Below are 55,997 nucleotides of genomic sequence, written 5' to 3' on the forward strand. Positions count from 1 at the left end.
CGTTTTGGGGCGTTCCAACCTTGCGGGGCTCTCTGGGCGCGGCGGGGGTCGCCGCGGCCGGGGCCGGCCCGCCGGCGAGGCTCGGTCGACGGGGCTCAGCGCTTCTTGGCTGCGGCCTTCGGCGTGCTCAGACGGCTGCCGTTCCAGTCCTTGCCGACGCTGACGCTCTTGGTCTGCGAGAGGCCCGCGGTGGTCACCGCGTCACCGATGTCGCTCGGCTCGATATAGCCGTCGCGGCCGGTCTTCGGTGTCAGCAGCAGGATCGCGCCACCCTCTTCGAGGTAGCTGAGGGCGTCGACCAGCGCATCCGTCAGGTCACCGTCCTCGTCGCGGAACCACAGCACCACGGCGTCGGCCACGTCGTCGTAGTCCTCGTCCACCAACTCGGTACCGGTGGTCTCTTCGATGGACTCGCGGAGCTCCTGGTCGACGTCGTCGTCGTAGCCGATCTCCTGGACCACCTGCGCCGGCTGGAACCCCAGCCTGGCGGCAAGGGTCCGCTCCTCCGCGTGGTCCGCGGTCGCGCTCACGGGTTGCCTCCTGATCATGTCTTGGTGATGAACTCAGCCACGCGCGTGCGCGAAGCATTGGCCGTAGTCCACACGGGCGGGACGGATCGCGCAAGTACCCGGCCGTTCAGACCGCCGAAACGGTGACGATCCCGGCCGTGTCGCCGCAACTCCCGGCACCGTATCGCGGATGCCTGTGACACACACCACTCCCTTTTGCCCGCTATGTACCTTTCGGAATCATCCTCACATACGGTGGTCGAACGAGTTTGCCAAGCGCGTCACACCCCGGGCGTATCGTTGCGTTTTGGCCGGTCCCGAGTTACCTCACGGTAGAGATGACGTGTGCTGCCCCGGGGTGGACGATGGACAGCGGTGCAGGCAAGACGCAGGGAAACCCGGAAAAAACAGGGAATCAGTGGCCCTCTGACAGGTAAGGAACAGCGTGGCTTCCGGATCCGATCGCAACCCGATCATCATTGGCGGCCTTCCGAGTCAGGTTCCTGACTTCGATCCCGAGGAAACCCAGGAGTGGCTCGACTCGCTCGACGCCGCCGTGGACGAGCGCGGCCGGGAGCGGGCCCGCTATCTGATGCTCCGCCTGATCGAGCGTGCCCGCGAGCGGCGCGTGGCGGTGCCCGAGATGCGCAGCACGGACTACGTCAACACGATCCCGACCCGGGCCGAGCCGTTCTTCCCCGGCAACGAGGAGATCGAGCGCAAGGTCCTCAACGCCACCCGCTGGAACGCCGCGGTGATGGTCTCCCGCGCGCAGCGCCCGGGCATCGGCGTCGGCGGCCACATCGCCACCTTCGCGTCCTCGGCCTCCCTCTACGACGTCGGCTTCAACCACTTCTTCCACGGCAAGGACGACGGCCACGGCGGCGACCAGGTCTTCTTCCAGGGCCACGCCTCCCCCGGCATCTACGCGCGCGCCTTCCTGCTCGACCGGCTCAGCGAGACCCAGCTGGACGGCTTCCGCCAGGAGAAGTCGAAGTACCCGGACGGCCTCTCCAGCTACCCGCACCCGCGCTCGATGCCGGACTTCTGGGAGTTCCCGACGGTGTCGATGGGCCTCGGCCCGATCGGCGCGATCTACCAGGCGCGGATGAACCGCTACATGCACGCGCGCGGGATCGCCGACACCTCCAAGTCGCACGTCTGGGCGTTCCTCGGCGACGGCGAGATGGACGAGCCCGAGTCGCTCGGCCAGCTCTCCATCGCCGCCCGCGAGGGCCTGGACAACCTGACCTTCGTCGTCAACTGCAACCTCCAGCGGCTCGACGGCCCGGTGCGCGGCAACGGCAAGATCATCCAGGAGCTGGAGTCGGTCTTCCGGGGCGCCGGCTGGAACGTGATCAAGCTGGTCTGGGACCGCACCTGGGACCCGCTGCTCGCCCAGGACCGCGACGGCGTGCTCGTCAACAAGATGAACACGACCCCCGACGGTCAGTTCCAGACCTACGCCACCGAGTCCGGCGCGTACATCCGCGACCACTTCTTCGGGGACGACCAGCGGCTGCGCGCCATGGTCGAGCACATGAGCGACGACCAGATCCTGCACCTGGGCCGCGGCGGCCACGACCACCGCAAGATCTACGCGGCGTTCAAGGCGGCCACCGAGCACCGGGGCCAGCCGACGGTCATCCTGGCCAAGACGATCAAGGGCTGGACGCTGGGCCCGAACTTCGAGGGCCGCAACGCCACGCACCAGATGAAGAAGCTGACGGTCGCCGACCTCAAGGGCTTCCGGGACCGCCTGCACCTGCCGATCTCCGACAAGGAGCTGGAGTCCGGTCTGCCGCCGTACTACCACCCGGGCCGGAACTCGGAGGAGATCCAGTACATGCACGACCGGCGCAAGGGCCTCGGCGGCTACGTCCCGACCCGCGTCGTACGCTCCAAGCCCCTCGCACTCCCGGACGACAAGACGTACGCGACCGTGAAGAAGGGCACGGGCCAGCAGTCCATCGCGACAACGATGGCCTTCGTCCGTCTCCTCAAGGACCTCATGCGGGACAAGGAACTCGGCCGCCGCTTCGTGCTGATCGCACCGGACGAGTACCGCACGTTCGGCATGGACTCGTTCTTCCCGAGCGCGAAGATCTACAACCCGCTCGGCCAGCAGTACGAGGCCGTGGACCGCGACCTCCTCCTCGCCTACAAGGAGTCCCCGACCGGCCAGATGCTGCACGACGGCATCTCGGAGGCGGGCTGCACGGCCTCCCTGATCGCCGCGGGCTCGGCCTACGCCACGCACGGCGAGCCGCTGATCCCGGTCTACGTCTTCTACTCGATGTTCGGTTTCCAGCGCACCGGCGACCAGTTCTGGCAGATGGCCGACCAGCTGTCGCGCGGTTTCGTCCTGGGCGCGACCGCCGGCCGTACGACCCTGACCGGCGAGGGCCTCCAGCACGCGGACGGCCACTCCCAGCTGCTGGCCTCGACGAACCCCGCCTGCGTCGCTTACGACCCGGCGTACTCGTACGAGATCGCGTACATCGTCCAGGACGGCCTGCGCCGCATGTACGGCGGCGACGCGGACCACCCGCACGGCGAGGACGTCTTCTACTACCTGACCGTCTACAACGAGCCGATCCAGCACCCGGCCGAGCCGGCCGACGTGGACGTCGAGGGCATCCTCAAGGGCGTGCACCGGATCAGCGCGGGCACGGCGGGCACGGTCGCGGCGCAGATCATGGCGTCGGGCGTGGCGGTCCCGTGGGCCGTCGAGGCCCAGAAGATCCTCGCGGAGGACTGGAACGTCAAGGCCGACGTCTGGTCCACCACCTCCTGGAACGAGCTCCGGCGCGAGGCCGTGGCCTGCGAGCAGCACAACCTGCTGCATCCGGAGGAGGAGCAGCGGACGCCATGGGTGACGCAGAAGCTGAGCGGCGCCGAGGGTCCGTTCGTGGCCGTGTCCGACTGGATGCGATCGGTTCCGGACCAGATCGCGCGCTGGGTGCCGGGCACGTACCAGTCGCTGGGCGCCGACGGGTTCGGCTTCGCCGACACGCGGGGCGCGGCGCGCCGCTTCTTCCACATCGACGCGCAGTCGATCGTGGTCGCGGTGCTGACCGAACTGGCCCGTGAGGGCAAGCTCGACCGCTCGGTGCTCAAGCAGGCCATCGACCGGTACCAGCTGCTGGACGTCACGGCGGCGCACCCGGGCGCGGCGGGCGGCGACGCGTAGCCCCTGACGGGCGGACGGACCGAGGGCGGCGGAACTGTGGTCTCCGCCGCCCTCGCGGGTTCCTTACGATGCGCACATGAAGGAACAGTCCGCGCAGGCTCGTTGGGAGCAGCTCACTCAACGGCCGTTGCTGGCACTCGCGGTGGCTTTCGCCGTCGCCTACGCCCTGCCGATCGTGGACCGTTCGGCCGGGCATGTCCTCACCTCCGCGTGCACGGTGGCGGAGTGGGTGGTGTGGGGTTCCTTCGCCGTGGACTACCTCATACGGCTGGCTCTCGCACCCCGCCGCAGGGAGTTCGTGCGCACGCACTGGATAGACCTGTGCGCGGTGGTGCTGCCGCTGCTCCAGCCGCTGCGGCTGCTGCGGCTCGTCGCGACGCTGATGCTGGTGGGGCGGCGGGCCCGGATGGCCTCGCAGATCCGGCTGACGACGTATGTCGTGGGTGCGGTGGTCGGGCTGCTGATGTTCGGGTCGCTGGCCGTGCTGTCGGTGGAACGCGACTCGCCGAACGGGAACATCCGGACACTGGGTGACGCGCTGTGGTGGTCGTTCACGACGATGACCACGGTGGGGTACGGGGACCACGCGCCGACGACGGGGCTGGGCCGGATGATCGCGGTGGGCCTGATGCTCTCCGGGATCGCCCTGCTGGGTGTGGTGACGGCGAACATCGCGACGTGGTTCATCGCGCGGTTCGAGAAGGACGATGTGGAGGAGCGGCGGCAGACGGAGGCGATCGGGATGCTGACCGAGGAAGTGCGGGCCCTCAGGGCCGAGGTCGCCGCCCTGCGCGAGGGGGTGGGGGCGGGGGGCGGGGTACGCTCACCGGCGCTGGCCGGGTGCCGCTGCGCCCACCCGTGCCGCCCCACCAGCACGACTGCCCGCAGCTAGGAAGCTGACGCGACCGCAGCGCCCCGTAAGGGGCGCTGGGGGTACCCCCGGCCGAAGGCTGGGGGAGGAACTGCGCGACCAGCCCCCACCGGGCCGCGGGTCAGAGCGATACGCCACCAGCGCCGACGTGAGCGGGGGTACCCGCGCGTTCGTTGCCCGAAGCTTGCCATCATCAACTCCTCTGTCCTCATGGACCGTTCGGGTTGATGACCGGGTACCCCCGTTCCGCGTGCGCAGACCTGCCCGCGCGCTGCCCCCCTCCAGCAGCGCGCCGCGGCCCGGCGTCCTCCCATGCCCTGCGGAGGACTTGACCCACTGTGACCTGCGGCGCGCACCGAGGGCGAGGAATCTTTAGCGGAGTCACCCTGATAGGTGAACTCCGCCTGGAGATGCCTCAGATGTGGCCCACGCCCGCGTCAGTACCCGCGTTCTCGCCGCGCTTGGTGAGCAGCGCGACCAGGATCGCGACCGCCGCCACACCCGCCGCGACTGCCGGTGTCCGCCTTCAGCGTGGACATGCCGTACATGGCGATCGCGGTGGCCGCCATGCCGCCCGCCAGCGGGATGCGCGGGCCGAGCCGGGCGACCCCGGCCCTGTTCGCCGCCCGCCTGCGGCGGCAGGCGGAGACGGAGGAGGAGAGCGCGCGGATCATCGCCGAGCGGGAGGGCGTCGACCCGGACACCGGCCCCCGGCCGCGGCTCGTGGTCGCCGTGTTCGGCGCGGTCATCCGGGTCACCGAGCGGCACTGGCCGGTCGGCGAGGACTTCAGCGTCACGGTGATCCGCGAACTCACCGCGTCGTACCTCGATCAGGTGGGCCCGGCACTCGCCGGGAACTGGCGGCGCGGGCTGAACCCCTCCGCATCTCCGTCCACAGGGGTCTGAGATCGGCCTCACGTTTGCCGAAACGTGATAACTGTCACTCAGTTACCGCGAGACCCCTTCGTTCTCCTAGTGTGTCCTCCCAGTGACTTCCTTCGACGCTTCCCCGCCCCTCAACGTCTGGCGCGCTCTGCTCGCTCTGGCCGTGGTGTTCGTGATGCTCGCGACCACCGGCTGGACCGCCATGCGCACGCACCGCGAGACCACCGCCCTGCAGACCTCCCTCGCCAGGTGGGAGCACGGCAGTGTCCACGGCCTGCACCTGCCGGACCCGGAGGCGTCGCCCGCGCGGCTCGCCCGGTTCTTCGCGTCGCTCACCGCACAGGAGCGCGACCGGCTGGTGCACCGTTACCCGCTCGCCGTGGGCAACATGAACGGCGCCCCGGTCGAACTGCGCTACCGCGCCAACGACATCGCCCTCGCCCAGCAGCGCGCCGTCGAGAAGAAACGCATGCACGACCCCCGGCTCAGCGCGGCCGGGCAGCAGGACGCGGGCCGTCGTATGCACCGCTACGAGGCGCTGATGACGAAGGGCCGGCAGATCCTCGCCTTCGATCCGGACGGCAGCGGCCGGATCGCGGAGGTGTTCGGCGACCTCACCAGGGCCGAGCGGATCTCCGTCGTCGTCCCCGGCGTCGACACCGACCTGCTCACCTTCCAGAAGACGTACCGCCAGTACACCGCGCCGGTCGGCATGGCCAGGGCGCTGTACAAGGCGGAGCACACGGCGAGCCCCACGACGCGCACGGCGGTGATCGCCTGGGCCGACTACACCGCGCCCGACGGCCTCGGCGTGGGCGCGGCGACCGGGATGGCCGCCGAGCAGGGCGCCGTACGCCTCAACGCACTGCTGCGCGCGCTGCCCGGCGACGCTCCGGTGTCGATGTTCTGCCACAGCTACGGCTCGGTGCTCTGCGGGGTGGCCGCGCACGCCATGCCGGACCGGGTGGCCGACATAGCGGTGGCCGCGAGCCCCGGGATGCGCGTCGAGAACGCCTCCCACCTGGACACCTCGGCCCGGGTGTGGGCGATGCGGGACGCCAGCGACTGGATCCAGGACGTCCCCTACCTGGAGCTCGGCGGACTCGGCCACGGCGCCGACCCCGTCTCCTCCTCCTTCGGCGCCCGGGTGCTGTCGGCGCGCGACGCCCAGGGACACGCCGGTTACTTCGAGCCGGGCACGGACAGCCTGCGCAACCTCGCCGACGTCGGGGTCGGCGCATACGACGCGGTGACGTGCGCCCACGACGATGACGGGTGCCGGGCAGGTTTGTCCGGCACGTTGATGGCCGGACGCGCGTAGAGACAGCAGGAAGTGCGGTATGCGCGGGGATGGGACTGGGAAGCACGTGCCGCATACGATGAGCCGCATGGGTGACGTACTGGCCGGATTTCATGCCGCCTGGGAGTTCGAGTCCGACTCCGTGCTCATCCGCTACGAACGGGGGATTCGAACACCCAAGCTGTTCCAGAGTCTGGGTGAACGCCGGGTACCGCTGGCCGCGCTGGAAGGCGTGACGCTCACGCCGGGGAAGCGGGGCACGGTCGTACTCCGGGCCGAACCACGCCCCGGTGCGGATCCGCTCCTTGAGGCGGCGGCCGGGCAGCTCAAGGACGGCAGCGACCCGTACCGTCTGGTGCTCCCGGCCGAGCGGGCGACCCTCGCCGAGTACTACGCCGACGAACTGCGGCCGCTGCTCACCGCCTCCGGCCCGGCGGAAAGGTTTCTGGTCGCCGCGCCCGAGGGGCCCCGGCAGTTCAAGGCGTACGACGGGAAGGCGACCTTCGACGGCAGGGCCGTGCACTTCCGGTGGTCGTGGACCGGTGCGTCCACGGCGAAGTGGAAGGCCGGCGACCAGAGCTTCGCGGTCGCCGACCTGACGGGGGTGGAGTGGCGGTCGCCCGAGGTCTTCGAGGGGCATCTACGGCTGCTACGGCGGGACCGGGACCTCGCGGGGGCGACGCCGACGGTCCCGGCCGACCAGGATCCGGCGACCGTGGTGTTCGGGCTGGGATACGGCCCTGTGCACGAGTCGCTGCCGTTCGCCGCGGCGGTACTGGAGGCCCTGCGGGCCAAGGGGGCCGCTGCGGTGCCGGCGCCGGCGGGGCGGCGGGACCCCGCCGACATCGCCGAACGGATCCGTCATCTGGGAGAGCTGCATCGGGCGGGGCTGGTCACCGATGAGGAGTTCGCCGCGAAGAAGGCGGAGTTGTTGGCCGAGCTTTAGCAGTTCTTTCGGCTGCGGGTTGTGGTGGGTTGCTCGCGCAGTTCCCCGCGCCCCCTACTGGGCGCCTGCCGTGAGGGGCGCTTTCAACTCCCACCCGTCTCATAGAAACTGATCTTTCGGTCCAGGACCGACAAGGTGTCGTGCAGTTCGGCGATCCTCGACACGACGTCTCTCCTCGTCTGCTCCAGCAGCTCGCGGCGCTCGGGGTAGGTCGTCTCGCCCTCCCTCACCAGCTCCGCGTACCGCACCATGTCCGCCACCGGCATGCCGGTCAGGCGGAGCTTGGTCACGAAGTCCAGCCAGTCCAGGTCGCGGTTGCTGTAGCGGCGCTGGCCGGTGTGGGAGCGGTCGATGTGGGACATCAGGCCGATCCGCTCGTACCAGCGCAGGGTGTGGGCGGTCAGGCCGGTGAAGGCGACGACCTCGCTGATCGTGTAGCGGTCCTGGCCCTCCGGACGCGGATGCCGCCGGGGTGGGGCGGAACAGATGTCGGCGGGCGCGAGCTCGGGCTGCTGGGTGGGGGCCGCGGTCGTGGTCTGCATCACCGTCATGCGCCAACGCTATGGCCTTGGAGTGCACTCGAAGCAAGCGGAACGCGGCAAGAAAAACGGGCGACGGGCAGGGCGGGCGGTGGCTAGCGTGCGGGGCATGAGTCTCGTACGCCGTGCCACGGCCGAGGACGCGGCGGAAGTGCTGCGTCTGCGCCAGGTGATGATCGACGCGTTGCCCGGTGGCGACGGCTCCACAGGATGGCACGCCCAGGCGCGGCCGACGCTGGCGGAGAAGCTGGGCGAGCCGGACGGGGACTTCGCCGCGTTCGTCGTCGACCATCCGGACCGGCCGGGGACGCTGGCCGCGCTGGTCGCCGGGACCGTCGACTACCGGATCGGGAAGGCGCACAGCCCGCACGGCCGCTCCGGGTACGTCTTCAGCGTGGCCACCGACCCGGACGCCCGCCGCCGCGGGTACGCGCGCGTGCATGGAGGAGCTGCTGGCGTGGTTCCGCGAGCGGGGTGCGGCACAGGTCATGCTGACGGCGTCCGCCGAGGCCGAGCCCCTCTACGCCGCCCTCGGCTTCGTCCACAAGCCGGACCCCACGATGACCCTGCGGCTCTGAGCCGCTTAGGGTCGTGGGCATGTCCTTGAACAGCCTCGCGTCGATCGAGAACTGGCCCGTCCCCACCGCCGCGGCGGGTGTCGTACGCACCGACGGCACGGTCCTCGGTACCCACGGGCCGGTCGGACACCGCTTCCCGCTCGCTTCCGTCACCAAGCCGCTCGCGGCGTACGCGGTGCTGGTCGCGTACGAGGAGGGGGCGGTCGAGCTCGACGAGCCGGCGGGGCCGGAGGGGGCGACCGTACGGCATCTGCTCGCGCACACCTCGGGGCTGGCCTTCGACGAGCACCGGGTGACGGCGCCGCCCGGGGAGCGGCGGCTGTACTCCAACGCCGGGTTCGAGGTGCTCGGGGACCATGTCGCCAAGGCGACGGAGATGCCGTTCGCCGAGTATGCGCGGCAGGCGGTGCTGGAGCCGCTGGGCATGACGTCGACGTCGCTGGAGGGCTCACCGGCGAAGGACGGCGTGTCCTCGGTGGCGGACCTGCTCCGCTTCGCGGCGGAGCTGCAGGCGCCGAGGCTGCTGGATCCGCGGACGGTGGCGGAGGCGACGCTGACCGTTCAGTACCCGGGGACGAAGGGGGTGCTGCCGGGGTACGGGCACCAGAACCCGAACGACTGGGGGCTGGGCTTCGAGATCCGGGACGGCAAGGCTCCGCACTGGACGGGTTCCTCGTCCTCGCCGCGGACGTTCGGGCACTTCGGGCAGGCGGGCACGTTTCTGTGGGTGGACCCGGAGGCGGGGCTGGCGTGCGTCGCTCTGACTGATCGCGCCTTCGGCCCTTGGGCAGTCGAGGCGTGGCCGGTGTTCACGGATTCGGTGCTGGCGGAGCTGCACGGCTGAGGTGGGCCGGGGCCGGGGGGTTTCACTCGCCCGCGTTGGCGGGGTGCCGCTGCGCCCACCCGTGCCGCCCTGCGGCACGCCTGCCCGCAGCTGGGGAGACGCGGCGGAAGCGCCCACAGCTGGGAAAATGCGGCGGGAGCACCCGCAGCTGGGGAGACGCGGCGGGAGCGCCCACAGCTGGGAAAATGCGGCGGGGGCGCCCGCGGCTGCGGAGACGCGGCGGCTACAGCGCCCCGTAAGGGGCGCGGGGAACTGCGCGGTCGGCCCCCACCGGGCCGCAGCCGGACGACGAGCCGCAGTTACCCCGCCATCTCCCACAGCAACAGCTCCGCGTCCGTGATCCCCGACGCCTCCAGGTCCTTCGCGCCAGCGATCCGCACCGAATCCCCCGGCCCCAACGCCTCCCCACCGACACCCACTTCGCCCCGCACCACGTGCACATACACATACGCCCCGTCCGGCACCGCCGTCCGCTCCCCCGCCCCCAGGCGGCGGACGTGCAGCATCGCACCGGCCTCCGGGACCGCGTACGGGGTCGAATCGGCGATGCCGCGGACGATCTCGTACGACGGTTCGCCGCCCGGCCGCACCGGTGCCAGCCACATCTGGACGAAGGTCAGGGGCAGCTCCCCGTCGTTGCGCTCCACGTGGCGAACGCCCCCCGCAGCGCTCAGCCGCTGCACATCACCGTGCCGCACGACCGTCTCGTTGCCCGCCGAGTCGCGGTGGGTGAGCTCCCCCTCGACCACCCACGTCACGATCTCGGTGTGGCTGTGCGGATGCTCGTCGAAGCCGGCGCCCGGTGCCAGGCGCTCCTCGTTGCAGGCGATGACCGCCGCGAAGCGCAGGTTGTCGGGGTCGTAGTGCGGGCCGAAGGAGAAGGCGTGCGCCGACTCGATTCCGGTCGCCGGGTCGCCTCCCGGGTAGCGCTGCGCCGCGCGCCGTACGTCCATCACGGAACCACGGTAGACCGCAGTCGGCACCCGGCGGCGCATGCTCCCGTCCGGATAAGGCAGTCTTGTCCCCGTGCCCGAACCCGTAATGCGCAAGTCCGACCCCTCGGCTCATCAGGTCCACCCGCACTCCGCGACCCTGAAGCGGCTGGAGAAGTCGTCCGGCAGCCTCGCCGCCCAGGCCATCGCACGGATGGACGAGACCCTGTCGTGGTACCGGGCCATGCCCCCGGAGAACCGTTCCTGGATCGGGCTCGTCGCCCAGGCGGGCATCGCGGCCTTCACCGAGTGGTTCCGGCACCCGGACGCCCCGCAGGCGATCTCGACGGACGTGTTCGGGACCGCACCGCGGGAGCTGACCCGGGCGATCACCCTGCGGCAGACCGTGGAGATGGTGCGGACCACCATCGAGGTCATGGAGAGCGCGATCGACGAGGTCGCGGCTCCGGGGGACGAGCGCGTGCTGCGCGAGGCGCTGCTCGTGTACGCCCGTGAGATCGCCTTCGCCACCGCCCAGGTGTACGCCCAGGCCGCCGAGGCACGCGGTGCCTGGGACGCCCGGCTGGAGTCGCTGGTGGTCAACGCGGTGCTCAGCGGGGAGGCGGACGAGGGTGCGGTGAGCAGGGCCGCGGCTCTGGGGTGGAACTCGCCCGATCATGTGTGCGTGGTGCTCGGGACCGCGCCCGAGGGGGACAGCGAACTGACGGTCGAGGCGATCCGGCGGGCCTCCCGGCACGCCAAGCTCCAGGTGCTGACCGGGGTGCTCGGGGACCGGCTCGTGGTCATCGCGGGCGGCAACGACAATCCGCTGGCCGTGGCCAAGTCGCTGATCGGGCCGTACGCCGCGGGACCGGTCGTCGCGGGGCCGGTGGTGCCGGATCTGCTGGCCGCCACGCGGTCCGCGCAGGCCGCCGCCGCGGGGCTCAAGGCCTGTTCCGCCTGGCAGGACGCGCCACGGCCGGTGCTGGCGGACGATCTCCTCCCGGAGCGCGCCATCGCGGGCGATCCGAGCGCACGCGAGCAGTTGGTGGAGGAGATCTACAGACCACTGGAAGAAGCCGGTTCGGCGCTGCTGGAAACGCTGAGCGTCTATCTGGAACAGGCGAGCAGCCTGGAGGGCGCGGCCCGGATGCTCTTCGTTCACCCGAACACCGTGCGCTACCGGCTTCGACGTGTGACTGACGTCACCGGATGGTCGCCGTCCGATGTACGATCCGCCTTCACACTGCGGATCGCGCTGATCCTGGGGCGTCTGGTCGATGGAGATCTCCAGCCATAGGATTTTGTCGGGGCTCCACAAAACCCCCTCGTGTTCTTCGTCCCTGTCCCCACGGGCGGCCGCGGCCGTCCCCAAGAGAGAGTGTGAGAGTGCTCGTACTCGTCGCTCCCGGCCAGGGCGCCCAGACGCCTGGCTTCCTGACCCCTTGGCTCGACCTACCCGGTGTCGAGGACCGTCTGCGTGCCTGGTCGGACGCCATCGGTCTCGATCTGGTGCACTACGGCACGGACGCCGACGCGGACGAGATCCGGGACACCGCGGTCGCCCAGCCGCTGCTCGTCGCCGCCGGACTCGTGTCCGGTGCGGCACTCGGTGACATGGCGAACATCGCCCCGGGTGCGGTCGCCGGGCACAGTGTCGGTGAGTTCACCGCCGCCGCCTTCGCGGGCGTCCTGGACGCCACCGCCGCGCTGACCCTCGTACGCAGGCGCGGGCTCGCGATGGCCGAGGCCGCCGCGATCACCGAGACCGGCATGTCGGCGCTGCTCGGCGGCGACCCGGAGGTCTCCGTCGCGCACCTGGAGAAGCTCGGTCTGACCCCGGCGAACATCAACGGCGCAGGGCAGATCGTCGCGGCCGGAACCCTGGAGCAGCTCGCCGCACTCAACGAGGACAAGCCCGAGGGCGTCCGCAAGGTCGTCGCCCTCAAGGTCGCCGGTGCCTTCCACACGCACCACATGGGCCCGGCGGTCGAGAAGCTGACCGAGGCCGCCGAGGAGCTCGCGCCCCTCGACCCGAAGTTCACCTACGTCTCCAACAAGGACGGGCAGGCCGTCGCGTCCGGCGAGGAGATCGTGGCGCGGCTGGTCGGGCAGGTCGCCAACCCGGTCCGCTGGGACCTGTGCATGGAGACGTTCAAGGAGCTCGGCGTCACCGCCCTCCTCGAGGTGTGCCCCGGCGGCACCCTGACCGGCCTGGCCAAGCGCGCCCTGCCCGGTGTGAAGACGCTGGCCCTCAAGACCCCCGACGACCTCGACGCGGCCCGCGAGCTCATCGCCGAGCACAGCTGAGTTAGGAGCCCACTGCGATGTCGAAGATCAAGCCCAGCAAGGGTGCCCCGTATGCGCGCATCCTCGGTGTCGGCGGCTACCGCCCGACCCGCGTGGTGCCCAACGAGGTGATCCTGGAGACGATCGACTCCTCCGACGAGTGGATCCGGTCGCGCTCGGGCATCGAGACCCGGCACTGGGCGGGCCCCGACGAGACCGTTGCCGCGATGTCCATCGAGGCCTCCGGCAAGGCGATCGCGGACGCGGGCATCTCTGCCGAGCAGATCGGCGCCGTGGTCGTCTCGACCGTCTCGCACTTCAGCCAGACCCCGGCCGTCGCCACCGAGATCGCCGACAAGCTGGGCACGAACAAGGCGGCCGCCTTCGACATCTCCGCCGGCTGCGCGGGCTTCGGCTACGGCCTGACGCTCGCCAAGGGCATGGTGGTGGAAGGTTCCGCCGAGTACGTGCTCGTGATCGGCGTGGAGCGGCTCAGCGACCTGACCGACCTGGAGGACCGGGCCACGGCCTTCCTGTTCGGCGACGGCGCGGGCGCGGTCGTGGTCGGCCCCTCTCAGGAGCCTGCGATCGGCCCGACCGTGTGGGGCTCCGAGGGCGACAAGTCGGAGACCATCAAGCAGACGATCCCCTGGGACCGTTTCCACTTCGGCGACCGGTCCGGACTCCCGCTCGACAGCCAGGGCAACATCAAGTTCCCGGCGATCACGCAGGAGGGCCAGGCGGTGTTCCGCTGGGCCGTGTTCGAGATGGCGAAGGTCGCTCAGCAGGCGCTGGACGCGGCCGGGATCAGCGCGGACGACTTGGACGTCTTCATCCCGCACCAGGCCAATGTGCGGATCATCGACTCGATGGTGAAGACTCTCAAGCTGCCGGAGCACGTCACGGTCGCCCGTGACATCCGCACCACCGGCAACACCTCGGCCGCCTCGATCCCGCTCGCGATGGAGCGGCTCCTGGCGACCGGCGAGGCGAAGAGCGGTGACACCGCGCTCGTCATCGGGTTCGGGGCGGGTCTCGTCTACGCCGCCACTGTCGTTACCCTCCCCTAGGCACTCCGTGCCGGATCATGCATCCGGTACCGGAAACGCCGCCAGCAACACCGCAGCAACCGTCTGGAACATCTAAGAAGGAGCGCCTGACATGGCCGCCACTGAGAAGGAGATCGTCGACGGTCTCGCCGAGATCGTGAACGAGATCGCCGGGATCCCCGTGGAGGACGTCCAGCTGGACAAGTCCTTCACCGACGACCTGGACGTCGACTCGCTGTCCATGGTCGAGGTCGTCGTCGCCGCCGAAGAGCGCTTCGACGTCAAGATCCCGGACGAGGACGTCAAGAACCTGAAGACCGTCGGGGATGCGACCAACTACATCCTCACGCACCAGGCCTGAGGCATTCACTAGCCTCCGGCTGTAATGCCCCGCCACCCGGCGGTGGCGCCGTCGAATCCCGTATCCGTTGGAGAAAGAATTCCCGTGAGCCCGACCAATCGCACCGTGGTCGTCACCGGTATCGGCGCAACCACACCGCTGGGTGGCGACGCAGCTTCGTTCTGGGAGGCCCTGGTCGCCGGCAAGTCCGGCGTCCGCCTCCTGGAGCAGGACTGGGCGGCCGAGCTGCCCGTCCGTATCGCGGCGCAGATCGCCGTCGAACCGGGCGAGATCATCCCCCGTCCACAGGCCCGCAAGCTGGACCGGTCCGCGCAGTTCGCGCTGATCGCCGCCAAGGAGGCCTGGAAGGACGCCGGTTTCACCGCCAGGGCCGGTGAGGACTCGTCCGCCGACCCCGACCGGGTCGGCGCCGTCATCGCCTCCGGCATCGGCGGTGTGACGACCCTGCTGGACCAGTACGACGTGCTCAAGGAGAAGGGCGTACGCCGTGTCTCCCCGCACACCGTGCCGATGCTGATGCCCAACTCGCCGGCCGCCAACGTCGGTATCGAGCTGGGTGCGCGGGCCGGTGTGCACACGCCCGTGTCGGCCTGCGCCTCCGGCGCCGAGGCCATCGGGTACGCCATCGAGATGATCCGCACCGGCCGTGCGGACGTCGTCGTGGCCGGCGGTACGGAGGCCGCGGTGCACCCGCTGCCGATCGCCGCGTTCGGCAACATGATGGCGATGTCCAAGAACAACGACGACCCCGAGGGTGCGTCGCGTCCCTACGACTCCGGCCGTGACGGCTTCGTCCTCGGTGAGGGCGCGGGCGTGATCGTCCTGGAGTCCGAGGAGCACGCGAAGGCGCGCGGGGCGCGCATCTACGCCGAGGCGGTCGGCCAGGGCATCTCGGCCGACGCGCACCACATCACGCAGCCGGAGCCGTCGGGCAACGGCATCGCGCACGCGCTGCAGAACCTGCTCGACAGCACGGATCTGAAGCCGGCCGAGATCGTGCACGTGAATGCTCACGCGACGTCGACGCCGCAGGGTGACGTGGCCGAGATCAAGGCGCTGCGGAAGGTGTTCGGCGACGACGTCGACCACATGGCCATCTCCGCGACCAAGTCGATGACCGGTCACCTGCTGGGTGGTGCCGGTGGTATCGAGACCGTCGCGTCGATCCTGGCGCTGGTGAACCGGACGGCTCCGCCGACCATCAACCTGAACGACCTCGATCCCGAGGTCAACGCGGATGTGGTGCGGGGGGAGGCCCGGCAGCTGCCCGAGGGGCGGATCGCCGCGCTGAACGACTCGTTCGGGTTCGGTGGGCACAACGTGGTGCTCGCGTTCAGGACCGTTTGAGGTTCCTTGCCGTGAGCGGCGTGTGGCCCGGACTCCTTGTCGGAGTTCGGGCCACAGTGCGTTTCGTTGTCGGCTGACCGCCGGTGGGGGCTGGTCGCGCAGTTCCCCGCGCCCCTAAAGGGGCGCTGCCGAGCGCCCTGCTTTTAGGGGCGCGGGGCTGTATTTGATATGCGGCTACCACCGCGTGGGCGCGACCAGCCAAGACGGCGCCGCAGTCGGCATGGCGCTCAGACCACCTGGTGGAGCCAGCGGACCGGGGCGCCCTCGCCCGCGTAGCGGAACGGCTCCAGTTCGTCGTCCCAGGGCTTGCCGAGGAGTTTGGCGATCTCCGCTTCCAGGTTGGTCTCGCCGCGCTGTGAGCGGGTCATCGCCGCCCTCAGGCGGTCCTCCGGGATCAGGATGTCGCCGTGGATTCCGGTGACCGCGTGGAAGATGCCGAGGTCGGGGGTGCAGCTGTAGCGCTCGCCCTCGGCCTTCGCGCAGGGCTCGGCCGTGACCTCGAAGCGGAGCAGGTGCCAGCCGCGCAGTGCGGACGCCAGCTTGGAGGCCGTACCGACCTCGCCCTGCCAGGAGAACTCGGAGCGCCAGGTGCCGGGGGCGGCCGGCTGGCGGATCCAGTCGAGGTTGACGCGCGTGCCGAGCACCCCGGCGACGGCCCACTCGACGTGCGGGCACAGCGCGCGCGGCGCGGAGTGCACGTACAGAACTCCACGTGTCGTCACCGGAACCTCCGGGCAGAGCGGGACATCTTGCTGGGTGGGCTGGCGGCAGTGGTACGACGGCCGCGTTGATGGCGAGGCTACCGTGCGGTGGCGCAAGGAGTGTGACGTACCGTCGGTCCCACTGCCAGGAAACCTCCGCCATTCACCCAGGGGGACGCTTGTACGGGGGTGGTCCGTTGCAGGGCGCGGGGCGGGAACTCCCGTGCGTTGTTATGAAGGGGGACGAACAGGCCGAAGGAGAGGACCGACGGAGTATGCGCAAGCAGCGACGTCGGCGTTCGCGTGCCCTGGCAGGCGCCGTCGCCGTCACCGCCGCGCTGGGGGTGGCCGGATGCGATGTCGTGGGGGGTTCCTCCGGCACGACCGGGCGCGAGAAGACCCGGGCCGCCCGGACCGTGCAGGTATGGGACCGCAGCCCGGCCTCGATCGCGGCCGTCGGCGACTCCATCACGCGTGGCTTCGACGCCTGCACGGTGCTCTCGGACTGCCCTGAGGTGTCCTGGGCGACCGGCACCAGCGACCAGGTGGACAGTCTGGCGGTACGGCTGCTGGGCCGGGCGAAGGCGGCCGACCACAGCTGGAACTACGCGGTGACGGGGGCCCGGATGGCCGACCTGTCCGGGCAGATGGCCGACGCGGTGGTCCGCAGGCCGCAGTTGGTGACGGTGATGGCGGGGGCGAACGACGCCTGCCGTACGTCGGTGCGGGCGATGACCTCGGTGGCCGACTTCCGTAGCGAGTTCGAGGACGCGCTGGGCACCCTGCGCAAGGCGCTGCCGAAGACGCAGGTGTACGTGTCCAGCGTGCCGAACCTGAAACGGCTGTGGTCGCAGGGGCGGGCCAACCCGCTGGGCAAGCAGATCTGGAAGCTGGGCATCTGCCCCTCCATGCTGGCCGACGCGGACGACCTGACCAGCGCGGCGACCGTGCGCCGGGACAAGGTGCAGCAGCGGGTCGAGGAGTACAACAAGGTGCTGGAGGAGGTCTGCGCCAAGGACCGGCGGTGCCGGTTCGACGGCGGGGCGGTGTACGCGTACCGCTTCGGGACCGACCAGTTGAGCCACTGGGACTGGTTCCATCCGAGCACCGACGGCCAGTCGAAGCTCGCGGCGATCGCCTACCGGGCCATCACCGCGAAGGACCCGGTGGACTAGACCCTTGGCTTAGGGTTTCCCCATGAACGAACTTTTCGGCACCCTTTCCGACGGCACCGCGGTGCACCGCTGGACGCTGGAGCGCGCGGGGACCCGGGTGCGGGTGCTGTCGTACGGCGGGATCGTGCAGTCGGTCGAGGTCCCGGACCGGGACAGGCGGACGGCGGACGTGGTGCTGGGGTTCGCCGGCCTGGACGGCTATCTGGAGAACCCCGGGCCGTACCTCGGCGCCCTGGTCGGCCGGTACGCCAACCGGATCGCCGGCGCCCGCTTCCCGCTGGACGGCGTGACCTATGCCCTGGAGCCGAACAACGGGCCCAACTCCCTGCACGGCGGCACCCGTGGTTTCGACAAGCGGGTGTGGGAGGTGGCGGCCGTCGAGCACGGGGTACGGCTGTCGCGGGTGAGTCCGCACGGGGAGGAGGGGTTCCCGGGGCGGCTGGAGGTCGCCGTGACGTACGCGCTGGACGACTCGGGCGCGCTGCACGTCTCCTACGAGGCGGTCACCGACGCGCCGACCGTCGTGAACCTCACCAACCACAGCTACTTCAACCTGGCGGGCTCCGGGAACGCGGGCGGCCAGGAGCTGCGGATCGCGGCCTCGCGCTACACGCCCGTCGACGGGGACCTGATCCCGACGGGGGCGCTGGAGGACGTCTCCGGCTCCCGTTTCGACTTCCGTACGGCCCGTAAGGTCGGCTCCGGCTACGACCACAACTTCGTCCTCGACAAGGGGGTGACGGACGCCCCGGTGGAGATCGCCGAGCTGTACGACCCCGCGTCCGGCCGCACCCTCACCGTGGCGACCACCGAACCCGGCATCCAGCTCTACACCGCCGAGCACCTGTCCGGCCCCTTCGCCCCCGGCGACGGTGTCGCCCTGGAGACCCAGCACTTCCCGGACTCCCCCAACCGCCCCGGGTTCCCGAGCACGCGGCTGGATCCGGGCGGGACCTACCGCTCGGAGACGGTGTACGGCTTCGGGGTGCGCGACTGACGCCACCGGCACGCAAGCCCCGGTCCAGGGGTCAGGTCCCGGACCGGGGCTGCTCAAGGGGGACTCGTCCCGGCTCCGACCTTAGCCGTGGCTGTGCGGCGACAGCCGGTCATCGGGCGCCGCGCCGCGATCTCGTACGAACCCTTCACAAACACCCGCGCCCCGTGCCCGGCCGGGCACGGCCTCAGCCGGCCACCGCCGCCACGACCTCCACCTCCACCATCGCCTCCGGCCGGAACAGCCGGGGCACCTCGAAGGTCATGCTCGTCGGCGGGGTACCGGCGAGGAACTCCCGGCGTACGGTGCCGTATTCGGCGAGCCGGGCGATGTCGGTCAGGTAGGTGCGGATGTTGATGACGTCGGCCAGGGTCGCGCCGTGGGCGCGGAGCAGGGCGGCGAGGCCCTCGAAGACGCCCCGGGTCTGCTCCGCGAGGGTCGCGCCCGCGGCGATCTGGCCGGAGACGAACAGCAGGGCGCTGCCGTCGGCGTGTTCGACGCGGGCGACCTGGGAGTAGTAGGGGCTCGCGGGCTGCGGCGCGTCGGCCGGGTTGTCCAGGGTGACCTTCACAGGGGTCCTTCCGGAGGGGGCCTTCAGGGGGTCCGGATGCGGGCGGCGGCCCGGCTGATGTCGGCCTGTGCGAGGGCGGGGTCGTCGGCGGCCCGGCGGTAGTCCGCCAGCACGGCTTCCAGGGCGGGCAGTCCCGTCGGCTTCGTCGCCGGCGTCAGGTCCTTGGCGGCGGTGCGGTTCCAGACGGTCAGGGGGTGCCCGGCGGCGAGGAGCCTGCGGGCCATGGGGGCGCCCATGTGTCCGAGGCCGAGAAACGCGATCTGTTCCATGCCGTCGACGCTAGGCGGGGTCGAGCGATGCGACAAGCGAATGTCTAGCATGGTAGGCATGCCGAATCAGCATTCCGGAGGCCCCGCAGGACCCGCCGGGGTGGTCGCCGCGCCGCCCGCCGTCGGCCTCCCCGACGTCTCCACCGTCTGGCTGCGGGTGTTCCTGGACGTCGCCCGGCACGGTTCGTTCACCGTGGCCGCGCGGACGCTCGGGTGGACGCAGTCGGCCGTGTCCCGGCAGATCTCCTCGCTGGAGGCGGCGCTGGGCGGCGGCCCGCTCTTCGACCGGCTGCCGCGCGGGGTACGGCTCACGGAGGCCGGGCGGGTGCTCGTCCCGCACGCCGAGGCCGTCACCGAGGCACTGCACGGCGCCGCCCGTGAGCTGACCGAGCTGCGTGAGGTGGCGGGCGGGCGGCTGCGGTTCGGGGCGTTCGCCACGGCCGACGCGGCGCTGGTGCCGCAGGCCCTGGCCGCGTTCCGGGCCCGGCACCCCGGTGTGCGGCTGACCCGCGAGGAGGGGATCACGCCCGGGCTCCTGAACCGCCTGGACTCCGGCCATCTGGACCTCGCCGTCGTCTCGACCACGGGCCGGGCCCCGCTGGAGCCGTACGAACTCCACCATCTCCTCGACGAGTCGCTGTACGTCGCCGTCCCCGCCGACCACCCGCTGGCTGGTGCCACCGGCCCGGTCCGGCTCGGCCGGCTCGCCGGTGCCGAGTGGATCTCCGGCAGCTCCCGCCCCGAGGGCACCCTCCTGGACGCGGCCCTGCGCCAGGGTTTCCGCCCGCACGTGACCCATGTCGTCGGCGAGTGGACCGCCAAGCTGGGCTACGTCGCCGCGGGCCTCGGCGTGACCCTGGTCCCGGCGCTGGCCGCCGCATCCGTACGCCAGGACGTCGCCCTGCTGCCGGTGCTCGACGAGGGCGCCCCGGCCCGGGCGGTGTACGCGGCCACGGCGCGCGGCCGGTCCCTGACCCCGGCCGCGGCGGCCTTCCTCGGGGCACTGCGGGAGGCGGCTGTCCGCATCCCGCGCTGGGGCCCCGGGGGCACCATGGCGTAGCCCCGTTCCGGCAGGCGATACTGCGGCCGTCCGGCACCACGCACCCCACTGCGACGGAAGGCCAACTCCCTTGAGTTCCCTACGCGTTCGGATCGGCGTCCTCGGAATCGTGCTGCTGGCCGGGGCGCTCGCGCCCACCGCGGCGCAGGCCGCGGCCGCCCCCTCCCCCACCGTCGAGGAGCAACGGCTGGACCAGGCGGTGCCCCAGGAGATACTCCGGCGGTCCGGGTTCGACGACGTGGCACCGGAGTTCGCACGAGCGCTGCAGAGCGCGCGCTCCTACACGCAGGCCCGGCAGGTCGTGAAACGGCAGGGGGCGGTGCTGTGGCGGCGGGCCGTGGACCGGGCGCAGGGGCGGGGGCCGGCCGAATCAAAAGGGCGCGAAGCGCTTCCTCACAAGGGTGGTGGCGGGCGGCAGGTGGGCCTGAGCCGGGACGACGACCGGCCGCTGTACTGGGCGCGGCTCGGGATGACCCGCCAGGTGCGCACCTGGGAGCCGGGGTTCGGGGTGAGTGAGAAGCAACGGGGTGACCTGCTCGACGTGTTGGAGCGGACCTCGCGCGGGCAGACCGACATCAGGTATCCCGGGAAGGGGATCCGCCGGATCCTCGTCACCGGGTTCGACCCGTTCACGCTGGACCGGGACATCCGGATCTCCAATCCGTCCGGGGCGACCGCGCTGGCCCTGGACGGGACGGTGATCGAGACCGACGAGGGGCCCGCGCGGGTCGAGACGGCCGTGTTCCCGGTGCGATGGGACGACTTCGCGGCGGGCACGGTGGAGCGGACCCTGCGGCCGTACCTGCCGAAGGTGGACCTGTTCACGACCGTGAGCCAGGGGCGGGTCGGGCGGTTCGACGTGGAGCGGACGAACGGGGCGTGGCGGGGCGGGTTCCCCGACAACGACAACATCGGCCGGACCGAGACCGTCCCGGTCACCGACCCGGCCTCGCAGCCGCAGTGGACGACCACCACGCTCCCGTACGCCGCGATCACGGCGGCGGACACGGGGCGGTTCCCGGTGTACGACCACACCGAGGTGACCGAGATCCCCGCGGGCGGGACCGAACCGGTCGTACGGGCGGACGGGCCGACCGCCGGGTCGACGGCGCGGGCCGGAGGGGGCGGGAACTACCTCTCCAACGAGATCGCCTACCGGGCCACCCTGCTGCGCGACCGCCTCGGGCTGCACGACACGCTTCCCGGCGGGCATGTGCACACGCCGGTACTGCAGTTCGGTGCCGGGAACACCACGGAGGTGACCGACCCGGAGTTCGTGCGGAACCGGGTGGACATCATCGACCAGGTGCGGGCGATCGTGACCGTGGCGGCGAACGCGTCCTTCAGGAGGTGACGGGTTCGCCGGCCCGGTCGTCCTCCTCGGCCGTCTCCTCGCCCAGCAGGTCACGGGCGAGGAGGGTGGCGCCCGCGACCGCGCCCGGCATCAGGAACACCGCGACGAACGGGACCAGGAAGGCCAGGCCCAGCGGGGTGCCGAAGCCCCACACCAGGGTCTTGCGGGAGCGCAGCAGGGTGAGCCGGGCGCGCAGGTCGACGCCCCGGCGCTGGAGGGCGACGGCGGCGAGTTCCTCGGTCAGGAAGAAGCCGGTCACGAGGAAGCCGACGACCGGTACGGCGGTCTGCCCGACGAAGGGCAGGAAGCCGAGGGCGAAGAGCAGGACGCCCCAGAGACCGGCGCGGACCAGGATGCGCAGGCTGTCGCGGGCCGAGATCCACAGCTCGTGCCAGAACGGCAGCCCGGACTCGGGCGCGGTGCCGTCGGGCGAGACGTCCGCGTCGACCTTCTCGGAGAGGTTCTCGTAGAACGGCTGGCCGATCAGCAGGGTCACCGCGGTGAAGGTGAGGACGGCGCCGAGGAGGCCGAGGGCGAACAGGACGGCGGTGAGGAAGCCGCGGAAGAGGCCGAGCCAGGGGCTGGACCAGTCGTCGGCGAACGGGGTGGCCCAGCCGACGAAGTCCTCCCCCCATATCGCGAGGGCCACCAGGGCCGCCGCGTAGAGGACGAGGGTGATCAGGCCGGGCAGCAGTCCGAAGCCGAACTGCCTGCCGTGCCGGCCGACCCATCGCTGGCCCTTGAGGAGATATCCGAAACCCGCCCCGAGATCACGCATGGCGAAAACTTTACCGGGGTTCGGACAGGGCACGGTGGGGGCCGTGAACAGCACGTCCGACCTCGGCATGCCCCGGTTGAGTCGAACGGGTACATCTCGCCGTACCGATCTCAGGAACCAGCAGCGGAGGTGCGTGCGCATCCTGCACCCGCCCCTGTTGCGGGATCGCCCGATGGGGTAGGTCGCCCGGGTGGGTAGGGCGTTGTTCACAGTGGCAGCTGCTTGCGGCGGCTCGGTTGAGGAGAACGGATGACGCAGGAGATCACCGTCCAGGGCACGGTCGCGGAGGGCTTCGAAGCGGTGCGCGAGGAGTTCGCCGCCTTCGTCGCCGGCGAACCGGCCGACTACGAGGGGCAGTTGTGTGCGTACGTCCGCGGCCGGCGGGTCGTCGACCTGTGGGCGGGCGAGGGGGCCGGCGGGGACTCCCTGTACGGCGTGTTCTCGTCCACCAAGGGGGCGGCGCACCTGGTCGTGGCGATGCTAGTGCAGGACGGCACGCTGGAACTGGACCGTAAGGTCACCTACTACTGGCCGGAGTTCGGCGCCGAGGGCAAGGGCACGCTGACCCTGCGGGATCTGCTCGCGCACCGGGCGGGCCTGGTCGGCACCGACACCGGGTTCAGCCCGCAGGAGCTGACCGACGACCGGGCGATGGCCGAACGCCTCGCCGACCAGCGGCCGTTCTGGCGCCCCGGCACGGCCTTCGGCTACCACGCCCTGGTGATCGGGGCACTCACCGGCGAGGTGGTACGGCGCGCGACCGGCCGTACGCTCCAGGACGTGTACGAGGAGCGGGTCCGGGCGCCGTACGGCCTCGACTTCTTCCTGGGTCTGCCGGCCGTGCACGAGCCGCGCTTCCGCACGACGCAGCCGATGCGGCCGACACCGGAGCAGGAGGCCCTGCTCGGCTCCCGCCCGTCCGGCCCGCAGACCCTTGCGGGGATCGCCTTCAACGGGCACGCGGCGGAACCCACGGACCTGGTGGCCCTCCCGAACGACCGGCTGGTCCGCGCCAAGGGCCCGGCCTCCTTCGGCGGGGTGGCGTCGGCGCGCGGCCTGGCCGGGATGTACGCGGCCCTGCTCAGCGAGGTCGACGGCAAGGCCCCACTGCTGAAGGAGGACACGGTGGCCGAGTTCGGCCAGTTCCACTCGGTGGGCTACGACCTGGTGGCCCGGGTCCACAAGTCGTACGGCCTGGGTTTCCAGGCGACGGCGGACACCTGGCACCCGTTCCTGGGCGCGGGCACGATCGGCCACAGCGGAGCAGCGGGCTCCCAGGCCTTCGCGGACCCGAGGAGCGGGGTCGCCTACGGCTACACGAGGCGAAGGTTCGCGTTCCCGGGAGGAGCGGCCCCGGAGAACGACCGGCTCGCGAAGGTCGTACACGAGGCGGCGCTGAACTTTTGAGGAGCGCTGCCTGAACGCGCCCCTTCAGGGGCGCGGGGAACTGCGCGAGCAACCACCCACGACCCGCACCCGGCAGACGAGAGGCCGCACCCCACGTCCAAGGGTGCGGCCTCCACACAGCGCAACGAGCACGACAGGACCGGCGTCACGCGCTGGCGTCAGAGCTTGACGATCATCTTGCCGGTGTTGTCGCCGCGCAGGACCCCGAGGAACGCCTCCACGTTGTTCTCGATGCCCTCGACGACCGTCTCGCGGTACTTCAGCTGCCCGGAGGCCACCCACGGGCCGACCTCGGCGACGAACTGCGGCTGCAGGTCGTAGTGGTCGCTGACCAGGAAGCCCTCGATCCGGCCGCGGGTCTGGATGAGACGCGCGAGGTTCTTCGGGCCGGGGACGGGCTCGGTGCTGTTGTAGACGGAGATCATGCCGCAGACCGCGATCCGGCCGTCCCGGTTGAGCTGGCCGATCGCGGCCTCCAGGTGGTCGCCGCCGACGTTGTCGAAGTAGACGTCCACACCGTCCGGCGCGGCGGCGCGCAGCTGCTCGCCGACCGGGCCGTTCTTGTAGTTGAAGGCGGCGTCGAAGCCGTACTCCTCGACCAGCAGCTTGACCTTCTCGTCGGAGCCGGCCGAGCCGATCACCCGGGAGGCACCCTTGAGCTTGGCGATCTGGCCGACCTGGCTGCCGACCGCGCCGGCCGCGCCGGAGACGAAGACGGAGTCGCCCTCCTTGAAGGAGGCGGTGCGCAGCAGGCCCGCGTAGGCGGTGAGGCCGGTCATGCCGAGGACGCCGAGGTACGTCGACAGGGGCGCGGCACCGGCGTCGACCTTGACCGCGTTCTTCGCGTCCACGACCGCGTACTCGCGCCAGCCGAGGAAGTGCAGGACGTGGTCGCCGGCCGCGATGCCCTCGGCGTTCGACTCGACGACCTCGCCGACCGCGCCGCCCTGCATGACCTTGCCCAGCTCGAAGGGGGCGACGTACGACTTCGCGGCACTCATCCGGCCGCGCATGTACGGGTCGACGGAGAGGTACTTGTTCCGTACCAGCACCTGCCCCTCACCCGGCGTGGGGACCTCCGCCTCGACCAAGGCGAAGTCCTCGGGCTTCGGCCAGCCGACGGGACGGCTCTGGAGGTGCCACTCGCGGTTGATCATGACATGCGCCTTTCCGAAATACTTCAGTATCTGAAACAACCATGCTCCTGAATATTTCAGGATGTCAAGTAACGCGGTACCCTGGAGTGCATGTCCACCCCACAGTCCAGCCCAGCGAAGACCCGCCGCCCCGACGCCCTGACGCTGGAGGTCGTCGAGCTCATCGGGGACGTCGTGGCCCGTTTCTACGCGGACTACGAGGAGGCGGCGGGCGAGCACACGCTCACCGGGGCGCAGGCACGGCTGCTCAGCCTGCTGTCGCTGGAGCCGCTGCCGATGCGGAAGCTGGCGCAGAAGCTGAAGTGCGAGCCGTCCAACGTGACGGGGATCGTGGACCGGCTGGAGGCACGCGGGCTCGTGGAGCGGCGGCCCGACCCGACCGACCGCCGGGTGAAGCTGGCCGCGGCGACGGACGAGGGCCGGCGGGTCGCCCGCGACCTGCGCGAGGGGCTGCGTTTCGCGCGCGAACCCCTGGCGGGACTGTCGGACGAGGAGCGGCTGTCGCTGCGGGATCTGCTGCGGCGGATGCTCGACGCATAAGGGGCCGCCCCCTAGGCCCGTCGAGCCCACCCCGGGGCGTCATGCGGGTGGGTGCGGAGCTGCGGAGTCACCCGCCGGCAGGGCAATGACATGGCCGGGGTCGATGGCCGGCAGGATGCGCCGGCCGGTCTCGCGCAACTGCCGTTGCTGCGCTTTGGTCAGCGAGTCGAAGACCAGGCGACGGACCTCCTCCACGTGGCCGGGCGCATCGGCCTGGACCTCGGCCCGCCCCTCGTCGGTCAGGATCGCGAGAGTGTGGCGCCCGGCGGGGGCCGGGGCACGGCGCAGCCAGCCGCGTTTCTCCAGGCGGGTCAACACGTTCGACAGCCGCGAGAGGCTGCTGGCGGTGTACTCCGCCAGTTCGCTTATCCGCAGGGTGTGCTCGGGCGCCTGGTCCAGCATGGCGAGCACCAGCCTCGGCGGTGATGGACGACAACGCCCGCCCGTCCCTCGACCTGGTCCCCGCCGAGGCGCACACCGCCTTGCGGTTCGGTGCCGATCGTCCAGGACGAGGTGGTCATCGGGGCCATCGCCATCGGTGGGTCCCTGAACCCGGCGGTGGACGACGAAGTCGCCGTCGCCGCTCTCAAGGCACTTTGAGGACACGGGCCGGCGTTCCCGCCCGCGCGGGACGCTGACCCCGTCCTCCGACGCCCGGCTTGGGGGCGCCTTCGGCGCAACCGGCGCCGGCCCCTCGGGGAGTTACGCGAACTGGCCGGGGCGGTAGTCGCCGGCCGGCTGCTGGAAGATGACGTTCAGCCGGTTGAAGGCGTTGATCGCGGCGATCGTCGCCACCAGCGCGACGAGTTCCTCCGAGTCGTAGTGCTTGGCGGCGTTCTCCCAGACCTCGTCCGGCACGCCGCCGGCCGCGTCGGCGATCCGGGTGCCCTGCTCGGCGAGTTCCAGGGCCGCGCGCTCGGCTTCGGTGAACACGGTGGCCTCACGCCAGGCGCCGACCATGTGGAGGCGCTGCTGGGTCTCGCCGGCGGCGGCCGCGTCCTTGGTGTGCATGTCGAGGCAGTAGCCGCAGCCGTTGATCTGGCTGGCGCGGATCTTCACGAGCTCCAGGGTGGAGTCGGGGATCGACGTCTCGTGGGCGACCTTGCCGGCGCCGACGAAGTGCTTGATCAGCTTGTTGGCGGTGGGGCTGGCGAAGAGGTTCAGACGGGCTTCCATGGTGTGCTCCCTGTGGTGTCTCTCAGTGGGTTACACACCTACGACGGAGTGGGCTCGTCGAATGTGACAGGTTTGCTGGATTTGCTTTGGTAGTGCTTCAGGTGCGGGTCGTGGTGGGTTGCTCGCGCCCACGCGGCAGAGCCGCACATCGATACAGCCCCGCGCCCCTTACGGGGCGCCTCAGCAGGCGCTTCTTTCAGGTGCACCACCACAAGAACCTGTTGCACGTCTGACTCGGTGACGGGGACGGGGCCGAGGTCGTCGGGTCTGCAGTCGGCGTCGAGGCCGCCGTGGTCGTCGGGGTCGTCGCCGGGGACGTCGCCGTGCCCGAGCCCGTTGTCGCCGACTGTGCCGACGTGTCCTTGGGGGACGCCGACGGGGAGTCGGACGCCTTGTCCTTCGAGGAGGAAGGGGAGGGCGAGGCGGAGGGGTCGGCGGAGGCGGAGTCCGCCGCACCGCTCGCGCCGGACGCGTCGTCCAGGGGCTGGGCCGTCGTACCCGGGGACGAGGTCGACGTACCGCCGTCGGTCGTGCTGCCACCGCCCGCGGCCACGTCCGGGGTCGTGAACGGTATGGCGTCCGTGCCGAGTTCCGCGAGGCTCAGGCCACCCGCCGCGAGCACGCACGCCGCGGCCACCAGCAGGACCCTGCGGCGCCGCCGGCGATGGGCCGCGGCCTTGCGGTCGCGACGGCTTCCGTCGGGCCCGGACGGCTCCTCGGGATCCTCTGCAGGGCTCTCGACGGCCTGCGCCCGGCCCCGACCGCCACGTCCGCGCGCCGCCCGTCGCCGCTCGGCCCGGCCACCCGTCGGCGGTTCGTCACCCGCGTCGCCCGCGTCGTCCGCAGCGTCCTCGGGGTCGTACCCGCCGTCCGCGAGCTCCGGCTCCGCGTACGGCGTTTCGCCGGGCGTGACCGGTACGGAGGTGGTCGCTTCCCGCGCGGACGCGCGTAGCGTCTCGGCGGCGGTGCCGCACCCCGGGCAGGCAAGGGCGCCGTTGAGGTGCCGTCGGCACGGGTGGCAGTAGTCCATGACGCGGGAAGACTAAGTTCCCCACGGGTCACATAACCAGCCACCCCTGTGAAGGTTCTGTGGGGGACCGAAAAACCTATCGCAAGCCTTGCCGAAACCGTTACCTGTTCGACCCATTGACACCCCCACCGCCCCGTCCTTACTGTCACGCCAGCATTTCGAACGCGTGACGAAATCTCGAACAGCTGAGGGGCAACTGCCGTGCGCATCACCGGAATCAGCACACACGTGGTCGGGACGCCGTGGCGCAACCTGACATACGTCCAGGTGCACACCGACGAAGGGATCACGGGAGTCGGCGAGACCCGGATGCTCGGTCACACCGACGCGCTGATCGGCTACCTGCGGGAGGCCGAGGCCAATCACATTCTCGGTTCGGACCCGTTCGCCGCGGAAGACCTCGTGCGCCGGATGAAGTACGGCGACTACGGCCGGGCGGGTGAGATCGTCATGTCCGGGATCGCCGTCGTCGAGATGGCCTGCTGGGACATCAAGGGCAAGGCCCTGGGCGTGCCCGTGTGGCAGCTGCTCGGCGGGAAGGTCACCGACAGGGTCAAGGCGTACGCCAACGGCTGGTACACGACCGAGCGGACCCCGGAGGCCTATCACAAGGCCGCCCAGCAGGTCGTGGAGCGCGGGTACAAGGCGCTGAAGATCGACCCGTTCGGCACCGGGCACTTCGAGCTGGACCACGAGCAGTCCCTGTACGCCGTGTCGCTCATCGAGGCCGTGCGGGACGCCATCGGACCGGACGCCGAGCTGATGCTGGAGATGCACGGACGTTTCTCGCCCTCCACCGCGGTACGGCTCGCGCGCGAGCTCGCGCCCTTCAAGCCGGCCTGGCTGGAGGAGCCCTGCCCGCCGGAGAACCTGAAGGCGCTGGAGAAGGTCGCCGCCAAGGTGGACATCCCGGTCGCCACCGGCGAGCGCATCCACGACCGCATCGAGTTCCGCGAGCTCTTCGAGAGCCAGGCCGTGGACGTCATCCAGCCGGACGTCGGCCATATCGGTGGTATCTGGGAGACCCGGAAGCTCGCCGCCACCGCCGAGACGCACTACGTCCTGGTCGCCCCGCACAACGTCGGCGGCTCCGTGCTGACCGCCGCCTCCCTCCAGGTCGGGTTCACCTCCCCGAACTTCAAGATCCTGGAGCACTTCAACGACTTCGCCGACGCCGAGATCAAGAAGGTCGTCAAGGGGGCGCCGGAGGTCGTGGACGGGTACTTCCACCTGTCCGACGCGCCGGGGCTCGGGGTCGAGTTCGACGCCGACGCGGCCGCCGAGTTCCCGCAGCAGCAGGCCCGGTTCGACCTCTGGGCCGAGGGCTGGGAGCAGCGCAAGCCGAAGGGGACGTCGAAGTGAGCTCCCAGGTCGTCGTGGAGGCGCCGGGTGCCCACCGGGTCGAGGCGCACACACCCCGCGAACCCGGTCCCGGCGAGGCGCTGGTCGCCGTGCACGCGGTCGGGATTTGCGGAAGCGACCGCGAGGTGTACCAGGGGAACCGGCCCGAGGGGTATGTGCGATACCCGTTGACGCCGGGGCACGAGTGGTCGGGAACCGTGACGGAGGTGGGCTCCGGGGTGCCGGCCTCGCTCGTCGGCCGCAAGGTCGTCGGCGAGGGGTTCCGCAACTGCCAGGTGTGCGACCGCTGCCACGCCGGCGAGACCACCCTGTGCACCGACGGTTACGAGGAGACCGGCTTCACGCAGCCGGGCGCCATGGCCGCCACCCTCACCCTGCCGGCCCGGCTGCTGCACGCCCTGCCCGACGACGCCGACCTCACGGCGGCCGCGCTCCTTGAGCCCGCCGCCTGTATCGCGGCGGCGGCGCTGAAGGGCAACGCCCAGCCGGGCGAGCGGGTCGCGGTGGTCGGCACCGGCACGCTGGGCATGTTCGCCGTGCAGTTCCTGCGCGCGATCTCGCCGAGTGAACTGCTGGTGGTCGGGACCCGGAACGACCGGGAGGCCCTGTCCCGGCAGTTCGGAGCCACCGACTTCCGCACCAGGGACCAGGAACTGCCCGACGACTTCGACGTCGTCATCGAGACCGCCGGGTCCGCGTCCGCCGCGCGCACCGCCGCCTCCCTGCTCAGGCGCGGCGGACGCCTGGTCCTGACCGGCATCCCGGCCGCCGGTGCCGAGGGTCTGGACCCGACCGACCTCGTCGTCCGGCAGCTGGAGGTGCACACCGTCTTCGGGGCACCGCCGGACGCCTGGGCGCACACGGTCCGGGTCTTCGGGGCCGGTCTCCTCGATCCGCTGCCACTGATCACGCACGAGCTGCCGCTGACCGAGTTCCCGCAGGCCATCGAGCTGGTGGGGACCGGTGATCCGAAGGTGGGCAAGGTGCTGCTCCGCCCCTAGTCGTACGCCGGTCGCGGCGTGCCCTGACCTCGCCGTGGCCGGCGTACCACCAAGTCTTTTCTCTGCCCCGAGCCGCGAACCTTGTCCGAAATACCGAACACGAAGGACAGCTTGTGACGACCGACGCTTCCGTTACGGCGGCCCGCCGACCCGGTGAGCAGGCGCTCGCCGCTCTCGGCTTGGGCGCGCCCGCCCTCGACCCCGCCGACGCCTCCGCGCACAGTTTCCCGGGCGGCGGCAAGTGGCGCACCGAGATCCCCTCCTGCGAGGGCCCCGAGGCGCTGGCCGTCGTCCTCAAGGAGTCCTCGCGGCTGGACGTGCCGATCCACCGGATCAGCCAGGGCAGCGGCGTGTGGATGCTCACCGACGCCGAGATCACCGAGATGGTCGACGCGACCGACGAACGGGACATCGAGCTCTGCCTGTTCACCGGCCCGCGCGGCACCTGGGACATCGGCGGTTCGGTGCGCTCCGACTCGCGGGGGGCCGGACTGCGGGCCCGCGGCCACGACGCGGTCGCCGGGTGTGTCGAGGACGCCGTCCGGGCGACCGAGCTGGGCGTCAAGTGTCTCCTCGTCGCCGACGAGGGCGTGCTGTGGACGCTGCACCGGGCCCGGCAGGCGGGGATCATCCCGGCCGACACCACCCTCAAGGTGTCCGCGCTGGTCGGGCCGGTCAACCCGGCGTCGTACTCGGTCTTCGAGCACCTCGGCGCCGACTCCATCAACGTCCCGAGCGACCTGACGCTCGATCACCTCACCGAGATCCGCCGGGTGTCCGGCGCCCCCATGGACATGTACATCGAGGCCCCCGACGACCTCGGCGGCTACATCCGGATGTACGAGGTCGCGGAGCTGATCCGGCGCGGCGCGCCGATCTACCTGAAGTTCGGGCTGTCCAGGGCGCCCGGCATCTACCCGTGGGGCACCCATCTGCGGGACGTGACGCTGGACACCGCGCGGGAGCGGGTGCGGCGGGGGCGGCTGGCCCTGGATCTGCTGGCGCGGCACGGGGCGGACGGGGGGATGGCGCCGCTGGGGTCGCGGCTGCCGGGTTCTCTTCGCCGGTTCCCCGTCGAGGGTTCCGCCTGATGAACATTGGGGACTGCGGGTCCGTCGTGGCTGGTCGCGCCCACGCGGCGGAGCCGCAAATCAACTGCAGCCCCGCGCCCCTTCGGGGCGCTTCAACCTCTCAACGACGAGAAGAACAGGGACGATCACATGCGCACTCGTAGAAGCGCCCTCACCCTCATAGCCGGGGCCGCCTCGCTCGCTCTCACGCTGTCCGCCTGCGGGCAGAGCGGTGAGGGTGGCAGCAAGACCGAGAGTGGCAGCGCCAAGGGCGGCACCATCGGCATCGCGATGCCGACCAAGTCCTCCGAGCGCTGGATCAACGACGGCAACAACGTCGTCAAGAACCTGACGGCCAAGGGCTACAAGACCAAGCTGGTCTACGGCGAGGACGACCCGGACACCCAGGTCTCGCAGATCGAGAACCTGATCACGCAGGGCGTCAAGGGCCTGATCATCGCGGCCATCGACAACAAGTCCCTGAACAACGTGCTCCAGGAGGCCGCGGACGCCAACATCCCGGTCATCGCCTACGACCGGCTGATCCTCGGCACCAAGAACGTCGACTACTACGCGTCCTTCGACAACACGAAGGTCGGCGTCGAGCAGGGCACGTACATCGTGCACAAGCTGGGCCTGGACAGTGGCAAGAAGGGCCCGTTCAACATCGAGCTGTTCGCCGGCTCGAACGACGACAACAACACCAAGTACTTCTTCAACGGCGCGATGAGCGTGCTCCAGCCGTACATCGACAAGAAGGAGCTGGTGGTCAAGTCCGGCCAGACCGCGCTGAACAAGGTCACCACGCTGCGCTGGGACGGTGCGACCGCGCAGTCGCGCATGGAGGACATCCTCACCTCCTCCTACAAGTCCGCCAAGGTCAACGCGGTGCTCTCGCCGTACGACGGCATCTCGATCGGCATCCTCGCCGCGCTGAAGTCGGACGGCTACGGATCCAGCAGCCAGCCGCTGCCCGTCATCACCGGGCAGGACGCGGAGCTGGCCTCGGTGAAGTCGATCATCGCGGGCGAGCAGACGCAGACCGTCTACAAGGACACCCGGCAGCTCGCCAAGGTCGCCGCAACCATGATCGACGACGTCCTGAACAAGAAGACGCCGGAGACGAACGACACCAAGACGTACGACAACGGCTCCAAGGTCGTCCCCGCCTACCTGCTGCAGCCGGTGAGCGTCGACAAGTCCAACTACGAGGACGTCCTGGTCAAGGGCGGCTACTACACCGACGCCGAGCTCAAGTAACCGCCGTCCCCTACTGATTGGAAGGCACGACCATGGCGGGACCCGTCCTGGAAATGCGCTCGATCGTCAAGACCTTTCCCGGCGTCAAGGCGCTGTCGGACGTCACACTGACCGTCCGCCAGGGCGAGGTCCACGCCATCTGCGGGGAGAACGGCGCCGGCAAGTCGACCTTGATGAAGGTCCTCTCCGGCGTCCACCCGCACGGCAGTTACGAGGGGGACATCCTCTTCGAGGGGGAGCTCTGCAGGTTCGGTGACATCCGGGCGAGCGAGCAGCGCGGCATCGTGATCATCCACCAGGAGCTGGCGCTGTCGCCGTACCTCTCCCTGGCGGAGAACATCTTCCTCGGCAACGAACACGCCAAGGGCGGGTTCATCGACTGGCGGGAGACCCTGCGGCACGCCACCGAGCTGCTGCGCCGGGTCGGTCTCGACGACCACCCGGAGACCCGCGTCACCGACATCGGCGTGGGCAAGCAGCAGCTGGTGGAGATCGCGAAGGCACTGTCTAAGAAGGTGAAGCTGCTCATCCTGGATGAGCCGACGGCCGCGCTGAACGACGAGGACAGCGGCAAACTCCTCGATCTCATCCTGGAGTTGAAGGACCAGGGCATCACCTCGATCATCATCTCGCACAAGCTCAACGAGATCCGCCGGGTCGCCGACTCGGTGACGATCATCCGGGACGGTCACTCCATCGAGACCCTCGACGTGAAGTCGAAGGAGACGACGGAGGAGCGGATCATCGCGGGCATGGTGGGCCGCGACCTCGACCACCGCTTCCCGGAGCGGACCGCGTACGAGGGCGAGACGGACGCGGCACCGGCCCTGGAGATCCGCAACTGGACCGTGCGGCACCCGATCGACCAGGAGCGCAAGGTCGTCGACGACGTGTCGGTCCACGTCCGGCGCGGCGAGATCGTCGGCATCGCGGGCCTGATGGGCGCGGGCCGCACCGAACTCGCGATGAGCGTCTTCGGGCGGACCTACGGCCGCTACGCGGGCGGCTCGGTCCTCAAGGACGGCACCGAGATCCGCACCAAGTCGGTCGCGGAGGCGGTCGGGCACGGCATCGCGTACGTCACCGAGGACCGCAAGCACTACGGCCTCAACCTGATCGACACCATCAACCGCAACATCTCGCTGACCGCGCTGAACAAGGTCGCCCGGCGCGGAATCGTGGACGAGCACGAGGAGCGGCAGGTCTCCGAGGGCTACCGCAAGTCCATGAACATCAAGGCGCCGACGGTCTTCGAGCCGGTGGGCAAGCTGTCGGGCGGCAACCAGCAGAAGGTCGTCCTCAGCAAGTGGATCTTCGCGGGTCCGGACGTGCTGATCCTCGACGAACCGACCCGCGGGATCGACGTCGGCGCCAAGTACGAGATCTACACGGTCATCGACCAGCTCGCCGCCCAGGGCAAGGCGGTCGTCTTCATCTCCTCCGAGCTGCCCGAACTGCTCGGCATGTGCGACCGCATCTACACCATGGCCGCGGGCCGCCTGACCGGCGAGGTGCCCAGGGCCGAGGCCACGCAGGAAGTGCTGATGCGCCATATGACGAAGGACAAAGAGGTATCGCGATGAGCACGGATGTCACCGCCAAGAGCCCGGCCCCCGTGCCGCCGGGCTGGAGCGCCCCCGACGATGACGGCGGGCTGCTCCAGCTGGTGCTGAACGGGCTGCGCCGCAACATGCGCCAGTACGGCATGCTGATCGCGCTCGGTCTGATCGTCGCCCTGTTCGCGGTGTGGACCAACGGGGACCTGCTGCTGCCGCGCAACGTCTCCAACCTGGTCCTGCAGAACAGCTACATCCTGATCCTCGCCATCGGCATGATGATGGTGATCATCGCCGGGCACATCGACCTGTCGGTCGGCTCGCTGACCGCGTTCGTGGGCGCCTTCGCGGCCGTGCTGACGGTCAATCACGGGGTGCCGTGGCCGGTCGCGCTGATCCTGTGCCTGGCGATGGGCGCCGTGGCCGGCTCGCTGCAGGGCCTGCTGATCGCCTACCTGGGCATCCCGTCGTTCATCGTCACCCTCGCCGGGATGCTGCTCTTCCGCGGTCTCACCGAGATCCTGCTCCAGGGCCAGACCATCGGCCCGTTCCCGAACGGCCTGCAGAACCTGGGCAACGGCTTCCTCCCCGAGGTCGGCCCGCACACCAACTACCACAACATCACGCTGCTGCTGGGCCTCGCGCTGGCCGCCGCCGTGGTCTGGCAGGAGTTCCGCGACCGGCGCCGCCAGCAGGAGTTCGCCCTGGACGTGCCGCCCACCCGGCTGTTCCTGCTCAAGCTGACCGCGCTGGTCGCCGCGATCCTCGTCCTCACCCTGCTGCTCGCCAGCTACAAGGGCGCCCCGATCATCCTGATCGTCCTGGGTGCGCTGGTCGTCGGCTACGGCTACGTGATGCGCAACGCGGTCTTCGGCCGGCACATCTACGCGATCGGCGGCAACCTGCCGGCGGCCAAGCTGTCCGGCGTCAAGGACAAGAAGGTCTCCTTCTACGTCTTCCTGAACATGGGCGTGCTCGCGGCCCTGGCCGGCCTGGTGGTAGCGGCCCGGCTGAACGCGGCCTCGCCGAAGGCGGGCGACGGCTTCGAACTGGAGGCGATCGCCTCCTCGTTCATCGGCGGCGCCTCCATGAGCGGCGGTGTCGGCACCATCCTCGGTGCCATCATCGGCGGTCTCGTCCTCGGCGTGCTGAACAACGGCATGAACCTCCTCAGCGTCGGCACCGACTGGCAACAGGTCATCAAGGGCCTCGCCCTGCTCGCGGCGGTCGGATTCGACGTGTGGAACAAGCGCAAGTCCGGTTCGTAAGTCAGCTCGGGCCCCGCCGGAAGGCGGGGCCCCACCTTTGTGGGAGCCGCACATGGAACTGAACAGACGCACGGTCATCGCAGGAGCCGCGGCGGCGGGCATCGCCGCCACCACCCTCGGCAGCGGTACGGCCGAGGCCGCCTCGGGAGGCAGGAAGCCGGTGAAGGAGTCCTTCGGGAAGCTCGCCGACGGCACGAAGATCTACCGCTGGTCGCTGGAGAACGGCGGCACCCGCCTGAAGGTCCTCAACTGGGGCGGCGTCGTCCAGACCCTGGAGATCCCGGACCGCCGCGGCCACTACGCCAACGTCTCCCTGGGCTTCGACAACATCGACGACTACGTCGCCAAGACCCCGTACTTCGGCGCCCTGATCGGCCGCTACGGCAACCGCATCGCCAAGGGCCAGTTCACCCTCGACGGCAAGAGCTACCAGCTCTCCGTCAACGACGGTGTGAACAGCCTGCACGGCGGCACCCAGGGCTTCGACAAGCACGTCTGGGACGTCGAGCCGTTCGTGAAGGGCTCCGACGTCGGCCTCGTCCTGCACTACACCAGCGTCGACGGCGAGATGGGCTACCCGGGCACGCTCAAGGCCAAGGTGACGTACACCCTCACCAGGCGCGGCGAGTGGATCATCGACTACGAGGCCACCACCGACAAGGCCACGGTCGTCAACCTCACCAGCCACGTCTACTGGAACCTCGCCGGCGAGGGCAGCGGGACCATCGAGGACCACGAGCTGACCATCGCCGCGGGCAAGTACACGCCGACCGACTCCGGGCTGATCCCCACCGGTGAGCTGGCCACCGTCCGCGGCACCCCGTTCGACTTCCGTGAGACGAAGACGATCGGGCGGGACATCCGGGCCGGGCACGTCCAGCAGGTGCAGGCCAAGGGCTTCGACCACAACTGGGCCCTGGACAAGGGCATCACCGCGAAGCCCGAGCACGTGGCCACGCTGCGCGACCCGCGCTCCGGCCGCACACTGAAGATCGCCACCGACCAGCCGGGGCTGCAGTTCTACTCCGGGAACTTCCTCGACGGAACGCTGACGGGGACGGGCGGGCGCACCTACCGGCAGGGTGACGCGCTGTGCCTGGAGACACAGCACTTCCCCGACTCGCCGAACCACGCCGACTTCCCGTCGACGGTGCTTCGGCCGGGGCAGGTCTACAGGACGCGGACGGTTCACACGTTCGACGCCTGAGGCGCGTGGGCGCGGCCGGTAAGGGGCTGGTCGCGTCCACGCCGGGGAAGAAACGTAAACTCACACTTTTTTCACACTCGTTGAACAGCGCCTCTGCCGCATCCGTATTCAAGGGCGGCCCGTGCTCCCCCGCGCGGGCCGCCCTAGACGACGGGCCCGAACGTCCCCATCGGGCCCGCCTCATACGGAGGTTCAATGGCCGGCAGCGTCACCTCGTTGTTCCGTAGCGGTGCTCACAGCCCGTCGATGGCGGCGCTGACCCGTGAAGGGGGCGACGGAACCGGCCCGGTCGACTTCTGCATTCCCTGCAACCCCTACTTCCCCACCCCGGCCATGATGGAAACGATGGCCGCCCGGCTGAAGGACATCATCACCTTCTACCCGAGCAGCGCCGACACCATCACCGCCGAGCTGTGCCAGCTCCTCCAGCTCCCGCCGCAGGCCGTGGCCATGGGCAACGGCTCCACCGAGCTGATCACCTGGATCGACCACCTGCTGGTCCGCGAGTCCCTCGCCATCCCCGTCCCCACCTTCGGCCGCTGGACCGACCAGCCGATGGAGACCGGCAAGCGCGTCGACATGTTCCCGCTCCAGGAGTCCAACGGCTTCGCCCTGGACCTCTCGCAGTACGCCGAGTTCATCCGCAAGCGGGGCACCAGGGTCGCCGTCGTCTGCAACCCCAACAACCCCGACGGCGGCTTCCTGCACAAGCAGCAGCTGGTGCAGTTCATGGACGCCATGGCCGACCTGGACCTGATCGTCATCGACGAGTCGTTCCTGGAGTTCGCCGACGCCGAGGCCGAGCCCAGCGTCGTCCAGGAGGCCATGCTGCGGCCCAACGTCATCGTGCTGCGCAGCCTCGGCAAGAACTTCGGCCTGCACGGCATCCGCTTCGGCTACATGGTGGCCAACCCCTCGCTCGCCGGCAAGGTCCGCTCGATGCTCCCGAAGTGGAACCTCAACGCCTTCGCCGAGTACGTCGTCTTCATGCTCAAGGAGCACGGCGCCGAGTACGCGCAGAGCCTGCTGCAGGTGCGCCGTGACCGTCTGGAGATGGCCAGCCAGCTCTCCCTGCTGCCCGGCCTGACGGTGTACCCCTCGCAGGGCAACTTCCTCTTCGTGCGCCTTCCCGTCGGCGCCGAGGGCACCGTGGTGCGGGACCGGATGCTCACCGAGCACCGGATCCTGGTCCGCGAGTGCGGCAACAAGATCGGTTCTTCCAGCCGCTTCCTGCGTCTCGTGGTGCGCCCCGAGGTGGACGTGCGTCGCCTGGTGTCCGCCATGGAACAGGTGCTCTACGGGACCAGGAGGGGAGCCGCCGTGCCCGAGCTGAGCACCGGGACCAGCTACAGCTCGGGCACGGCGGCGGTGGACCGGCTGGTGAGCGAGACCAACGGGGCGGGCATACAGCTCGCGCAGGCCGTCGGCGCGATGCCCGTCCCGGGGCTCGCCGCCGCTCCCGCCGCCGGCGTTGGCATGCCGCTCCCCGTCGCCGCGCAGCAGGACGGCGTCGGGATGCCGATGCCGGCGGCAGCCATGCCCATGCCCATGCAGATGCAGCAGCCTCAGCAACAGCCCCAGCAACAGCCGATGATGGCGCCGGTGGCTCAGATGTCACCCCTGGCTCAGATGGCCCAGATGGCCCAGGCGCCCGCACCGGCTCCGATGCCCATACAGATGCAGACCCCGGTCCCGGCACCCGCGCCGGCCGGGCCCACGCCGCCCGGGGTGCCGGCCCGGGGTGGGCTGACGGCCGCGCAGGTACGGGGGATGACGGCGCCCGCGCCGCCCGCCCCGAACCTGGCCCCGGCACCGGCCACCGGGTGGCCGAACGCGCAGAGCTGGCCCAATGCGGCGGGGATGGGGCAGGCCGGCTGATCGCCGTAGGGGTACGGTGCGTGGCCGGATGCGGCGCCGTCGTGGCTGGTCGCGCAGTTCCCCGCGCCCCTTACGGGGCGCTTGATCTGGGCGGGGTCACAAGTCGCCGTGGCCGGTCGCGCCCACGCGGCGGTAGCCGCAGATTCAACACAGCCCCGCGCCCCTTCGGGACGCGTCTCCCCACCGCAAGCTGATCAGCCCCGTACCCGGAATCGTGCCCCGTAAGGGGCGCGGGGAACTGCGCGACCAGCCCCCACCGGCCCGCGGTGGAGCGCTCAGCCTCGCACGGCGTGCAGAAGCGACGCTCCCAGAGGCAACGTGTGGCAGGCCACCTGCCTGAAGCCCGCCTCCTCCAGCAGGCGCCCGTAATGGGCCTCCTCCCGCTCCCTGCCGCCCACGTTGCACAGCATGTGGAGGTCCCAGGCCGCCGCAGTGTCGCTGGGGAGCAGGCGTTCCACGATCAGCAGGCGACTGCCCTGGGGCATCGCCTCCGCGCAGCGGCGGAGGATGGTCAGGCAGCGGTCGTCGTCCCAGTCGTGCAGGACGCGGGACAGGAGGTAGACGTCGCCGCCGGAGGGGACCGAGTCCGTGAAGTCGCCCGCGGTGAAGGTGCAGCGGCCGGGCAGGTCGGACAGTTCCGACCGGGCCGTCTCCAGGGCCTCGGGGCGTTCCAGCAGGACGCCGTGCAGGTGGTCGTGGGCCCGGAGGACCCGGCCCAGTAGTGCGCCGTTGCCGCCGCCGACGTCGACCACGCGTCGTACGCCGGAGAAGTCGACGAGGTCCGGCACCGGTGTGAACATCTCCGCGCTCGCCGCCATCGACCGGTGGAAGAGGTCGCTCAGTTCGGGGCGGGCGGCGAAGTAGCGGAAGTGGTGCTCGCCGTAGCGGTGGGCGAAAGCTTCCTGCCCGGTGCTGACGGCGTACGGGAGCCCGGCGAAGGAGTCGTAGAACGGGCCGCCGTAGAGCAGTGCGAGGGGGTGGAGGGAGTGGTCCGTGCCGGTGCGCAGGGGTTCGCCGAGGGCGGTGAGGTGGTACGTGCCGTCGGGGGACGAGGTCAGTAGGCCGAGCGTGGCGAGGTAGCGGAGGAGTCGGTGCAGGGCGTCGGGGTCGGTGCCGGTGCGGGTCGCGAGGGTGGTGGTGTCCAGGGCGGGGTGGGCGGCCAGGTGGTCGGCGATGCCCAGTTCGGCCATGGTGCGGACGGCCTGGGTGGCCCAGGCGCCGGTCATCACGCCGAGGAGGGCGAGGGTGGGGTCGGGGAGGGGTTCCTGGCGGCCGGGGAGGCGGAGTTCGAAGCGGCGGTGGGCGGCGGTGCGGAAGTAGAGGACGGTGACGTTCTCGTGGTTGTTGTAGCCACCGCCGTCCGGGACCGCCCCGCCGCGCTCCGTCAGCAGGGTGCGCAGTCCGGCGGGGATCACCCGGCCCGGTGCGGTCACCGCGAAGGCGTGGTGGGACTCGTGGTCCGTGGCGCGTTCGTCGGCGGCGACGGCCTCCAGCGGGGAGCCGGGCGGCACGGGCAGCGCGAAGATCTCCACGGTCCGCCCGGCCACGGGCACGTGCACGATCCCGACCGTGCTGTCCCCGACCGCGGCGCCGTAGCGCCGGGCCAGCCGCCGGCGCACCACCACGCTCGGTGCGACGGGGCCGGGGTCGAGGCCTGCGCCGCGCAGTTCGTCGCGGAGCCCGTCGAGGGAGGCGGGGAAGACCAGTACGGCGGTGTGGTCGTAGCCGAGGTGGCGGGCGACGTCGGTCCGCTCGTCGGCCGTCAGGCCGGGCAGCAGCTCGGCGAGGACCTGGTCCGTGTCGTGGTCGCGGACGTGGTCGGCCGCGCGCCGGATGCGTACCAGGTCGGTTTCCGTCAGACATGCCTGTACGACGGAGAGGTTCATCGAGGTTCCTCCGTGGATTCCCCGGCCTTCAGACCGAGTAGGAAACGGACTCCTTCGGAGCAGAGCAGGGGAAGCAGAACCGCCGTCAGAGCGGTTCTGCGTCTACCGGCCACCGGCCGACACCTCTGGCTCACATGGGAGCTGATAAAATGTGAGATACGACGCAGCAGGTCAAGCGGGCCTTCAAGTACCGCTTCTACCCCACGGGCGAGCAAGCGGCTGAGCTGTCGCGCCCGTTCGGCTGCGTCCGCCTCGTCTGCAACAAGGCCTTGGAAGACCGCACTCGGGCCTGGTACGGCGAGCAGCGCCGCATCTCCTATGTCCAGGCGTCCGCCACGCTGACACAGTGGAAGAAGACCGAAGAACTCGCCTTCCTCGCCGAAGTGTCCTCCGTCCCGCTCCAGCAGGCATTGCGGCACCTGCAAGGAGCGTTCGCAAACTTCTTCGCCAAGCGAGCGAAGTACCCGCGCTTCAAGAGCCGGAAGAAGTCCCGCGCGTCGGCGGAGTACACCCGTTCCGGTTTCACATGGCGGGACGGTCGTCTCACACTGGCGAAGACGGTGGAGCCCTTGAACATCCGTTGGTCGCGTCCGCTGCCCGAGGGCGCGGAGCCGTCCACGGTGACCGTCTCGCGGGACAGCGCGGGCCGCTGGTTCGTGTCCCTTCTGTGTGAAGACACCATCAGCCCGGCCCCCGCCACAGACGCGGCGGTCGGCCTGGACGCCGGGATCACCTCCTTGGTGACCCTGTCGACCGGGGAGAAGATCACCAACCCGAGGCATGAGCGCCGGGACTTCCTGCACAGACTCTCGACTCGACTCGTCCGCGAGAACCAAACGGTCGTGATCGAGGACCTCACCGTCCGCAACCTGCTGAAGAACGGCAGGCTCGCGCGCGCCATCTCGGACGCGGCCTGGACGGAACTGCGCTCCATGCTGGAGTACAAGTGCGCCTGGTACGGGCGCGAACTCGTCGTGATCGACCGCTTCTTCCCCAGCAGCAAGCTGTGCGGGAACTGCGGCACGGTCCGAGAGAAGCTGCCGCTGAACATCCGCGAGTGGACCTGTGAGCGTTGCGGCACGGTCCATGACCGCGACGGGAACGCGGCACGCAACATCCTGACCGCCGGGCTGGCGGCAGCAGCCTGTGGAGACGGTGTAAGACCTCAACGGGAGTCCTCCCGGACGGGGCAGTCGTCGGTGAAGCAGGAAACCCAGCGGGTGACCGCTGGAATCTCCAGCCTTTAGCTCTTTTGGGCGAGGGAAGAAGTCAAGAAGGGTTCCCGGTGATCGTGATCGTGACCGTGGGCAGGAAGAACCGGGGACGATGGGCCCCGGGGGTCAGATGCCGGTGTAGTTCTCGGCGAAGAAGTCCTGGTGCGTGCGGGAGGTGCGCAGGCTCTCCAGGCGGGCGTACTGCAGCGCACGCCCGTAGCGGGCCTCGTCGTCCTCGCCGGCCGGGCCGTGCAGCAGGCCGCTCATCCAGTGCGAGAACTCGTGGGCCCGCCAGACGCGGGGCAGGCAGTCGGCGGCGTACCGGGCGAGGCCCGTGCCGTCGCCGTGGGCCACTGCCCCTTCGAGGGCACGGGCCAGCAACTCGGCCTGGAGTACGGCGAGGTTGGCGCCCTTGGCGGCCGAGGGGCTGATGAGTCCGGCCGCGTCGCCGGCCAGCCACAGCCGCCCGGCGCCCGGTGACTCCAGGACGTCGGAGCGCAGGTCCACGACCGCCTTCTCCAGGACGGCGCCCTGGCACAGCGGACCGAACTCGGCGGTCCGCAGCCGGGCCGCCAGCTCCGCCCAGATCCGGTCCTCGCTCCAGTCCGCGGGATCGGTGCCGCGCGGACACTGGAGGTAGTAGCGGGTGACGGCGGCGGTCCGTGCCATGTGACCGGCGAACCCGCGCTCGTGCAGGGCGTATCCGACCGCCTCCAGGCTGGGAGGGGCGGCGACCAGCACGGCCAGCCAGGAGACCCCGTGGTCCCGGCGGGCGGTCCGGGTGCCGCGGGCCGTCAGTGCGGCGCGGCCGATCCCCCGGTGCCCGTCGCAGCCGGCGACGTACCGCCCGGTGACGTCCGCGCCGCCGCGCACCCGCACCCGGCCCCCGGCCGCTTCCTCGGCCACCTCCGCCGCCTCGGCGGCGAACCGGATCTCCCCGCCGCGCCGCAGGTACTCGGCGACCAGGTCCCGTACGAGTTCCTGCTGGGGGTAGACGGTGTGCGGCTCACCGAGGCCCGACTTTCCGTAGTCCAGGGTGAATTGGCCGTGGTCGCTGCGGAACAGGCAGGTGGTGTGGGTCTTCCCGCGGGCCAGCAGGCCGGCCGCCAGGCCGTGCTCCGTCAGCACGCGCACGGAGTGGGCGGCGAGGAATCCGGCCCGGGCCCTGCCCTCCACCGCGGCCCGGTCGCGCCGCTCCAGGATCACGCAGTCGATGCCCCGGTCCAGCAGCAGGTTCCCCAGTACGAGCCCTGCCGGGCCGGCGCCGACGATCACTACACCGACCTGTGCTGTTGTCATTCCCCACCCCTGGAGTTGCCCTTTGTCCAGAAGGTTTCATATCAGCCCAATACGGCATGGAAGCTGAAGAAGTGGGCTAATTACCCCTAAAGGGTTGCCGAGGGGGACGTGAGCTGCCGAGGACGCGCGGAAACGGCGTGGAAACGGCGCGGTGCCCGTCCGCATCGAATGCGAACGGGCACCGGATCGAGCGCCGGGCAGGCCTTGCACCTGCATTTCCCCGCAGGAAGCGGGGCGTCTTTCCTTGGACCACCAACGCAGCACCAGCCACCGTGAGTTACGGCGACCAGCTCTGTAACGATCATACCGTACGCCGCGCGTCGCCCTGCCCCTCGTCGAGCTTGCTGACCAGACCGCGCAGTACGGGCCCGTACTCGGGGTGGGCGAGGGCGAAGGCCATCTGGGCGACGAGGTAGTCGGCCGGGTTGCCGGTGTCGTACCAACTGCCCTGGATCACCTGCCCGTACACGGCCCGGCTGGTGGCGTAGGCGTTGATGGCGTCGGTCAGGTACACCTCGCCGGTCCGGTGCTCGTACCAGCGGCGGGTCTGCTCGCGCAGTTCGTCGATGATGCCAGGGGTGACGACGTAGCCGCCGATGGCCGCGTACGGCGACGGGGCGTCGGCCGGCGCGGGCTTCTCGACCAGGCCGGTGATGCGCAGCTGGCCGTCGCCGAGGTCCTCCTTGACTATGGGCACGCCGTAGCGCTGGGAGTCGGCGGGGTCCATCGGCAGCAGGGCCAGCACCGGGCAGCCGGTCTGCTCGTAGGCGCGGATCAGCTGCTGGGCGCGGGGCACCTCGGCGACGAACACGTCGTCGGGCCAGAGCACGAGGACGGGCTCGTCGCCGAAGGAGCGGGCGGCGTTCAGCACGGGGGTGCCGTTGCCGTACGGGCCGTACTGGTCGAGGTAGGTGATGTGCCCCTTGCGGGCCAGTTCGGCGACCTCCTCGACGGCGTCCGCGTAGGCCGTCTTCCCGTCGTGGCGCAACTGCTCGACGAGTCCCGGGTTGGGCCGGAAGTGGTCCTGGATCAGGCTCTTCCCGCCCGAGACGACGATGGTGATGTCGGTGATTCCCGAGTCCACCAGCTCGCGCACGGTGTGCTCGATCACCGGTTTGTCGCCGACCGGGAGCATCTCCTTCGGCGTGGCCTTGGTCAGGGGCAGCAGGCGGGAGCCCAGTCCGGCGGCCGGGATCACGGCCCTGCGGATCGTCGGGGACATCAGGTCTCTCTCGGTCGAACGGCACGGGGTACGCGGACGCTACCAACGGACCTTGTGCCGCTCGGGAAACGCCCGCCGTCCGGCTCCCTTCGTCCAGGCGATTTCCAGGCGACTTCCAGGCGAAGTCGAGATGGAGCGGGGCGGACGTTGCGGCCCGCGGACTTCTCCGAGGCCGTGCTCAGCGCGGCGGCTCCGGCTCCGGCTCCGGCTCCGGGGCGTCGGGGACGGCTCCCCGGGCATGCAGTTCGGCGATCTCGGCGGGGCCGAATCCCAGCTCGGCGAGGATCTCTTCGTTGTGCTCGCCCAGGTCCGGCGCCCGTTTCGCCGGCACCTTCGGCACCCCTCGGAGGTTGACCGGGCTGCCGACGGTCTCCGCCAGCCCGCTGACTCCTGCCAGCGGCACGACGATGCCGTTCTCGCGCAGTTGCGGGTCCCGCGCGGCCTCTTCCGGCGTCTGGATGAGGCTGTAGGTGATGCGTTCCCGGTCCAGCGCTTCCTTCCAGTGGGCGAAGGGCCGCGAGCGGAACGCGGTGTCGAGCAGCTCGGCCAGCGCGGCGGAGTGCTCGACCAGGCCCTCCAGGTCTGCGAACCGGGGATCATCGAGCAGTTCGGGGTGTCCGACGGTGCGTGCCAGCCCCTGCCACCGCGCGGGTGAGGCGACCAGCATGAACCACTCGCCGTCCGCGGTCCGGTAGGGGTTGACCAGCGGGTTCGCCGGCGCCTTCCGGTCGTGCAGCTCGAAGGGTGTGCCGTGGGCGAGGGCGCCGGCCACGAGGGTTCCGGTGGCCCAGACACCGGTGGCGAGCAGTGACGTCCCCACGTCGGCCCCTTGTCCCGTTCGCTCACGGCGGTAGAGGGCGGTCGTGATCGCCGCGTAGACGGCGATCGCCGTCGTGTAGTCCCCGCTGCCCCAGACCGGTACGGTCGGCGGGGCGCCCGCGTCGCGGGTGGCGGCCAGCAGGCCGCTGCGCGACCAGTAGGCGGTCAGGTCGAAGCCGGGCTGCCGGGCGTCGGGGCCGGTGTCCCCGAAACCGGTGAGGTCGGCGTAGACGACCCTCGGGTTCCAGCCCGAGACCTCCGCATAGCCGAGGTGCAGCTTCTCGCGCGTGCCGTGCGGGAAGTTGGTGATCACCACGTCGGCCCACTCGACGAGCCGTTTGAGGACCTCGACGGCCGCCGGCGACTTCAGGTCCAGCACCATGCCCCGCTTGTTGCGGTTGGCGAGGTGCCAGCCGTAGTTCGCCCGCGCCTGCGGACTGGGCGGCACCGAACTCAGCCGCCGCTGGGGGTCGCCCGTCCCCGGCGGCTCGATCTTGATGACGTCCGCTCCGAAGTCGGAGAGCATGGTGGCCGCGGCCGGTGCCGCGATGAACGAGGACGCGTCGAGGACCTTCAGGCCGGTGAAGACGGATTCGGTGGTCACGGATTCGGTGGTCATCGTCGTCACTTCACGAAGGCGCTCAGGCCGTCGGTGACGGCGCGTCCCACGATCAGGGTCTGGATCTCCCGCGTGCCCTCGTACGAGTAGAGGGCCTCGGCGTCGGCGACGAAGCGGCCGATCTTGTAGTCGAGGACGATGCCGTTGCCGGCCAGCAGCTCCCGGGCCCACCCGACGTTCTCCCGCATCCGCACGGTGCAGTACGCCTTCGCCAGGGCGGAGTGCTCGTCCCGGTAGATCCCGGCGTCCTGCAACTGGGCCAGACGCGTCACCATCCCGCACGAGGCCGTGGCGTTCCCGAGCATCTTCACCAGCAGGTCCTGGACGAGCTGGAAGCCTCCGATCGGGCGCCCGAACTGCTCGCGTTCCTTCGCGTACCGCAACGCGATCTCGTACGCGCCGAACATCACGCCCACGGCCTGCCACGCCACTCCGCTGCGCGTCTGGCGCAGGATGCCCGCGGTGTCCTTGAACGAGTTCGCGTTCTGCAGCCGGTTGGCCTCCGGAACGCGGCAGCCTTCGAGCACGATGTCGGCGTTCTGCACGATCCGCAGCGCCATCTTGTTCTCGATCTTCGTCGCCGTGAACCCGGGGGTGTCCTTCTCCACGACGAAGCCCAGCACGTGGTTCGTCTCGGTGTCCCGCGCCCAGATGACGACCAGGTCGGCGAAGGTCGCGTTCCCGATCCACCGCTTGGCCCCGTCGAGGACCCAGCCGTCGCCGTCGCGGCGCGCGGTCGTCCGCAGGCCGCCGGCCACGTCGGAACCCCCGTGCGGCTCGGTCAGCCCGAAGGCTCCGATCTTCTCGAAGCGGCTCATCGCCGGCAGCCACCGCCGCTTCTGCTCCTCGGAGCCGCAGGCGAGGACCGAGCCCATGGCGAGCCCCGTGTGCACGCCGGAGAAGGTGGCCAACGACGCGTCGGCATGCGCGAATTCCAGCGCGAGGAACCCCGAGAGGAGATTGCTCGGCCTGGATTCCGCGGAGTCCGGGTCCGCCCAGTCCACGAGCCCGAGCCTGCCGAATCCCTCCACCAGCTGAAAGGGGAACTCGGCCCGCGCCCAGTAGTCGTCGACGATGGGAGCGGCCTGCGTGTCGAGGAATTCACGGACGCGCTCGACCTTCTCCCGCTCGCTGTCCGTCAGCAGTTCCTCGAAGGAATAGAAATCGGCCGGAAGCAGCCCTTTGCCCAGGTAGGGACCGGACGGCGTCGGCAGAAGCGGGGTGGCGCCCATGGAAGTCCTCCTCCAACACTGCGGGACATGGTCGTGACTTCGAAGCCCCTCGCCACTCGCCACTCTCCGTGCGGTGTCTCGGTTCTCCGGCGCGATTAGACCCGGATCCCGCGCCGATTCCCTTGAGCCCTCGCCGTTCAGGGGGTGCCCTCGTCGCGGCGAACTACCCTTATGGCCCCTTCGCGCCCGGTACCGGCGAGGAGTGCGGTGCGTGCGGGTGCGGCCCATGAGTGATCGCCCGCCCACGTCGCCCTGGCCAGCGGTCGGGCGAGTTTTCTGTGGCCGGAGAACAACATGATGAGTTGAGACGTCTATCCCGTTGCGCGAAGCGGCATTTCGTGGCCTGCTTCAGAGGCCGGTAGCGTCGGATTCATGGACTGGAGTTTTCAGACGGCCGAAGAATTGGCGGCCGCGTTGCGTGCCGGTGAAGTGACCTCGGCGGAACTGACCGATGGGGCGATTGCCCGTATCGAGCGCGACGACAAGGTGATCAACGCGATCTGTGTGCCGGACTTCGACCGTGCGCGGGCCGCCGCGCGCGGTGCCGACCAGGCGCGCGCCCGGGGCGAGGTCCGGCCGCTGCTCGGTATACCGGTGACGGTCAAGGAGTCCTACAACATGGCTGGGCTGCCCACCACCTGGGGCATGCCGCAGCACCGGGACCATGTGCCGGCCGAGGACGCGGTACAGGTGTCGCGGCTCAAGGCCGCGGGCGCGGTGGTGCTGGGCAAGACCAATGTGCCCTTGGGGCTGCAGGACATCCAGAGCTTCAACGAGATCTACGGCACCACCAACCATCCGTGGGATCACGATCGCACGCCGGGCGGATCCTCCGGCGGATCGGCGGCGGCCCTGGCGTCCGGATTCTGCGCGCTGTCCATCGGCTCCGACCTCGCCGGTTCGCTGCGCACCCCCGCGCATTTCTGCGGCATCTATGCGCACAAGCCGACAGTCGGACTGGTGGCGACCCGCGGCATGGTCGCGCCGCCGGCACCGCCATTGCCGGTCGACCTCGACCTCGCCGTCGCCGGTCCGATGGCGCGCACCGCCCGCGACCTCACGCTCCTGCTCGACGTCATGGCCGGACCGGACCCGCTGACGCTCGGCAAGGCGTACGACTTGACGCTGCCGCCCGCGCGCCACGAGCGGCTCGGCGACTTCCGGGTCCTGGTAGTCGACGAGCATCCGCTCATTCCGACCGGGTCCGCTGTGCGGGCGGGCGTGAACCGGGTGGCCGACGCGCTTGCCGACGCCGGCGCCCGCGTCGAACGGCACACTCCGCTGCTGCCCGATCTGACCGAAGCCGCGACGCTCTACACGCAGTTGCTGTTTTCGGGCTCTGCCGCACGTTTTCCCGTCGAAGCGTACGAGCAGCTGCGGACCCACGCCGCCGGACTGAGCGCAGACGACCAGAGCCTCGACGCGGCGCGGCTGCGTGGCATGGTGTTCAGCCACCGCGACTGGATCGAGGCCAACAACCGTCGCGAGCTCCACCGTCACGGCTGGCGGCAGCTCTTCGCCGAGTTCGATGCCGTGGTGTGTCCGATCACGCCGACTCCCGCGTTCCCGCACGACCACAACCCCAATCCGCTGGAACGCCGGATCGACATCGACGGCGTCGGGTACCCGTACTTCGACCAGCTCGTCTGGGCCGGTCTGGCCACCATGCCCGGCCTGCCCGCCACCGCCGTACCAGCGGGCCGGTCCCCCGAGGGTCTGCCGGTGGGAGTGCAGCTCATCGGCCCGATGTTCGAGGACCGCACCCCGCTGCGGCTGGCCGAACTGCTCGAGCAGAAGATCGGCGGCTTCCAGGCACCGAGGTAGGGCGTACCACCGGGTGTCCGTCGAGGACGAGGTGCGGATGACGAGCTAGTACTCCAGTTGCAGTTCGCTATTCCTGCTGGTCGGGGGCGTGTTCGTGAGTGTACTTGGCTGATGTGCCGTCAGGTGGCGGGAGTTCGTGACTTCGGGTGCGGCGCCCGTAGTGACCCGCGTCTGAGTTGGCGGGCAGGTAGCGCCGGAGAGGGCTGACCTGGGTTGTTCGCCGGTCTTCGACTGCCTGTCGGCGCCGACCATCCGGATCTCCTTGCAGCGCAGAGGGTCGCGCAGGGTCTGGAAAACGCACGCCTCGTAGACGGTACGGATCACTGAGGCGGCACGCCGAAATGGCTTGTCCCCAGGTCGGATGTCGATCAGGATCGCCTCATGACGACCAGAAAGGGCCATGCCGTCTAGGCGCCCCGCTCCGCTCTCCACCGCTCGTGCGCCGCCGACCGCCGCTCACCGCAGCGCCCGATGGCCGTGACCGACCGCCCACTCAGGAGAGCCCGCCAGTGCAGAAGACCGTCCTCGTTCCCTACGCTCACCTCCCCCGAGCGCACCACGACCGCCATGTCCTGACCAGTACCGTCGACGTTTTCGGCGTCGCCCACTGGCTGCTTGCCGAACGCGCTCCGCAGCCCGGCAGCGATGTCCTGCCCTTTGACGCGCTGGTCGTTTCCGTCGATCCGGGCGGCAACGTCGAGCTCACCGAGCTGAGCGCCGTGCGGGCCCGCTGGCCGCACCTGGACCGCCTGCCCGACGGCGGGTTTGTCGTCGCCGCGTCTCGCGCCCGCCGGTACGAGGACGCGAACCAGGTCCAGGTCTTCGACGCGCTCGGCCGCGAGACCTCGTCCTTCTCCGTCGGGGACGCCATCGAGCACCTGCTCGTGGACGAGACCGGCCATATCTGGGTCGGGCACTTCGACGAGAACCCGGTGGGAATCCGCTGCTGGAGCGCCACGGGCCGACTCGCTTGGACGTCAGACGACGCCCGCATCCCCGGTCTCTTCGACTGCTACGCCCTGAATGTGTCGGGCACCGTCGCCTGGGCGTGCCCTTACACGGACTTCCCGCTCGTCGAGATACGCCCCGACCGCACCGATCGGCCCGTGAGGGTGTGGGCGAACCGTGTACGGGGCTCCCATGCGGTGGCCGTCCACGGTGAGCGGGTCGCCTTCTACGGCGGCTACGGCGAGGAGCGGGACCGACTTGCCCACGGAAAGATCATCGAAGCATCCGTCGAGCCAACGGACGTCGGCCTGCTCACCCTGCCCGATGGCTCTGCCCCCGGCCGTCGGCGGGTTGTCGGCCGAGGAAGCAGGATCTACGTCCAGGCCGAGCCGTTCACCACCTGGGGCGTGTTCGACCTCAGCAGCTGATACCCGGCACTGGAAAGGCCGTTTCTACCCGGTCGTCGACCATCCGTTCACGCCGGGGACGGACCCACGGTCGAGGCGCGGGTCGCACGGCTCGACACCGACAGGCGGGCGAGCTTGCGCTAGAGATCTTTAATGGTTGGGGTTACGGGGGTCGTGACGGTTGTCGTGGGCCGCGCTATGCCGGAGAGATGAGGTATCCCGATGGCGGTGGGCTGACGGCCGAGGAGCGGGATCGGCGTGAGCAGGTCCGGCTTGCGGCGGCTGACTTGATCGAGGCCGGGGCCAGTAACGGGGAGGTGGCTCGGCGGTTCAGGGTGACCAGGATGTCGGCGAACCGTTGGCGTCGGGCCTTGGCCACGGGCGGCCGCCAGGCGCTGGTCTCCAAGGGGCCCGGTGGCGCCAGATGCAAGCTCGATGCCGACCAGCTACGCGTGCTGGAGACGGTGTTGGAGGTCGGTCCGGCCGCGTCGGGCTGGAGTGACCAGTGCTGGACGCTGGTCCGCATCGGCGAGATCGTGCGGCGCCGGTTCGGGGCCGAGTACACCCTGGCCGGGCTGGATCTGCTGCTGCACCGCATTGGCTGGAGCGTGCAGGTCCCGGCCCGCAAGGCCACCGAGCGGGACGAGGCGAAGATCGCCGCCTGGAAGGACGAGCGGTGGCCCGTCATAAAAAGAGGGCGGCGGACTTGGGCGCCTGGCTCTGCTTCGAGGACGAGGCAGGTCAGGGCCTGAGGCCGCCCAAAGGCCGCACCTGGGGCCGCCGAGGCCGCACCCCGCTCGTGAAGGTCACCGCCGCGGGCACCAAACGGGTCTCGATGGCGGCGTTGATCTGCACCAAGGCCGGCCACCGGCCACGGCTGATCTATCGCATCCACCTCGACCGCGGCCCCGCCAAAGACCGACGCAAGGGCTTCGCCGAGACCGACTACGCCCACCTGCTTGATGCCGCTCACCAGCAGCTCGGCGGCCCGGTCGTGCTGGTCTGGGACAATTTGAACACGCACGTCAGCCGCACCATGCGGCGGCTGATCGACGCCCGATTATGGCTGACCGTCTACCAGTTGCCGCCATACGCTCCGGAGTTCAACCCGGTCGAGGGCGTGTGGTCGCACCTGAAACGGTCGCTGGCCAACCTCACCAAACACAGTCTCGACGAGCTCACCGTACTGGTGAAAACCCGGCTCAAACAGATGCAGTACCGACCCGGCCTCATCGATGGCCTCATCGCCAAAACCGGCCTCACCCTCCAACCGCCGCATCCCCAGGCGTTAAAGATCTCTAGAGGGCGCTAGGGGGCAGCAAGTGCGGGGCGCGGTTGCCGAGGATGCCGAAGATCAGCTCCTTCGCCAGGCCGCGCAGTTCCGCCAGGAAGGCGGCATCGACTTGGCCCTCCCTGGCCCAGATGCCGGCGAGGGACTCGGCGCAGGCCTGGGCTAGGTCGCTGTTGAAGTCGCCGTCCCGGATGGCCCTGATCAAGGCCGCCTCGACGAACGGACCAGACAGGAACTCCAGACCCGACGCCGCGTCCTCCTGCTCGTCCTCGCGCGCCGTGGGGTCTTCAAGGAGGCATACGAGCAGAACCGCGCGCTCCTCGTCCGGGATCTCCGGATCGCTCCACACCGGGCCCGGCGACGAGACCGCTACCGAGTCCACTTCCGCACTGCGGTGCCGCTCCTTCCTGAGCAGCCTTGCCAGCCAGTTCCTCATCTGGAACAGATCCTCGATTCCGTCCACAATTGCCCTCGCCGATCCCGCTGCCGACCACAGCCCGACCTGCCCGCCGAAGGAGCTGACACTGGCGCCGTAGCCCGCGCTCGCAAGCCGGCCCGCCAAGCTCGCCCCGTCGTGCACGGCCGTCTGCGTGCGCTGGGCCGCTCGGCGGCGTCGCCACATCGTAGATGTCGTATGCGACAGCTGTGGCGAGCAGCAGCCTGCCACCGATGGCGGTCGACCTTGCCAAATCGATGGCTCCGCGCGGCGCCCACGGCCCGCTCAAGGGGATGTGCTCCTTCGTAACCCCAGCCGTTAAAGATCTCTAGACGTTGTCGTTGGGTCGGTTCTGAGCGTCGCAGTTGTCCTTTCGGGCCAGGTGCCGCGCTCAGTCACAAGAGTGGAGGTGGGGTCCCGCGTCTAGGATGGAAAATTGTGACTGAGCGCCCTACTTGGCTGTGACCGCTCGTCCGTGATGCCTCGCCTCGGGTGCGTATCCGATTGGCCTGCAGCCGACGTACGGATCACTGGGACGCAGCGCCCCAGTTGCCACTCCGGCCATCAGCGTCGTTCTGTGCGTGACGAGTCGGCACCGTCCTCGCGCCTACCTGACTACGGCGTCAGTCTCGCGGGTGGGCTGCTCTTCTCTTCACGCACGCTCACGCTGTGGTCGGGGCGACCGCAAAGACGGATCCCGTGCTGGCTCCCGCGTACACCACACCGTTCAGCACCACGGGTTCGGGGCGCTCGTCGAGCGGACTCTCGATGCTCAGGTTCGGGTCGCGTCGTGCCGCACTGCGCCACAAGGTCTTTCCCGTCGCAGCATCGACACAGGTGATCCGCCCGTCAACGGCCGAGCTGTACAGCCGGCCGCCGGCGAGCACCGGGCGAACGGGAGATTCGCCTCCCGTCTCCACGGTCCAGTTTCGCCGGCCTGTCCGGAGGTCGTACGAGGCCAGCATGCCGTCCGCCCGGCTGATGTAGAGCGTGTCGCCCTGCGTGCGCGCAGTGCCCTTTGGAGCGTTCCTGAGGGGAAGGCGTTCCGTGCTTCCGTCCGCCCTGGAGACGCGGGTGACGCTCCGGCCGTCGAGCAGAAAGGTCACCGTGCCGCCGTCGGCCGCCACCGGCGTGCCGGGGTCATCGTCGAAAGTGGCGAGAACCTTGGTCGTGCGCAGCGTGGCGTCATCAAGGACGGCGACGGATGCGATGAAGCCTTCATCTGCCGCGGCCTCCAGCAGATACAGCGCACCGTCCTCACCGCAGAAGACGGTGGAGTACTCGCCGGCGGGAAAGGTTCTGGACCCGACCAGCTTTCCCGTCCGCGCATCCCTGCGGTCGATCCGGACTCGGTCCGCCTCCGGGTGGTCAACCGTCGTGACCGTGGACTTCTGCACGCTGAAGCTTGGCGATGTCATCCAGGCGGACCACAGCAGGTCACCGGTCTTCACGTCAAAGCCTTTGAGCTGTTCCCTGCCTTTTGCGTCGATCCGCGCGTCGTCGACCAGGACCGTGTCTCCGGCGAACCCCACGACCGAGCCGGTATCCGTGGAAGGGCCTGTGTACGGCTTGCTCCACATCGTCCGTCCAGAGGCGACGTCGATCCGTTCAGCCACCACACCGACCTCCGTGCACACAAGTACATCCCCGGTACCGGCACAGGAGGGGAGGCTGTCATAGTCGTGGTGCTCTGTGGTGATGGTCGGCTTCTTCTCCCACAAACCCCACCCCTTCGGCCGCAGAGCCGCAACTGGTTCGATGGCGGGAGCAGTTCGTGTCGACGAGGCGTGGACCGAGGGCGATGCCGAGCCCTTGGCGTCACCCTGAGCTCCTCCCGCATCGCCCCCCAGAAGCACTGGGACCGCCGCTGTCACCGCAATAACGGTGACAGCGGCAAGCAGGTAGGTGCGCGTCCGGAGCCGTCGCCGGGGACCAAGTGCGGAGCCTTCCGGTTCCGTCGTCTTCTCAGGTTCCTCTGGCCCTGCTGTCTCTATCCCCTGTTCCTGAAGCATAGCGAGCAGATCGGCGGCGGAGGGCCGGCCGGTGGGGTCCTTGCTCAAGCACTTCTCGATGACGGGACGCAGGGCCAGCGGGACTCCCGCGAGGTCCGGAGCGTCATGGGCAATCTTCATGGCGACCGCGATGGGTGGGGTGCCCGTGTCGCCGTCGAACGGTCCCCGGCCCGTCGCCGCATACGTCAGGACCCCGCCCAGTGCGAACACGTCGGCCGCCGCCCCCACCTCGCGCGGCATGCTCAGCTGCTCCGGTGCCATGAAGGAAACCGTGCCCAGGACCTTGCCGCTCCGTGTCAGCGGTTCCGCGCTCAGTACCCGGGCGACACCGAAGTCGATGACACGGGGGCCGTCCTCGGGCAGCAGCACATTGCCCGGCTTGAGATCGCGGTGCACCAGACCGGCCCGGTGGATGTCACGCAGGGCCTCGGCGAGTCCCCGACCCAGCCGTCGCACAGCGTCCTCGCCGAACGCGCCGTTCTCGCGCACGTGTTCCGAGAGCGTCGGGGCGTCAAAGTACTGCGTCGCCATCCAGGGAGGATCGGCATCAGCGTCGGCGCCCACCACCGAGGCCGTAAACGCCCCGCTGACCTGCCGAGCGGCCTCGATCTCGTGCCGGAACCGGGCGCGGTAATCGGCGTCGTACGCAAACTCCCCTCGGATGATCTTCAGGGCCACACGTCGGCCCGACGGCGACACAGCCAGATAGACGACCCCCATGCCACCCGCGCCGATGCGGCGCTCAACACGGTACTCCCCGACCACCGGCGGCGTATTCTCGTCCTGCCAGCTCAAGGCCCCTCCTGCGACTCCGCGGTGATCGAGCCCTCCCCACACCTCAACGTGGGTTAGAGGCTTGCAGTCCCAGCTGCTGCGGGCAGCACGGACGCTAGCGCATTTCGTGGCGTCGCTTGACGGAGTGCGATCACAAGGCGGGGCACGGTGGCGCACCGCCGAGGAGCTAACCGTGGTCCGCCCCAACACGGCACCGCGTCACCATCGGGCAAAGCTTCCGGCACGACTCTGACCGCGTTCCTGTGGTGTGACAGCCGGATGTAGCAGTGGGCGACAGGCATCTGGCGTAGCTATCACGTAACCACGGTCAGAACCCCCTACTTGGCCACTGCGCGCTTCAGTTGGCCGGTGTGCGTGATGTACCGAGAGACCTGGGGTGCCAGGCTGTTCTCGCGGTGGCAGTGGGCCTGGCAACCTCGATGTCAGCAGCGGCACGTACGGTCTGGGCTCATGACTGATCAGCAGTGGGTGGGAGTACGTCAGCGGGTCGAGGCGGCGGCTGCAGGGCCTGCGGGCAGCAAGGTGTTCGGGGCGTTGGGGCACAAGTGGGTCGTGGAGGACCCGCTCACCCAGGGCGAGCTTGCCGAACTCGAGGCTCAGATAGGCGTGCAGCTGCCGGAGGAATACCGAGCCTTCCTGCTTCACGTTGGTGCAGGTGGCGCTGGCCCCGCGTACGGCCTGTTCCCCGTTCGACGCGTGCGGGGCCGCTGGCATTGGGAAGGCGACGGCGCGGAGATGGTCGACCTGTCGAGGCTGGCCGAACCGTTTCCCGACCAGGGTCCGGACCCGAAGCTGCTCGAGGAACTCCTTGCCCAGTGCCCTGAGGAAGAGAACTTCGATGACAGCGAGGACTTCGACGACGCCATGGAGGCGTGGGACGAGCGATGGGTGGCAGCCATGTTCGCCCCGGAACGCACCGCCGGCGCGATCGTGATCTCCCACCTGGGTTGCGCCCAGAGGGAGTGGCTGATCATCAGCGGCAGCCACCGCGGCACGATCTGGTCCGACTGCCGGGTGGACGACGTCGACCTCGCCCCGCTCCTCGGCGAGGACGGTACGCCCGTGAGGTTCGCCCGCTGGTACACCGACTGGCTGCAGAAAGCCGAGCACACAGCCCTGTCAGCACCATAGGCCCGACGCCCTGTGCTTCTCACCGACGAAATGCGGCCTGCCAAGTGACGAAAGCACCGTCGGCTTGCCGACTCTTGGCACAGCCCCTCAAGACCCGGCCGGATGCCAGGTTGAGGGCAGGTTGAGTCCCGTCGGCAAAGGCGACCCGGTCGGCGGAACCAGGCCAGCCGGCGCTGCGCCTTCCGCACGTGAGAGATCGACCGTGCCGCCGGTGAACCTTGAGCCGGAAAAGCTCCCTACGTTGTTCTGCGGGACGTGGTGAGCCCTTCGTATGGTTCATTCACCCAGGGGCGCCGGGTGTGGTTGAAAAAGCTCTGCCGCTTGTGGCTCTCAGTGATTGGCCGCCCGGCGCCCCACGACGACTCGGCTGCCAATTAGGAATTGCGAATGATCGCTCCGTAAGGA

General features: G+C 70.0%; 47 protein-coding genes and 4 pseudogenes. 33 read left to right on the forward strand and 18 right to left on the reverse strand.

The annotated features are described in order from the left end of the window. Positions 1–95: 95 nt before the first annotated feature. Entirely contained in the window at positions 96–530 is a 435-nt protein-coding gene (locus ACFWPS_RS22870; protein ID WP_167449928.1) for a DUF3052 domain-containing protein, read from the reverse strand. Between the two features lie 424 nt (positions 531–954). Here ACFWPS_RS22870 and aceE point away from each other — a divergent pair, with 424 nt between their 5' ends. The 5 genes and pseudogenes from aceE to ACFWPS_RS22895 all read left to right on the forward strand — a co-directional run bounded on the left by aceE (position 955) and on the right by ACFWPS_RS22895 (position 7,704). After that, on the forward strand, positions 955–3,702 hold the full coding sequence (aceE, locus tag ACFWPS_RS22875) for a pyruvate dehydrogenase (acetyl-transferring), homodimeric type (RefSeq protein WP_383707879.1): 2,748 nt from the start codon (positions 955–957) through the stop codon (positions 3,700–3,702). A gap of 76 nt (positions 3,703–3,778) precedes the next feature. Then, on the forward strand, positions 3,779–4,594 hold the full coding sequence (locus ACFWPS_RS22880) for a potassium channel family protein (RefSeq protein ID WP_383707881.1): 816 nt from the start codon (positions 3,779–3,781) through the stop codon (positions 4,592–4,594). Positions 4,595–5,176: 582 nt separating this feature from the next. Then, positions 5,177–5,479 (forward strand): annotated as a pseudogene (locus ACFWPS_RS22885) (TetR family transcriptional regulator); the annotation flags it as partial. 82 nt (positions 5,480–5,561) lie between these two features. After that, on the forward strand, positions 5,562–6,779 hold the full coding sequence (locus tag ACFWPS_RS22890; protein WP_383707883.1) for an alpha/beta hydrolase: 1,218 nt from the start codon (positions 5,562–5,564) through the stop codon (positions 6,777–6,779). Positions 6,780–6,846: 67 nt separating this feature from the next. Further along, positions 6,847–7,704, forward strand: coding sequence for a DUF4429 domain-containing protein (locus ACFWPS_RS22895; protein WP_383707885.1), 858 nt, complete (start codon positions 6,847–6,849; stop codon positions 7,702–7,704). Positions 7,705–7,787: 83 nt separating this feature from the next. Here the strand turns inward: ACFWPS_RS22895 and ACFWPS_RS22900 are convergent, their stop codons facing one another. After that, on the reverse strand, positions 7,788–8,255 hold the full coding sequence (locus ACFWPS_RS22900) for a MerR family transcriptional regulator (protein WP_383707887.1): 468 nt from the start codon (positions 8,253–8,255) through the stop codon (positions 7,788–7,790). A gap of 97 nt (positions 8,256–8,352) precedes the next feature. Here ACFWPS_RS22900 and ACFWPS_RS22905 point away from each other — a divergent pair. Both ACFWPS_RS22905 and ACFWPS_RS22910 read left to right on the forward strand, forming a co-directional pair. After that, a pseudogene (locus ACFWPS_RS22905) lies at positions 8,353–8,821 on the forward strand (GNAT family N-acetyltransferase). 19 nt (positions 8,822–8,840) lie between these two features. Continuing rightward, positions 8,841–9,665, forward strand: a complete 825-nt coding sequence (locus ACFWPS_RS22910) for a serine hydrolase domain-containing protein (RefSeq protein ID WP_383707889.1) — start codon at positions 8,841–8,843, stop codon at positions 9,663–9,665. A gap of 299 nt (positions 9,666–9,964) precedes the next feature. On the opposite strand, the gene ACFWPS_RS22915 is transcribed toward ACFWPS_RS22910, so the two are convergent. After that, positions 9,965–10,618, reverse strand: a complete 654-nt coding sequence (locus ACFWPS_RS22915) for a pirin family protein (RefSeq protein ID WP_383707965.1) — start codon at positions 10,616–10,618, stop codon at positions 9,965–9,967. A gap of 73 nt (positions 10,619–10,691) precedes the next feature. Between ACFWPS_RS22915 and ACFWPS_RS22920 the strand changes: the two genes are divergently transcribed. The 5 genes from ACFWPS_RS22920 to fabF all read left to right on the forward strand — a co-directional run bounded on the left by ACFWPS_RS22920 (position 10,692) and on the right by fabF (position 15,643). Continuing rightward, a complete protein-coding gene (locus tag ACFWPS_RS22920) occupies positions 10,692–11,897 on the forward strand; it encodes a PucR family transcriptional regulator (protein WP_383707891.1) in 1,206 nt (401 codons plus the stop codon). Between the two features lie 89 nt (positions 11,898–11,986). Continuing rightward, entirely contained in the window at positions 11,987–12,907 is a 921-nt protein-coding gene (locus ACFWPS_RS22925) for an ACP S-malonyltransferase (protein ID WP_383707893.1), read from the forward strand. A gap of 17 nt (positions 12,908–12,924) precedes the next feature. Next, entirely contained in the window at positions 12,925–13,956 is a 1,032-nt protein-coding gene (locus tag ACFWPS_RS22930; protein WP_383707895.1) for a ketoacyl-ACP synthase III, read from the forward strand. Positions 13,957–14,047: 91 nt separating this feature from the next. Continuing rightward, positions 14,048–14,296 carry an acyl carrier protein gene (locus ACFWPS_RS22935; protein WP_351325400.1) on the forward strand — a complete coding sequence of 83 codons (249 nt, stop codon included), beginning with the start codon at positions 14,048–14,050 and terminating at the stop codon, positions 14,294–14,296. 84 nt (positions 14,297–14,380) lie between these two features. Next, a complete protein-coding gene (fabF, locus tag ACFWPS_RS22940; protein WP_383707897.1) occupies positions 14,381–15,643 on the forward strand; it encodes a beta-ketoacyl-ACP synthase II in 1,263 nt (420 codons plus the stop codon). Positions 15,644–15,870: 227 nt separating this feature from the next. Here fabF and ACFWPS_RS22945 read toward each other — a convergent pair whose 3' ends face one another. Continuing rightward, positions 15,871–16,365 (reverse strand): DUF3145 domain-containing protein, encoded by a 495-nt coding sequence (locus ACFWPS_RS22945; RefSeq protein ID WP_383707899.1) that lies wholly within the window; start codon positions 16,363–16,365, stop codon positions 15,871–15,873. 254 nt (positions 16,366–16,619) lie between these two features. Between ACFWPS_RS22945 and ACFWPS_RS22950 the strand changes: the two genes are divergently transcribed. Continuing rightward, entirely contained in the window at positions 16,620–17,519 is a 900-nt protein-coding gene (locus ACFWPS_RS22950; protein WP_383707901.1) for an SGNH/GDSL hydrolase family protein, read from the forward strand. 22 nt (positions 17,520–17,541) lie between these two features. Next, a complete protein-coding gene (locus ACFWPS_RS22955; RefSeq protein WP_383707903.1) occupies positions 17,542–18,516 on the forward strand; it encodes an aldose epimerase family protein in 975 nt (324 codons plus the stop codon). A gap of 184 nt (positions 18,517–18,700) precedes the next feature. Here ACFWPS_RS22955 and ACFWPS_RS22960 read toward each other — a convergent pair whose 3' ends face one another. Together ACFWPS_RS22960 and ACFWPS_RS22965 are read right to left on the reverse strand one after the other, a co-directional pair. Next, positions 18,701–19,084: a RidA family protein gene (locus ACFWPS_RS22960; protein ID WP_383707905.1), complete on the reverse strand. Its 384-nt coding sequence runs from the start codon at positions 19,082–19,084 to the stop codon at positions 18,701–18,703. A gap of 23 nt (positions 19,085–19,107) precedes the next feature. Further along, the gene (locus ACFWPS_RS22965; protein WP_383707907.1) at positions 19,108–19,353 is read right to left on the reverse strand and encodes an NAD(P)-binding domain-containing protein; all 246 of its coding nucleotides are present in this window, start codon (positions 19,351–19,353) and stop codon (positions 19,108–19,110) included. A gap of 49 nt (positions 19,354–19,402) precedes the next feature. Here ACFWPS_RS22965 and ACFWPS_RS22970 point away from each other — a divergent pair, with 49 nt between their 5' ends. Both ACFWPS_RS22970 and ACFWPS_RS22975 read left to right on the forward strand, forming a co-directional pair. Next, positions 19,403–20,413 (forward strand): LysR family transcriptional regulator, encoded by a 1,011-nt coding sequence (locus ACFWPS_RS22970; protein ID WP_383707967.1) that lies wholly within the window; start codon positions 19,403–19,405, stop codon positions 20,411–20,413. 70 nt (positions 20,414–20,483) lie between these two features. Next, complete coding sequence (locus tag ACFWPS_RS22975; protein ID WP_383707909.1) at positions 20,484–21,767, forward strand: pyroglutamyl peptidase; 1,284 nt, start codon at positions 20,484–20,486, stop codon at positions 21,765–21,767. On the opposite strand, the gene ACFWPS_RS22980 is transcribed toward ACFWPS_RS22975, so the two are convergent. Then, complete coding sequence (locus tag ACFWPS_RS22980; protein WP_383707911.1) at positions 21,757–22,545, reverse strand: EI24 domain-containing protein; 789 nt, start codon at positions 22,543–22,545, stop codon at positions 21,757–21,759. The two genes, ACFWPS_RS22975 and ACFWPS_RS22980, sit on opposite strands and share 11 nt — an antisense overlap. 249 nt (positions 22,546–22,794) lie before the next feature. Between ACFWPS_RS22980 and ACFWPS_RS22985 the strand changes: the two genes are divergently transcribed. Continuing rightward, positions 22,795–23,952, forward strand: coding sequence for a serine hydrolase domain-containing protein (locus ACFWPS_RS22985; RefSeq protein ID WP_383707913.1), 1,158 nt, complete (start codon positions 22,795–22,797; stop codon positions 23,950–23,952). A 158-nt stretch (positions 23,953–24,110) separates the two neighbouring features. On the opposite strand, the gene ACFWPS_RS22990 is transcribed toward ACFWPS_RS22985, so the two are convergent. Then, positions 24,111–25,109, reverse strand: a complete 999-nt coding sequence (locus ACFWPS_RS22990) for an NADP-dependent oxidoreductase (RefSeq protein WP_383707915.1) — start codon at positions 25,107–25,109, stop codon at positions 24,111–24,113. A gap of 90 nt (positions 25,110–25,199) precedes the next feature. Here ACFWPS_RS22990 and ACFWPS_RS22995 point away from each other — a divergent pair, with 90 nt between their 5' ends. Continuing rightward, on the forward strand, positions 25,200–25,649 hold the full coding sequence (locus ACFWPS_RS22995; RefSeq protein WP_383707917.1) for a MarR family winged helix-turn-helix transcriptional regulator: 450 nt from the start codon (positions 25,200–25,202) through the stop codon (positions 25,647–25,649). Between the two features lie 39 nt (positions 25,650–25,688). On the opposite strand, the gene ACFWPS_RS23000 is transcribed toward ACFWPS_RS22995, so the two are convergent. Beyond that, positions 25,689–26,051, reverse strand: coding sequence for a MarR family winged helix-turn-helix transcriptional regulator (locus ACFWPS_RS23000; RefSeq protein WP_383707919.1), 363 nt, complete (start codon positions 26,049–26,051; stop codon positions 25,689–25,691). Positions 26,052–26,126: 75 nt separating this feature from the next. Here ACFWPS_RS23000 and ACFWPS_RS23005 point away from each other — a divergent pair. Further along, positions 26,127–26,249 (forward strand): annotated as a pseudogene (locus tag ACFWPS_RS23005) (hypothetical protein); the annotation flags it as partial. Positions 26,250–26,351: 102 nt separating this feature from the next. Here the strand turns inward: ACFWPS_RS23005 and ACFWPS_RS23010 are convergent. Both ACFWPS_RS23010 and ACFWPS_RS23015 read right to left on the reverse strand, forming a co-directional pair. Beyond that, positions 26,352–26,825, reverse strand: a complete 474-nt coding sequence (locus tag ACFWPS_RS23010; protein WP_383707921.1) for a carboxymuconolactone decarboxylase family protein — start codon at positions 26,823–26,825, stop codon at positions 26,352–26,354. A gap of 196 nt (positions 26,826–27,021) precedes the next feature. Then, complete coding sequence (locus tag ACFWPS_RS23015; protein WP_383707923.1) at positions 27,022–27,855, reverse strand: hypothetical protein; 834 nt, start codon at positions 27,853–27,855, stop codon at positions 27,022–27,024. A 201-nt stretch (positions 27,856–28,056) separates the two neighbouring features. Between ACFWPS_RS23015 and ACFWPS_RS23020 the strand changes: the two genes are divergently transcribed. The 8 genes from ACFWPS_RS23020 to ACFWPS_RS23055 all read left to right on the forward strand — a co-directional run bounded on the left by ACFWPS_RS23020 (position 28,057) and on the right by ACFWPS_RS23055 (position 38,457). Beyond that, entirely contained in the window at positions 28,057–29,217 is a 1,161-nt protein-coding gene (locus ACFWPS_RS23020) for a mandelate racemase/muconate lactonizing enzyme family protein (RefSeq protein WP_383707925.1), read from the forward strand. Continuing rightward, entirely contained in the window at positions 29,214–30,218 is a 1,005-nt protein-coding gene (locus ACFWPS_RS23025) for a zinc-binding dehydrogenase (protein WP_383707927.1), read from the forward strand. Before ACFWPS_RS23020 ends, ACFWPS_RS23025 begins: the two co-directional genes overlap by 4 nt. Positions 30,219–30,331: 113 nt before the next feature. Continuing rightward, positions 30,332–31,309, forward strand: a complete 978-nt coding sequence (locus ACFWPS_RS23030) for a hypothetical protein (RefSeq protein WP_383707929.1) — start codon at positions 30,332–30,334, stop codon at positions 31,307–31,309. Between the two features lie 129 nt (positions 31,310–31,438). Beyond that, positions 31,439–32,548 (forward strand): multiple monosaccharide ABC transporter substrate-binding protein, encoded by a 1,110-nt coding sequence (gene chvE / locus ACFWPS_RS23035; protein WP_383707931.1) that lies wholly within the window; start codon positions 31,439–31,441, stop codon positions 32,546–32,548. 32 nt (positions 32,549–32,580) lie between these two features. Further along, the gene (mmsA, locus tag ACFWPS_RS23040) at positions 32,581–34,131 is read left to right on the forward strand and encodes a multiple monosaccharide ABC transporter ATP-binding protein (RefSeq protein WP_383707933.1); all 1,551 of its coding nucleotides are present in this window, start codon (positions 32,581–32,583) and stop codon (positions 34,129–34,131) included. Continuing rightward, positions 34,128–35,372: a multiple monosaccharide ABC transporter permease gene (gene mmsB / locus ACFWPS_RS23045; RefSeq protein WP_383707935.1), complete on the forward strand. Its 1,245-nt coding sequence runs from the start codon at positions 34,128–34,130 to the stop codon at positions 35,370–35,372. Before mmsA ends, mmsB begins: the two co-directional genes overlap by 4 nt. Positions 35,373–35,424: 52 nt before the next feature. Continuing rightward, complete coding sequence (locus ACFWPS_RS23050; RefSeq protein ID WP_383707937.1) at positions 35,425–36,579, forward strand: aldose epimerase family protein; 1,155 nt, start codon at positions 35,425–35,427, stop codon at positions 36,577–36,579. 195 nt (positions 36,580–36,774) lie between these two features. Then, positions 36,775–38,457 carry a pyridoxal phosphate-dependent aminotransferase gene (locus ACFWPS_RS23055; RefSeq protein WP_383707939.1) on the forward strand — a complete coding sequence of 561 codons (1,683 nt, stop codon included), beginning with the start codon at positions 36,775–36,777 and terminating at the stop codon, positions 38,455–38,457. Positions 38,458–38,732: 275 nt separating this feature from the next. Here the strand turns inward: ACFWPS_RS23055 and ACFWPS_RS23060 are convergent, their stop codons facing one another. Beyond that, positions 38,733–40,343: a methyltransferase gene (locus ACFWPS_RS23060; RefSeq protein WP_383707941.1), complete on the reverse strand. Its 1,611-nt coding sequence runs from the start codon at positions 40,341–40,343 to the stop codon at positions 38,733–38,735. 164 nt (positions 40,344–40,507) lie between these two features. Here ACFWPS_RS23060 and ACFWPS_RS23065 point away from each other — a divergent pair. Continuing rightward, positions 40,508–41,590 (forward strand): annotated as a pseudogene (locus ACFWPS_RS23065) (RNA-guided endonuclease InsQ/TnpB family protein); the annotation flags it as partial. A 93-nt stretch (positions 41,591–41,683) separates the two neighbouring features. On the opposite strand, the gene ACFWPS_RS23070 reads toward ACFWPS_RS23065, so the two are convergent. The 4 genes from ACFWPS_RS23070 to ACFWPS_RS23085 all read right to left on the reverse strand — a co-directional run bounded on the left by ACFWPS_RS23070 (position 41,684) and on the right by ACFWPS_RS23085 (position 46,748). Then, positions 41,684–42,856, reverse strand: coding sequence for a 4-hydroxybenzoate 3-monooxygenase (locus ACFWPS_RS23070; protein WP_383707943.1), 1,173 nt, complete (start codon positions 42,854–42,856; stop codon positions 41,684–41,686). 301 nt (positions 42,857–43,157) lie between these two features. Then, entirely contained in the window at positions 43,158–44,078 is a 921-nt protein-coding gene (locus ACFWPS_RS23075) for a UTP--glucose-1-phosphate uridylyltransferase (protein ID WP_383707945.1), read from the reverse strand. Positions 44,079–44,256: 178 nt separating this feature from the next. Further along, on the reverse strand, positions 44,257–45,516 hold the full coding sequence (locus ACFWPS_RS23080; RefSeq protein WP_383707947.1) for a CaiB/BaiF CoA transferase family protein: 1,260 nt from the start codon (positions 45,514–45,516) through the stop codon (positions 44,257–44,259). Positions 45,517–45,521: 5 nt separating this feature from the next. Beyond that, positions 45,522–46,748, reverse strand: a complete 1,227-nt coding sequence (locus ACFWPS_RS23085) for an acyl-CoA dehydrogenase family protein (protein WP_383707949.1) — start codon at positions 46,746–46,748, stop codon at positions 45,522–45,524. 372 nt (positions 46,749–47,120) lie between these two features. On the opposite strand from ACFWPS_RS23085, the gene ACFWPS_RS23090 reads away from it, so the two are divergent. The 4 genes from ACFWPS_RS23090 to ACFWPS_RS23105 all read left to right on the forward strand — a co-directional run bounded on the left by ACFWPS_RS23090 (position 47,121) and on the right by ACFWPS_RS23105 (position 51,239). Continuing rightward, positions 47,121–48,572 (forward strand): amidase, encoded by a 1,452-nt coding sequence (locus tag ACFWPS_RS23090; protein WP_383707951.1) that lies wholly within the window; start codon positions 47,121–47,123, stop codon positions 48,570–48,572. A gap of 509 nt (positions 48,573–49,081) precedes the next feature. Then, positions 49,082–49,948 (forward strand): hypothetical protein, encoded by an 867-nt coding sequence (locus tag ACFWPS_RS23095; protein WP_383707953.1) that lies wholly within the window; start codon positions 49,082–49,084, stop codon positions 49,946–49,948. A 188-nt stretch (positions 49,949–50,136) separates the two neighbouring features. After that, entirely contained in the window at positions 50,137–50,679 is a 543-nt protein-coding gene (locus ACFWPS_RS23100) for a winged helix-turn-helix domain-containing protein (RefSeq protein ID WP_266417665.1), read from the forward strand. Next, positions 50,676–51,239, forward strand: a complete 564-nt coding sequence (locus ACFWPS_RS23105) for a transposase (RefSeq protein WP_383707969.1) — start codon at positions 50,676–50,678, stop codon at positions 51,237–51,239. Before ACFWPS_RS23100 ends, ACFWPS_RS23105 begins: the two co-directional genes overlap by 4 nt. Here the strand turns inward: ACFWPS_RS23105 and ACFWPS_RS23110 are convergent. Together ACFWPS_RS23110 and ACFWPS_RS23115 are read right to left on the reverse strand one after the other, a co-directional pair. Then, positions 51,226–51,654: a hypothetical protein gene (locus ACFWPS_RS23110; RefSeq protein WP_383707955.1), complete on the reverse strand. Its 429-nt coding sequence runs from the start codon at positions 51,652–51,654 to the stop codon at positions 51,226–51,228. The two genes, ACFWPS_RS23105 and ACFWPS_RS23110, sit on opposite strands and share 14 nt — an antisense overlap. A gap of 662 nt (positions 51,655–52,316) precedes the next feature. Beyond that, complete coding sequence (locus tag ACFWPS_RS23115; RefSeq protein ID WP_383707957.1) at positions 52,317–54,461, reverse strand: protein kinase; 2,145 nt, start codon at positions 54,459–54,461, stop codon at positions 52,317–52,319. Between the two features lie 450 nt (positions 54,462–54,911). On the opposite strand from ACFWPS_RS23115, the gene ACFWPS_RS23120 reads away from it, so the two are divergent. Then, positions 54,912–55,592 (forward strand): SMI1/KNR4 family protein, encoded by a 681-nt coding sequence (locus tag ACFWPS_RS23120; RefSeq protein WP_383707959.1) that lies wholly within the window; start codon positions 54,912–54,914, stop codon positions 55,590–55,592. Positions 55,593–55,997: the final 405 nt, after the last annotated feature.

The sequence above is a fragment of the Streptomyces sp. NPDC058457 genome (genome assembly GCF_042720695.1).
Taxonomy (GTDB): domain Bacteria; phylum Actinomycetota; class Actinomycetes; order Streptomycetales; family Streptomycetaceae; genus Streptomyces.

Bases quoted from the DNA above. Each gene is read 5' to 3' on its own strand.
- ACFWPS_RS23050 (WP_383707937.1), top strand. From the start codon at position 35,425: ATGGAACTGAACAGACGCACGGTCATCGCAGGAGCCGCGGCGGCGGGC.
- ACFWPS_RS22880 (WP_383707881.1), top strand. From the start codon at position 3,779: ATGAAGGAACAGTCCGCGCAGGCTCGTTGGGAGCAGCTCACTCAACGG.
- mmsA (WP_383707933.1), top strand. From the start codon at position 32,581: ATGGCGGGACCCGTCCTGGAAATGCGCTCGATCGTCAAGACCTTTCCC.
- ACFWPS_RS22970 (WP_383707967.1), top strand. From the start codon at position 19,403: ATGGTAGGCATGCCGAATCAGCATTCCGGAGGCCCCGCAGGACCCGCC.
- ACFWPS_RS23100 (WP_266417665.1), top strand. From the start codon at position 50,137: ATGAGGTATCCCGATGGCGGTGGGCTGACGGCCGAGGAGCGGGATCGG.
- mmsB (WP_383707935.1), top strand. From the start codon at position 34,128: ATGAGCACGGATGTCACCGCCAAGAGCCCGGCCCCCGTGCCGCCGGGC.
- ACFWPS_RS22980 (WP_383707911.1), bottom strand. From the start codon at position 22,545: ATGCGTGATCTCGGGGCGGGTTTCGGATATCTCCTCAAGGGCCAGCGA.
- ACFWPS_RS22985 (WP_383707913.1), top strand. From the start codon at position 22,795: ATGACGCAGGAGATCACCGTCCAGGGCACGGTCGCGGAGGGCTTCGAA.
- ACFWPS_RS22900 (WP_383707887.1), bottom strand. From the start codon at position 8,255: ATGACGGTGATGCAGACCACGACCGCGGCCCCCACCCAGCAGCCCGAG.
- ACFWPS_RS22995 (WP_383707917.1), top strand. From the start codon at position 25,200: ATGTCCACCCCACAGTCCAGCCCAGCGAAGACCCGCCGCCCCGACGCC.
- ACFWPS_RS23080 (WP_383707947.1), bottom strand. From the start codon at position 45,516: ATGACCACCGAATCCGTGACCACCGAATCCGTCTTCACCGGCCTGAAG.
- ACFWPS_RS23055 (WP_383707939.1), top strand. From the start codon at position 36,775: ATGGCCGGCAGCGTCACCTCGTTGTTCCGTAGCGGTGCTCACAGCCCG.
- ACFWPS_RS22935 (WP_351325400.1), top strand. From the start codon at position 14,048: ATGGCCGCCACTGAGAAGGAGATCGTCGACGGTCTCGCCGAGATCGTG.
- ACFWPS_RS23075 (WP_383707945.1), bottom strand. From the start codon at position 44,078: ATGTCCCCGACGATCCGCAGGGCCGTGATCCCGGCCGCCGGACTGGGC.
- chvE (WP_383707931.1), top strand. From the start codon at position 31,439: ATGCGCACTCGTAGAAGCGCCCTCACCCTCATAGCCGGGGCCGCCTCG.
- ACFWPS_RS23090 (WP_383707951.1), top strand. From the start codon at position 47,121: ATGGACTGGAGTTTTCAGACGGCCGAAGAATTGGCGGCCGCGTTGCGT.
- ACFWPS_RS22990 (WP_383707915.1), bottom strand. From the start codon at position 25,109: ATGATCAACCGCGAGTGGCACCTCCAGAGCCGTCCCGTCGGCTGGCCG.
- ACFWPS_RS22950 (WP_383707901.1), top strand. From the start codon at position 16,620: ATGCGCAAGCAGCGACGTCGGCGTTCGCGTGCCCTGGCAGGCGCCGTC.
- ACFWPS_RS22915 (WP_383707965.1), bottom strand. From the start codon at position 10,618: ATGGACGTACGGCGCGCGGCGCAGCGCTACCCGGGAGGCGACCCGGCG.
- ACFWPS_RS23070 (WP_383707943.1), bottom strand. From the start codon at position 42,856: ATGACAACAGCACAGGTCGGTGTAGTGATCGTCGGCGCCGGCCCGGCA.
- ACFWPS_RS22910 (WP_383707889.1), top strand. From the start codon at position 8,841: ATGTCCTTGAACAGCCTCGCGTCGATCGAGAACTGGCCCGTCCCCACC.
- ACFWPS_RS23120 (WP_383707959.1), top strand. From the start codon at position 54,912: ATGACTGATCAGCAGTGGGTGGGAGTACGTCAGCGGGTCGAGGCGGCG.
- ACFWPS_RS23000 (WP_383707919.1), bottom strand. From the start codon at position 26,051: ATGCTGGACCAGGCGCCCGAGCACACCCTGCGGATAAGCGAACTGGCG.
- ACFWPS_RS23085 (WP_383707949.1), bottom strand. From the start codon at position 46,748: ATGGGCGCCACCCCGCTTCTGCCGACGCCGTCCGGTCCCTACCTGGGC.
- ACFWPS_RS23015 (WP_383707923.1), bottom strand. From the start codon at position 27,855: ATGGACTACTGCCACCCGTGCCGACGGCACCTCAACGGCGCCCTTGCC.
- ACFWPS_RS22955 (WP_383707903.1), top strand. From the start codon at position 17,542: ATGAACGAACTTTTCGGCACCCTTTCCGACGGCACCGCGGTGCACCGC.
- ACFWPS_RS22895 (WP_383707885.1), top strand. From the start codon at position 6,847: ATGGGTGACGTACTGGCCGGATTTCATGCCGCCTGGGAGTTCGAGTCC.
- ACFWPS_RS23110 (WP_383707955.1), bottom strand. From the start codon at position 51,654: ATGAGGAACTGGCTGGCAAGGCTGCTCAGGAAGGAGCGGCACCGCAGT.
- ACFWPS_RS23060 (WP_383707941.1), bottom strand. From the start codon at position 40,343: ATGAACCTCTCCGTCGTACAGGCATGTCTGACGGAAACCGACCTGGTA.
- ACFWPS_RS22965 (WP_383707907.1), bottom strand. From the start codon at position 19,353: ATGGAACAGATCGCGTTTCTCGGCCTCGGACACATGGGCGCCCCCATG.
- ACFWPS_RS22930 (WP_383707895.1), top strand. From the start codon at position 12,925: ATGTCGAAGATCAAGCCCAGCAAGGGTGCCCCGTATGCGCGCATCCTC.
- ACFWPS_RS23010 (WP_383707921.1), bottom strand. From the start codon at position 26,825: ATGGAAGCCCGTCTGAACCTCTTCGCCAGCCCCACCGCCAACAAGCTG.